The organism is Clostridium tertium, assembly GCF_017873245.1.
Classification (GTDB): domain Bacteria; phylum Bacillota; class Clostridia; order Clostridiales; family Clostridiaceae; genus Clostridium; species Clostridium tertium.
This window is the reverse complement of sequence record NZ_JAGGJY010000011.1, coordinates 1-57,671: the sequence shown is the minus strand read 5'-3', so window position 1 is coordinate 57,671 and position 57,671 is coordinate 1. Positions and strand designations below refer to the sequence as shown.

Here is a 57,671-nt window from a genome sequence, read left to right as displayed (position 1 = left end):
AAGAAATACATGCTTCATCAAGTGAATTATCTACCTCAAGTGAGAGAGTTGCTGATTCATCTGAAAATTTAAGTATATTAACTAAGTCAATATTATATAAACTTAATAAGTTTAAAATATATTAATAAAAATTTCTACTTAAGTTTATATATAAATTTAAAATTTATATATAAATGATAAGAACCGTAGATATGATTTGTACCTTAGATGTTAAATATTTATATCTAAGGTGCACTTCAATATTACGGCTCTTTTTTATATTACAATTCTAAATTATCTCTACTTATAGCAGTTGCAATAAAAATTAATAAACTAGATAAAAATGATTTCCAAGCTCTAATTACAGCTCTTTTATCATTAGTTTCTCTACTCGCTCTCCTTGCATCCTCTAAACCCTTATAATTAATATTTAAAAATACTCCTGTAGAATAAAGAAACATTGCATTTGTTATTCTAGGAAAATTCTTTGTATCAATAAAATTTTCAGATTCATTTGTGTCAAATAATTGATCTGAAACTCCTGCCCTTAAACTATATAAATAATAAAGGTTTAAAAGTGTAGCCATTATTATAATGTATAATGTATCTATAGATAAATTCAATGTACCTAATTGAGATAATAACTCATCTCTATTAGGTACATTTGCATTATTTTGAGAATCATTACTTTCTTCTTCATTATTATTCTTTACTTCTGCTTCTGTATCATTTTTAATATCTTCTGCTATTCTATCCTTATCTTTAAACCTTATTTTTTTATTACCTGATCTCTCTTTAATAGTATGCCTATCATGAATGCCTTGTTTATTTTTATTTATTCTACTTCTTTTATTTTCTACTTCATAACTCTTTTTTAATTCTGAAGAATAATCTCTCTCAAAACCACTTCCTTCTCTTGAAGCAGAACACTGATTTTTATCCTTTTTACTATTGTAGGTCTTTTTAGATTTCAATATCCTACTCCTAAAGACATAATTATTTATAATATAAATTATGCACTTATTTATTATAGGATACTAATAATTTGTAGTTATTAATTTGATGCTTCTTTATCAGCGAATTGGCTGTTATATAATTTTTCATAGAAGCCACCTTTTTTCATTAATTCTTCATGTGTTCCTTGTTCAATTATATTACCATCATTTATAACTAATATTAAATCAGCACTTCTTATTGTTGATAGTCTATGAGCTATTACAAAGCTAGTTCTTCCCTTCATTATATTTCTCATAGCTTTTTGAAGTAATAATTCTAACCTTGTATCTACAGAACTTGTTGCTTCATCTAAGATCAATATAGCTGGATCTTTAAGTATTGCTCTAGCTATTGTTAAAAGTTGTTTTTCACCTTGTGAAATATTAGATGCCTCTTCATTTAAGAACATGTTATATCCATCAGGAAGAGTTTTTATAAAATGATGAACATTAGCTATTTTAGCTGCTTCTACTATTTCTGCTTTTGTTGCTCCAAATCTTCCATACTCTATGTTATCATATATAGTTCCGTTAAATAACCAAGTATCTTGAAGCACCATTCCAAATATTGAACGTAAATCCTCTCGTTTCATATCCCTTATATCTACTCCATCTATTTTTATTGATCCACCTTTAATTTCATAAAATCTCATTAAAAGATTAATTAATGTAGTTTTTCCAGCCCCTGTTGGTCCAACTATTGCAACCATTTGGCCACTTTTAACTTCTGCACTTAAATCTTCTATTAAAATCTTATCGTCATTATATCCAAACCTTACATGTTCAAAAGTTACATTTCCTTTTGGACTATCAAGTTTTACAGCTTTTTCTATATCCTTTATTTCTTCTTCTTCATCTAAGAATTCGAATACTCTATGAGCTGCTGCAACTGCTGATTGTATTGCTGATGATAACTGTGTTACTTGTGATAAAGGTTGATTTATTTGCCATATATAACGTATAAATGCTTGAAGGTTACCTACCGTTATTCCTCCTGCTATTGCTGTTATAGCTCCTGTTACTCCAACTGCTGCAATTCCCAAATAGCTAACAAGTCCAACCAATGGTGACATTATACTTGATATAAATTGTGCCTTAAATCCTGTGGCTCTAAGTTCTTCATTTACATCCATAAACTCTTTTATTGCATCTTCTTGCTTTCCATATAATTTAATTTCATTAAAACCAGTATACATTTCTTGTACTTTACCATTAAGTTTTCCTAAAGCTTTTTGTTGTTTATTAAATAAGTTCTGTGATTTATTTACTATAATCTTTGTAATTAAAATACTTAATGGAATTATAATAGTTGCTAAAAGTGCAAGTTTTACATTTATCGAATACATCATTATAAGTGCTAAGCTTAATGATAAAAATGCATTAACTACTTGAACAAAACTTTGTTGCAAAGCATTGGAAATAGTATCTACATCATTTGTAATACGACTTAATACATCCCCATAACTGTTACCATCAAAATACTTTATAGGTAGCTTACTTATTTTCTTTTGTACTGTATTTCTTATATCCTTCATTGTATTTTGGATTGCATTGGTTAATAAGAAACTAGCTATAAATGTAGATCCTGCACTACCTATATAAACAAGGAATAACAAAATTAAAATTTTTATAATATAGTTAAAATTAACTGAAGCTCCTTGAACTCCTTTTATAATGGCTTCAAAATCCTTAGTCAATTGTGTAATAATTAAACCTTCTGTTCTTGGAGCTAATGCTGTGAATATTGCTGCTGATACTATAAATAGTATTGCTCCACAGAATGACCATTTATATTTATTTACAAAAGGAGTAATTTTCTTCACTACTGCTTTAAATCTATTCATTATGCAAGTTCCTCCTCTGTAAGTTGTGATGATGCTATTTCATGATAAATTTCACAAGTCTTAAGTAATTCTTTATGAGTTCCAATACCTACTACTTCTCCTTCATTTAATACTACTATTTTATCAGCATCCATTATTGAACCAATTCTTTGTGCTACTATTAGCACTACTGAATCCTTAGTTTCTGATTTAAGTCTCTTTCTTAAAATAGCGTCTGTTTTAAAATCTAAAGCTGAAAAACTATCATCAAATATATATATTTCTGGTTTTCTAACTATTGCTCTAGCTATTGAAAGTCTTTGCTTTTGTCCTCCTGATACGTTTGATCCACCTTCACTTATTACTTCATCAAATTTTTTAGGTTTACGTGAAATGAAATCATAAGCTTGTGCAACCTTTGCAGAATATTCAACTTCTCCAGTATCTGCATTTTTCTTACCAAACTTAATATTACTTGCTATACTACCAGTAAATAAAAGCGTCTTTTGAGGTATAAACCCAATTTTTTTACGTAATGCCTTTAACTCATAATCTCTTACATCCACTCCATCTATTTTAATACTACCTTTCGTAACATCATAAAATCTTGGAATAAGATTTATTAATGTACTTTTTCCACTCCCTGTACTTCCTATAAAAGCAATTGTTTCACCCTTTTTAGCAGTAAAAGAAATATCTTTAAGTACTGCTTCTTCTCCATTTGGATATACAAACGATACATTATCAAATTCTACTAATCCTTTAATTTCTGTATCTTTAACTCCATTTTCTGGACTCTTTATTATAGGATCTTCATCTAATATTTCCTTAATTCTATTAGCTGAAACTTGTGCTTTAGGATACATTATAAATACCATTGAAAATAACATAATTGAAAACATGGCATGAAATAAATACTCAATAAATGCTACTAATTGTCCTACTTGAAGAGTTCCTACATTTATCATTTTACTTGATACCCAAAATATTGCTATAATTGCTAAATTTAATAAGAAGAAGAACATTGGCTGAGATATAGCCATGAGCTTATGAAGCTTTTTAGAAACTTGTGCATATAATTCATTAGTTTCATCAAATCTTTTTCCTTCATAATTATCATTTCCAAAAGCCCTTATAACTCTTATTCCTGTTAAGTTTTCTCTTGATATTCTGTTTAGCTTATCTAGTCTCTTTTGTTGAGTTTCTGATAATGGCTCAGATATCTTTGCTATAACTATAACTCCAAGTATTATAAATGGAATAGTTATGGCTAGAACTACAGATAATGAAGGACTTGTTTTAAGAATCATTATTAAACTTACTATAAACATTACTGGAGTTAATAATGCTGTTCTTAAAAGAGTATTAGTGAATTGTAGAAGTACAAATGCATCATTTGTAGTTCTCGTTATCATTGATGATACTCCAAACTTATCATACTCCGTATGTGAAAATTCTTGTGACTTTTTAAAAATATCATTTCTAATATCTCTTGTTATACCTGTAGAAATTCTTGATGAACAAAATCCTAAAAGTATTGTTCCAAGAACTCCAATAACCGAAATAATTGAAATAATTATCCCCATTCTTTTTACATAATTAATGTCACTATTTACTATCCCTTTGTCTATAACTTTTGCCATTATAGTTGGTATTCCTAATTCAACTAATGCAAAGCCAAAGACAGATATAATATTTAGTATAAGAAGCGCCTTATAATTTTTTAAATACTTTAATAATAATTTCATTGCTGCGTGTTCACTCCTTTTCTTTTAATTCTTTTCAATATAAATAAAAATGAAATAATTAGAATATTACTATTATTTCATTCATTTAATACCCATATGCAATTTTTCAGTACATTATAACATAGCTTAAATAAAAATTCCACATTTTTCCCAATACTCCTTACTTTCTTCTACATTATATTAATCTTAAATCCAAAAATAATTTTAAATCCAAAAAGCATAACTAATATTTTAAATAGTTATGCTTTTTTAACTTTTAATATTATAAAATTAAAGTTCTAACTACATTCTCAACAGTTTTTTCAAGATTAATTTCTCCATTTTTAAGAGCTTCCTCCAAAGAACATACACCTCTTATAATACCAAATATTGAGTTTATTCCTATATCATAAAGATTTTCTGCTCCTTCACCAATCTTTCCTGCAAAAGCAATTGTTTTTACTCCACTTTTTTTAGCCACAGATGCTACTCCCATAGGAGTTTTTCCAAAGATAGTTTGGCTATCTATTGAACCTTCTCCAGTAAATACAAAATCAGCTTCTTTAATCTTATTTTCTAAATCAGTATGCTTTATTATTAACTCTATCCCACTTTTAAGTCTTCCATTAAAAAAAGCAAGTAATGCTGCCCCAACTCCACCTGCAGCACCAGCCCCTTCAACATTTGCTACATCAATTCCAAGTTCTCTTTTAATTACTTCTGCGTAGTTAGCTAACGCTTCATCTAATTGTATAATCATATCTTCTGTTGCTCCCTTTTGAGGACCAAATATTCTTGAAGCACCATTTTCTCCTATAAGCGGATTGTTTACATCGCAAGCAACCTCAAATATAACATCATTTAGTCGCTTATCAAAATTAGTTAAATCTATAGTATTTAATTTAATTAACTCACTACCACCAAAATTTAGTTCCTTACCCTCTTTATCTAATAAATGAGCTCCTAAAGCTTGAATCATTCCAGCACCACCATCATTAGTAGCACTTCCCCCAATTCCAATTATTATATGCTTTATTCCCCTATTTATAGCATCTAATATTAACTCACCTGTACCATATGTAGTTGTAATTAAAGGATTCCTATTCTTTCCTTCAACAAGATGAATACCACTTGCACTTGCCATTTCAATAATTGCTTTTTCACCATTTCCTAATATTCCATAAGTAGCATTTATCTTTCTATGTCCAAGAGGATCAGTAACTACTGCACTTACAAATCTTCCTTCAGTTGCCTCAACTAAAGCTTCAACAGTTCCTTCTCCTCCATCCGCCATAGGAACCTTTATGCATATGGCATCTTTAATTACTTTTTTAATTCCTCTTTCCATAGCATTACAAGCATCTTTTGACGTCATACTTTCTTTAAACGAATCCGGGGCCAATATAAACTTCATATAATTCATCTCTCCATTCAACTATCCTCATAGTATTATATCAAATATTATCGGAGAAACTGAAGTTATTATTAATCAAATTATTGATTAATACTGTATATTTCATGCGCCATTAATAATATTGCTATAAGTAAATAAACTATTATTAATTTAAATCATCTAAAATCAATTTATTAATAGCCTTTGCAACTCCACTGTTATTATTATCCTCTGTAATATAATCTGCCATAGCTTTTACCTCATCCATTCCATTTTTCATTACTACAGCTATCCCCGCTCTCCTTAACATTTCTATATCATTTCCACCATCACCAATACAAATAACCTCTTTAATATCTATACCCAATTCCTTTACCAATTCCTCCACAGCTTTTCCTTTAGAAATACCCTTACTATTTATTTCGCAATAATGATGCTCTGCACTAGATATTTCAAACTCTTCCGTCTCCTCCAGAATTGTCCTCACTCTTTTTACTTCATCTAAATTATTCTTATTTATACAAATTGCCTTAACTATTTTATATTTATTATCTAGAGCTAAATTTTCAAATGGATAGTTTTCAATTATATTTACTTTATGCTTATTATCTAAATACTTATTTATTTTTTTATAACTATATTCATTTGGAATGTTATTTTCAGAAATTATTTCATTTTCAGTATTTAAATATATATCTACATCATAGTCTTTTACTAATTCCTTCAATTTTAATATTTCCTCGTAACTTAATGTTCTAAATTCTAAATTTCCATCCTCTGTTAAAATTATGCCTCCATTTGAAGCTATTACTTTAGTACTAACCCCTAATAAATCTTTTATATGATCTACAAACTTATAAATTCTACCTGTAGCTATACATATATTTACTCCACTATCAATAGCTTTCTTTATTGCTTCTATATTTTCATTTGTAATTTTCTTGTCATCTGTTAATAGAGTTCCATCTAAATCTATACATATCAATTTATAATTTAATCTTTTCATTACTATCTCCTTCATTTTCTTATAAATAAAATGATCTGTATGATTTAAAAGTTTCATACAGATCATTTATTATTATTTTACCATTCAGCTATTGTTCCATCATAGTTTTTCCAACTAGGATTTGTCCAGTATAATCCTTCTGCAGAAACTTTTTCTACAAGTTCTTCATCTATTTCTATACCTAGACCTGGCTTTGTTGGCAATTCTAAATATCCATCTTTATATTGGAATATTTCTTTATTTTTTACAAAATCAAGTAAGTCAAATCCTTTATTGTAGTGAATTCCTAAACTTTGCTCTTGTATAAATACATTTGGTGTACAAACATCCAATTGTAATGTTGCTGCTAAAGCTATTGGCCCATAAGGTGCATGAGGTGCAACAGCAACATCAAATGCTTCTGCCATAGCTGCAATTTTTCTAGTTTCTAATATTCCGCCGCAAAGAGCTATATCTGGTTGAATTATATCAATAACTCCTTCTTTTAATATGTTTTTAAAGTCCCATCTACTATATAGTCTTTCACCTGTTGCAAGTGGTGTAGCAGTATGATTAGCAACTTCTCTAAATGCTTCTTCATTTTCTGGAAGTACAACTTCTTCTAAGAACATTAATTTATAAGGCTCTAATTCCTTTGCTAAAACCTTAGCCATTCCCTTATGAACACGTCCATGGAAGTCAACTCCTATACTTAAATCAAATCCAACAGCATCTCTTATAGATTTAACCCTATCAACTACTGCTTGGACCTTTTCAAATGAATCTATATAATGAAGTTCTTCTGTAGCATTCATTTTTATTGCTTTAAAACCTCTATCTCTTCTATCAATAGCTTCTTTTGCAACATCTTGTGGTCTATCTCCACCTATCCATGAATATACCATTATTCTATCTCTTGCTGCTCCACCTAATAATTCATATATTGGAACATTTAATGCTTTACCTTTAATATCCCATAAAGCCATTTCTATTCCTGAAATTATTGTTCCATTAATTGGACCACCTCTAAAGAATGATCTGTGAAGTTCTTGCCATATTCTTTCTATTTCAAATGGATTTCTTCCTATTATTCTTTTTCCTAATTCATAAGCACCTGCTACTACTGTATCTGTTTTAGTTCCAGATATCATTTCACCCCAACCTTCAATTCCTTCATCAGTTGAAATCTTTATGAATATCCATCTTGGCTTTACAGTATAAACTTTAATTTCTGTTATTTTCATTACAAAGTCTCCTTCTACTACTATATTTTAATTAAGCACTTTGCCCTACTTCATTATTTTCTAGATTTTTCTTTGCATCTTTCTTAGGTTTAATAACATCCATGTAGTACCAAATCACTGCAAATCCTATTATTAATAATGGAATATTTATTATTGGATTACCTACAGTAAAGGCCATGAATATTATAAAACTTTGAGTTAAGCTTGTTGCTGCAAATGATGATATTAATGCACCAGCTGCTAAGCTTAAATCAATCCCAACACTTGAAGCTAAATCTGTTAAAACTGGAGCTGTAACTGTACCAGCTAATAATATAGCTGCAGTAGTACATAGACCAATTACCACGTTTTTAAATAGATTTCCTCTAGTTAACGCAACTACAAGTGCAACTCTAAATGGAACAACTGCTAAGTCTGCAAAAGGTAACATTCTATTTCCAGGAAGTACTACCGCTAATAATATTGTTAATGGTATTACTATTAATGAAGTTGTTATAACATCTGGATTACCTGATACTACTGCTGCATCTAATCCTATAAATAGATCTCTTCCTTTAAATTTCTTCTTTGCAAATTTCTTTGCACCTTCTGATATAGGCATTAAACCTTCCATAAATAGTGATGTCATCTTAGGTATAAGAACTAGAACTGCCGCCATATTTACTGCAACATTTGCTATGTTAGTAAAGTCATATCCAGCTAATGCACCAATAACTCCACCTAAAATTAATCCCATTATCATTGGTTCTCCAAAAAAACCTAAATATTTTTTAGCATCTTTTAGTGAGAAATTTATTTTATTTACTCCTGGTACCTTATCCAATAACCAGTTAAGTGGTACTGCAACTATTAATGAAGATAATGCTGAAACTGTTGGCAATGACACTCCTGGTAAACCAAAGTAATCTTCTACCATACCTGCTGACCAGTCTGATAGCTTAAATGTTACTATTGCCATTGCTATACTTGCTCCAACTCCAAAGAATATGTTTCCAGTTACGAAATAAGTCATAACCCCAACTATAGCCATATGGTGATAGTTCCATATATCAACATCTAAAGTATTCGTTTTCTTAAGAATTAACATTATAATATTTATAGCTAAAATTGCGAATATTAAAATAGGTATAATAGGTGATGCCCAAGTTACAGCTGCTATTGTTCCCCAGCCTACATCTAGTACATCTAAGCTAAAGCCCCATCTTTCAACCATTGCTTTAGCTGCTGGTCCAAGGCTTCCAGATAAAAGGTTAATTACAAGCTTAATACCTGCAAATCCAATACCAACTGTTAACCCTGATCTAAATGCCTTAGCTGGTTTAACCCCAAAAACAAGGCCTACACCTAATATTATTAATGGTAAAAGTACAGTTGGGCCTGCATTTAATAATGTCTGGAATACATTATAAATAAGTTCCATAGTTAATCCTCCTCAATTATTTAATACTATTCTTAACTATTTATTTCTTAGCATAGTTTAATATTTCTTCTAAAGTTTCATCTTCTCCGATTCCTGTTAATAAAGACATTGCTGATACTACTGGTATTTTTGCGCTATCTCCACCATATTTTCCTGTTGTAACTAATATATCAAAATCATCTACCTTGCTATCAATCTCTAATAATTTGCATTGAGTTACTGATACTGCAACTCCATTTTCTTCACATATTTCCCTAATCTTTGTTGCCACTACTGTTGATGTTGCAATTCCATTTCCACAAGCTACTAATATTCTTTTCATTTTTTTACTCCTCCAATTTTTTTAATATTTACTATGATTTATTTCTATAAATTTTTCTAGGTATTTAATCCAAATAGCTCTTAACTACTTCTAAGATAGCTTCATCAGATTTTGCTTCTATAATTTTCTTTAAATCTTCTGAATTTTGAATTAAACTAATTATTTTTTGTAGCATTTCAATATGACCATGAGGTTCATTTAATGCTAGCATAATTACTATTTGAACATCCAATGTTATACTTGGATCATCCATAGCTTGAAAATCTACGGGATTATTAAGTATTCCCATTGCTATGGCAGATTCATTTACTAAAGTATGATCACAATGTGGTATTGCTATTTTTATTGCAGCAGGTAATCCAGTTGGATATTCTACTTCACGCTTTAATATAGCCTCTTTATACCCATCCTTAGCAAATCCTTCATCTTTTAATTTATCTGCTAAAAAACTTAAAATTTCACTACTAGTACTACACTCTAAATTTCTGTAAATTAAAGTACTGTGACTCATATTCTTTCCCCCTACTGTATCACTCTTTCTAATTCCTTTAATGCCTTTACTAATGCTTCAATATTTTTTGAGTTCACATCATCTTTATTAAAAAGACTTGAGCCTATACCTAAATAGTCAGCTCCATTTTCTAAGAATTCTTTAGCATTATCTGCAGATACTCCGCCAACAGCCATTACTTTTATATTTCCTAAAGGAGCCTTGATATCTTTTATATAGCTACTTCCACATGCTTTGGCTGGAAATACTTTTACTATATCTGCTCCATTTTCATAACACCACCAAATTTCTGTTGGGGTCATTGCTCCTATTATTGATTTAACATTATTTTTCTTACACTCATCAATAACTTCTTTCTCAACTACTATTGGTGTTAATATAAATTCTGCACCTGCTTTTATTGCATTTTTTGCATCTTCTATATTTTTTACTGTACCTGCACCTATGCTAACTCTATCTCCATATTCTTTTGATATCTTTTCAATAGTTTCAAGTGCACCATCTGTGTTTAATGTTATTTCTACTGCTCTAATATTTGATTGAACTAAAGCCTCCATAACGGTTTTTGTTTGTTCATAGCTGTAACCTCTTAAGATAACAGTCACTTTAGAAAAATCCTTCACCTTTTTCCCCCCTTTAGTTTTCTTGCAATATATTAAAGCAATAGTCATGCCAAATTATTATGGCTAGTTTTGTATTTTGAGTTTTATAATAAAATTTCTAGTATTTCTTCTTTACTAGTGCTTGATTTTATCTTATTTAGAACACTTTCTTCCATGATTATCTTATATAATTGTTCAAAATATTTTTTTGAATCATCCTTTAAAGCTATAAGAAAAATTAAGTCTACTTCATAATTTTCACTCCATACTATCTTTTTGGCTAATTTAGTAATTAATATGGTTGGTTTTGTAACAAATTCTGAAGCACCATGCGGAATTGCTATTCCACCTTTTAAATACGTATCTCCAAGCATTTCTCTTTTAAATACACTTAATAAGAATTCTTCTTTTACATATCCACCATCAATAAGCTTTCTAACCATATCATCTAATGCTTCATCTTTATATTTATAATTTTCATTAACAAACACAACATTTTTATCTATAATTTCAGATAGCTTATTTTCTTCTTTATTGGATATTATATTATTTAACTTTTTAACTCCTGATCCTTTCATTAATTCCTCTAATGATATAAAAGGTATATTTCTAAATTCTGGGTTTATCGTTCCTACTATAGCTTCTATATTTTTATTTTTAGATATCCTAGATAAAGATGAATTTATATCTTCATCCATAAATCCTATAGGTATAATTTCAATATCTTTTCCTTTTAAATCAATTTTGTTTTCTACATACTCTTTTATTTTTAAAGCTGAGCCTTTTCCTGTAATACATAATGTAACTATAACTTTTGATAAGTTACTATTTTCAATGTTATATTGACTTGATCCAAAACCTTTAGAATCACTTTCAAGATCATGCATTATTTCTTCTAATGATTGATCTGTTAATGCTGACTTTCTTACAGCTTCTAATACCATTAAAGTATCAACTCTTCCAATTACTCTAGTCTCAATTCCAGTTTTAGCAGTTATTATATCTCCAAATGTAACAAGTGAACCCATGTCAACTAAAATAATACAGCCTTTGCCTTGGTCATTTTCCTTCACTAATCTTATAGCTTTTTCAAGCATTATATCGGGAGAATCTCTAAAATCCATATCAAGTCCTACTGCATGATCAACGCCTAAAAACTTATTAGCTACTTCTGCCATTGCTGATGCTACTCTTCCATGAGTCATTACAATGACAGCTACTTTTCCTTCTTCAGTTTTTAAGTATCTTGTATAATTTTTAAGATACATTGTAATGAATCCTATTTCATCTTCAGGAACATCTATATTCAATCTTTCTCTTACAATTTCACACATTTTCTTAGCAACATTATATTCCTTTTCATACCTTGTCTTTATAATACTTAATTTTGGATTAATTATTTCCTTCCCATTACGTATTCTTTCATATGTTGAATTTAAATGAACAGCCAAAGGGTAAATGATATCTGACTGTAATCCTGTAAGTTCTTTTTTTGCAAGCTTTATCATCATTTTTACTGTTTCAAGGCTTTTAACACCAACTAGGTTCATAAGCTCATCTGTATTTACAACATTATAATTAATAGCCTTAGCCCCTCTAATCAATTCAAGCTCAACTTGTTGACTTAATATTTTTGATATTTCTTCATCGCTATACCCAACAAATTTAAGTTCTGACTGTCTTTTTTCTATAAATTTATATATATTTGTATTTTTCTTATTATATCTTGTATCTTCTTCTATTCTTTTCTCACCCTTATGGGATATATAAATATCTTCTATAATAAACTTTTCTATATCAGAATCATCAATATTAATCCTTCTACTTTGTTCCTTTATATAATCAGGTAGATACCTTTCATCTATATATAATCTTTTATCTTCTTTGAGCTTATGTTCCAAGAAACTTATGGCACATGCTACTTGAATATCACTTTTAAGTTGTCCTATATTTCCTTGACACTCATATTTCATAAGCTCACTTATGACATTTTTGGATATTAACATATCCTTTTTTATTCTATGACTTTCTTCAAAAAAGGCTTTATTTATTAATTCAAACCTTTCCTCAAAAGGTCTATCCTTAATTGCAGGTATTTCTATAACCATTGGTATTCTTCTTCTAAAAGTTAATAAAAGAGAACTCTCAACGTTTTCAGTCGTCGCTGCAATTATCATTACATTACTTTTTCTTACTGTTTCACTTTCTCCAAGCCTTCTAAATATACCTTTATCTAATATACTAAATAGTATTTCTTGTCCCTCTGACGGTAACCTATGAATCTCATCTAAAAATAAAATACCTCCATCACAAGCCTCAACAATTCCCATCTTATTTTCAGTAGCTCCTGTGTAGGCACCTTTAACACTACCAAATAATTGTGATAATAAAAGCTGTGGATTATCTGCATAATCTGCGCAGTTAAATATTATATATTTTGCATCTTCTGAAAAATTACTTGTACTCTTTGCAAATTCATACATTGCATCAGCTAAATAACTTTTACCAACCCCTGATGGTCCTAGAATTAATACATGCAATCCATGAGGTGGATAGCTAACTGCTGCTTTTGCTTGTTCCACTTGAACTCTTAAACTACCATTGTATCCAACTACTTCTTTGAAAAAGTCTTTTTGTTCATGAAAATCCTTAATATCCTCTGTCTTTTTATCTTTTATTTCATTTATATAATCATCTTCTTGCATATTAGAAATCAATTCTTTCTTTATATTAGAAGCTGCATATCTTTCAACTTTATATCCCTTTTCCTTTAAAGCTTCAGCTAGAGCTCTATCCGATATTTTTTTATCTTTCTTTAAAATTTCTAAGGCATCCGTTTTTACATATTCTAACCGTCTATTTCTTGAATTAGCTATATTATTTTTCTTTCTATATTCGGTTACTATTTCTCTTAGTATATTTAATTTCTTTGCTATTTCTTCATCAGTTAAAGGATTTTTCTTATTTTCTTCCCTTAAAACCTCTGCTATCATTTTTTCTGTATTCATACTAATCTACCCCCGGGTTTGTATTTTAAAGTTACTATTATAATACACTACTTATATATAATTTTGAATTTATTAATTATTTATTCAACTTTGTTAGATTTAATATATTTACAAAATATTATAAATCCAATAATTCTCATATGCTATACTGCTAAACTCTATATAGACAAATATAAATGAGAAGACTCTTATATGATAAATAATAGCCTTCTCATTTTAAACATATTTTTAAAATTCTTTCTCAAAAGCAATTCTTTTACTTCCATCTAATAAATAAATAACACCACAGTATTTAAAGCTATTTTTTTCTAACAACTTTTGCATAATTAAATTATCTTCATGTGTATCAATCTTTATATTTTTTATTCCTTTTGATAAGCAAATTTCCTCAGACTTCTTAATTATTTCTGTCCCAATTCCTTTTCTATTAATATTATTAGAAACGGCTATTCTATGAATAACAGCATATTTCCCATTTGATATCCATTTTCCTTCATATATATTATTATAAGTCTCCTCTACATCAAATGATAAAGAAGTAGTTCCTATAATTTCACCAGTATCTTCTAAAACATAGCTAATATTATTTCTTATATCCTTTAAAATAACTCCCTCATTAGGATAGCCATTTTGCCACTGATCAACTTTATTATCTTTTAAAAAAGCCTTTGCCTCATTAATAATTTTCATTATGTTTTTTAAATCTTTTTCTGTTGATTTTCTAAATATCATTTTTTATTCTCCTAAAACATAAATTTATTAATTAGTATTATACAACATATACTTATAATTTCTAGAATAATATCTATAATTAATTTAGAAACTAGTATTTTATTAATTGTTCTTAGCAAAATATTACAATAATTTTCTATAAATTAATTACTTTTTTAAGTAGAATAATTAGCCTTTTATGAACAGTATTACAATTTAACTAAATATCTTTTTATATATTAAGTTCTAATTATTATTAAAATAAAAATCCATAGTACGTGTTTACTATGGATTTTACTCTTCTTATCATATTAAACTTCTAATTATATTTTAATGGACTTCTCATTATCTCGCTATTTTACCTACTCCATAGCTTACTAGACTTTCCACTTCTTCATTTGTTACTAGATTTGCATCTCCATAAATTGTATGTTTTAAAACAGATGCTGCAACAGCAAATTCACAAACATACTTAGGAGACTTATTATTTATAATGCTATATAAAACTCCTGCAGTTAAGGCATCTCCCCCACCTACTCTGTCCACTATATCATCTATTGTATGAACCATTGATGAAAATAATGTACCATCAGTATAATAATTACATTGTAACGTATTTACTGTTGATGACTTTATATCCCTAAAAGATGAGAAAATATTCTTTATATTAGGATAATTCTTTGAAATTTCATCATAATAATATTTTAATTTTTCATATTTGTCCTCTAAATCACATCTCATATTCAGTATATTTTCAGCATCTAAAATACCGCCTGAAAAAATATTAACATACGGTAAAATTTCTTTCGTAACTTCACTTGCCTCTTCTAAACTCCACATCTTTGCCCTGTAGTTTGAATCATAACTGACTAAAATATTATTTTCCTTACAGTATTTTAATATTTTAAAAGTTAACTCTCTTGTTTTTTCTGAAATAGCTAAAGTTATACCTGAAACATGGAATATATCTATTCCATTTAATGCTTCTTTTATATTTATCTCTTCCTCTAAAATTGATCCAAAAGCTGAATCTAATCTATCATAAATTACTTTTGATCCCCTATTTCCACTTCCTACCTCTAAAAAATATATTGGAGTCCTCTTATTTCCTCTAACTATAAAATTAGTATCTACAGATTTTGATTTTAAATAGCTAAGAATTCCATCACCTAGACTATCACTAGAAATCTTAGTAATCATTCTAGTACTTATTCCAAAGTTTGATAATGAAATTAATACGTTAGCTTCTCCCCCTCCATAATTCACATTAAACTCATTTGAATTTGATAATAATGCTCCTTTTTTAGCTGATAATCTTAGTAATATTTCTCCTAATCCAGCAACCCTCATATTAAATACCTCTTGCATTATTAAACTTTTCTATATACTTCTTACAAGTAGATTCTATTTCATCAAATTTTCCTGCTTCTCCAAGCTTATTTAGTTCTCCCCCTATTCCAACTAAATCCACTCCTGCTTTTGCCCAAGTATCTATATTTTCTAAATTCACTCCACCTGTTACCATAATATTTGCATGTGGTAATGGTGCTTTTACTGAACTTACATATCCTTGTCCAAAAGCATTCCCTGGGAATAGCTTAACTACATCTACTCCACTTTCATAAGCAGTTACTATTTCATTTATAGTCATTACCCCTGGTATATATGGTACATTATATCTGTTACAAAGAATTGCTGTATCTTTATTAAAAGATGGTGAAACTATATATTGTGCTCCTTCTAATATTGCCATTCTTGCTGTTTCTGAGTCTAACACTGTTCCAGCTCCAATTACAACCTCATCATTTCCATGATACTTTTCTGAAAGTTCTTTTATTATTTCATTTGCAAACTTATTTGTATATGTTACTTCTATAGCTTTAACATTTCCCCTAATACAACTTTCTGATATTTTAACTCCAATTTCTTTTGTAGTTCCACGAACTACAGCAACTACTCCACATTCCTTTAAAGCATTTAAAACTTTTATCCTAAACATAGTAAAATCTCCTATAAATCTCATATAATATTTTTACAAATAATTTTTCCGTGTCTCCAAATACTTTTAAATGAAAAATTAATACTTAAGAATTACGAATTATAATAATCTTTTTATACTAATCCTATCTCCTATAAGTTTTGCAAAGCAAAACCTCCTTAATTCTTCATTATTCATTATCAATTATTCCTTACTCCATATACCCACCCTTCATAGGTGAAACTGCTTTTTCTGAGAATATCTTTAATATTCCAGACTCATATTTATTGGCTCTAGGCTTCCAAGATTCTTTACGCTTAGCAAGTATTTTATCTATCTTATCTAAAGCTACTCTTTCTCCATTAATACCTACTAATTGTAATATTCTTTTTTCTATATCTATTTCAATTAAATCATTTTCTTCAACTAACGCTATTGGTCCTCCAACTGCTGCTTCTGGTGAAACATGTCCTATAGCTGGTCCTCTTGATGCTCCTGAAAATCTTCCATCTGTAATAAGAGCAATACTTGCAGATAATTCTTTATCTGATGAAATTGCTTCTGTTGTATAGAACATCTCTGGCATTCCACTTCCCTTTGGTCCTTCATACCTAATAAATACTGCATCACCTGGTTTAATTTTTCTAGATAATACTGCTTCAATTGCTTCTTCTTCACTATCAAATGGTCTTGCCCTTAAAATTGCTTTATGCATTTCCTTTGGTACAGCTGAATGTTTAACAACAGCCCCTTCTGGTGCTATATTACCATTTAATATAGCAATAGCTCCATTTGTACCAATAGGATTATTATATGGTTTAATAATATCTTCTTTCTTTAAACCAGTTTCTTTTAAATATTCATTACACTTTTCATAAAATCCATTTTTCTTTAAATCTTCTAAATTTTCACCTAAAGTTTTTCCTGTAACTGTCATTACATCTAAATGTAATAAATCTTTAACTTCTTCCATAATTGCTGGAACTCCACCTGCATAATAGAAGTATTCTGCTGGCCATTTACCTGTTGGACGAATATTTAATAAATATGGCGCATATCTGTGTATTCTATCAAAGCTTTCTGCATCTATATCTACTCCAAACTCATGAGCTATTGCTGGAATATGAAGTAGCGAATTAGTTGATCCTGAAATAGCTGCATGAATTATAATTGCATTTTCAAATGATTTTGCTGTAACTATATCTCTTGCCTTTAAATTCTTCTTAGCTAATTCAACTATTTGCTTTCCTGCTTCTATTGCTACATTTTCTAAATCCTCACATGTCGCTGGCATAACTGCACTTCCAGGTAACATTAGCCCTAATGCTTCGGCCATAATTTGCATAGTTGCAGCAGTTCCCATAAATGAACATGAACCAGCTGATGGACATGCGTTATTTTTATAATAAGTTAACTCATCTTCAGTAATTTCTCCACGCTTTTCCATAGCACTATAAGTTCCTATTTGTTCTAATGTTAAAAGATTTGGGCCTGCTTTCATTACCCCACCAGTAACAACAATTGCTGGTATATTTATTCTTCCTATAGCCATTAAATGTGCTGGCACACCTTTATCGCAGCTTGTTATAAATACTCCTCCATCAAAAGGTGTAGCATTAGCATGAATTTCTATAAGTGATGCTATTGTGTCTCTAGATGCTAAGGAATAGTTTATGCCATCATGACCTTGTGCCATTCCATCACATATATCTGTTGCAAAGAATCTAGATGCCCTTCCCCCTTTTTCTCCTACTCCAATAGCTACATTATTTGCAAATTTAAGTAAGTGAATACTTCCTGGATGACTATCTCCAAAAGTACTTTCTACTATTATTTGTGGTTTAGATAAGTCCTCTGAAGTATATCCCATTCCTCTACGAAGTGGATCCATTTCTGGAGCAATTTTTCTAATATCTTGACTAATCATTATTATTCTCCTTAATCAATAATCTATTATTTAAACATAGCTCGGATAATGGATAATCCATTGTCCGAGCCTGTATCTGTTCTTTTATACTTTATTATTTAAGTTCTGGCCAGTAGCCCTTGTTAGCTTCAATTAAATCATCTAAGATTTCTTTTGCCACTTTTGCACTAGGTACTGTTTTAGATAAAGTAAGAGCTTGCCATACCTTTTGATAACTTCCCTCTATCCAACCTTCAACAACTAATTTTTCTACTGCTACTTGTTGTTCCATAAGACCTTTTTCAAATCTTGGAATAGTTCCTTGAACTAAAGCTTCTGGTCCATTGCTTCCTACGATACATGGAACTTCAACCATTGCTGTTGGATCAAAGTTTTCAATAGCTCCCTTATTTTCTACAATACATAACATTCTTTCATGTGTGTTGTATGCAATTGCTCTTGCTAAGTCAACTATGAATGATGCATGGGCATCTATATGGAATTCTCCACCTTTTGCTGTTCCAGCCTTAACTATTTCTCTTGCTGCACTAAATACATTCTTTTCTCTTCCATTCATTACTTCATTTGCTCTTGTAAATTCTGCATTAGAATGTTCTACAACATAATCTGGATATAGATAATATTTTAAGTAAGTGTTTGGTAAAAAGTTTGGATCTAATGCTATTAGGTCTTTTGCTTTCTTATGAGTTTCTTGCCAGCTTGGTTCTGTATGTTGAGTATCTACTTCAACTTGATTTAAATAACCATTTTCAGAAACATATTCTCTTAGCTTTGGCATTAAATCGTTTCCTTGTTTATCTCTAACACTTGTCCACCAACCAAAGTGATTTAATCCAAAGTAATTAACTTCTAAATCTGCTGGAGTTAATCCAACTATTTGAGACATACGACGTAATGTTCCTACTGGCATATCGCAAATATTTAATACCTTTGAATTTGGTTTTAACACACGGCATGCTTCTGCAACTATTGCTGCTGGGTTAGAGTAATTTAGCATCCAACAATTTGGAGAATACTTTTCCATAAGGTCGATTAATTCCATCATTCCTCCTATTGAACGCATTCCATATGCTATTCCACCTGGTCCACAAGTTTCTTGTCCAACCACTCCATATTTTAGAGGAATCTTTTCATCCTTTTCACGCATTTCATACTTTCCAACTCTTATATGGGCCATACAGAAATCTACATCAGTAAATGCTTCTTCAGGATCTGTTGTATATGAAAATTCTATTTCAGGTGCACTTTCCTTTAATAATATTTCAAGTGCTTCACCAATTACTTCTTGACGTTCTTTATCATTATCATATAATTTTAATTTACGTAAAGGAAAACGATCTACATTGTCTAAAAGCATCATTACGATACCTGGTGTAAATGTGCTTCCTCCTCCTGCTATTACTATAGAAAACTTTTTGCTTGTATCCATAAAATTAGCCACCTTTCCTATTACAACTTATTAAATCTAATCATTTTATTTTAAAATTAGTCATTTTTCTTACTTACAAGCTCATTATAGACCAGTAAAATGTAATGGTAAACAGTTTCGGTGGCCAAAGAAACATGTTACCCTAGGTTGTAACATGTTCTCAAAAAATCTCTATTTATTAACTTTTTATTGTACAATTCATAAGATTAAATTAGTTCAAAAAAATTATAATAATATATATTATTGTATTTATTATATAATTAACATCATTATATTATTTAAATATATTAGTTATAAAAAAGGAGTCATATCATTGGAAACACTTTTAATTCTATTCTTAATCGGATTAGTCATTTATAATATTGTTTACTCTATTCTCTTTTATTACTACTCTACATTAACATGCTTATTTAAAGCTTCTTTATTTGAAAAATTATCTCTCTTACTTATTAAAAGACATATCCAATCTAAAACTATATGAACAGCTTGATCAAATAAAGAACTTAATAATTGTATTGATTCTCCTTCACCGTCACCCTTAACCTTTCCAGGTACCACCAAAACAATATCTGCTATTTCACCTAAAGAAGAATTTCTCTTACTTGTAACTGCAACAACTTTTAACCCTAAATCTTTTGCTGCTCTTGCATTACTTAAAGTATTCTTTGTAGTGCCAGAACCAGATATAGCTATATAAATATCATTCTTTTTTAATGCAGGGGTAATAGTTTCCCCCATAACATATGATTTATATCCTATGTGCATTAGCCTCATAGCAAAACCTTTTGCCTGAAAGCCACTTCTTCCTTCGCCATCAACAAAAATCGAATTGCTTTTATCAATAATATTTACAACTTCATATACTTCTTTTTCATTAACATTTGATACTACATCATTTACTTCTTTTAATATTTGATCTATTAACTTCATAAAAGTTCCTCCTTAATTTTATTTAAAACTTCCATAGGATCTTTTGCTGCTGTTATTGATGAACCTATAACTACTATGTTTATATCTTCATTTTTAAGCTTTTTAATAGCCTCTAAATTTATCCCTCCAGCTATGGCAATATTTTTTATCAACGGAAACTTTAATTTAAACTCTCTTAATTCATATATAATATTATTTGAATTACTTTTATCTACAGATGTATGTAAACAATAAATAGCTTCATCAAACCTTGATATTTCTTTTATTTTTTCATATGAACATTCAAGTAAATCAATCATCATTTTCTTATTATATTCTTTTGAAACATCATAACACTTTTGTAGTGTTTCTAAAGAAGAACTTCCCATTACAGTTAAAATATCAAATCCTTGATTATATCCCATAGTAAACTCATAAGTGCCTTCATCATTAGTCTTTATATCTCCTAATATTAATGAATTAGTTGCTTTTAAATGCAAATTTTTTAAATTTAATAGACCATAGTCTTTTATTAAAGATGTTCCAATTTCAATTATATCGGCTACTCCATTAAATTTTTCAACTAACGCTATTGCTTTATCTAGTTCTACTCTATCAATAGCAACTTGTACTTTCATTTCTATCTCCTATCTATATGTTTCAATCAATTAACTTTAATAATTAATACTAATATTATATTAAACAATCCATAGGTTTATTTTAGTAAAGTAAAAAATTGAAACTAATATATTGGTTTGTTTCTAATATAAAATAAATTTAAAACTTTATCAGAAATAGGAGTGGCTAAAATTAGTCACTCCTACACTTAAATATAGTTTAATTTGCTTCTATTCCAAGATATTCATCTACACTTTTTCTTACTCCAGTAACTCTTAAACCATAAATTACTTGAACATTTTCACCTTTTATCACAACTCCATTAGCAGCTGTTTCATTTTTTAATAACGCTTCATTAACTAGTGATGAATCTTTTACTATTAATCTTAATCTTGTAAAACAGTTATCAACCTTTACTATATTATCTGCTCCACCAAGACCTTCTACTATTATAGGTGCTAATCCTGCATTGTCAGCATCCTTGCTTCCAATAGCAGTTGCTGAATTATCCTTAGTTGAATTTTTTTCTTTATAATCACTCTTTGTATAAAGCTTTGTATCTCCATCTTCTTCTCTACCTGGAGTTTTTAGCTTAAATTTAGCTATTACAAATCTGAATACTACATAATAAACTACAAATTGTCCTAAACCAACTAATATATACATTGGCCAGCCAGTTTTTTCTATTCCAAGTGGAATATTATATAATAAGAAGTCTATTAATCCATTTGGTCCTATTGCTGTAACTCCTAAAACGTTTAATACAACCATTCCTAATCCGCTTAATACTGCATGAATTACGAATAATACTGGTGCTACAAACATGAATGAAAATTCTATTGGTTCTGTAACTCCTGCTAAAATTGATGTAACAGCTGCTGGAATTAATATTGCCTTTATCTTAGTTTTGTTCTTTGGTAATGCTGTGTGGTACATAGCTAAACATGCACCTATTAGACCAAACATCTTTGAAAGTCCTCTAGCATCCCAAATTACTGATGCTGAAAGCTTAGCTATAGTTGGATCAGCCATTTCTGCAAAGTATATGTTTCTAGCTCCTTCAAATACTTGTCCACCGATTTCAGCAACTCCACCTAATGAGCTATATAAAAATGGAGTATAAACTAAGTGATGTAGCCCTGTTGGAATTAATAATCTTTCTAAAGTTCCATATGTGAATATACCAAAGTTTCCTGAACCTTGTATAAACTCACCAAGGTTATTAATAACATTTTGCACTGGTGGCCATATATAGCTGAATACTATTGCTAAACCAACTGTTACTGGTATTAATATAATAAATACTAATCTTGATCCACCATATATTTGGAATGCTCCATCAAATTCTTTTTCACAGAATTTATTATGGATATATGCAACAACTATTCCTAATATAATTCCTAGAAAAACTCCCATATCCAGTATTTGAACACCTAATACAGTTGTTTGTCCACTTCCTCTTAATGCATCTGCTGGTGCTAATTTTTCAGTTAATGTTAAAAATATATTCATTGCATTTATAAATACTAAAAACACTAATAATGATGTAAAACCCGCTTCTGCTTTTTTCTTTTTCGCAAGTCCTACTGCTAAACCTACACAAAATATAATACCTAAATTAGTTAATATTGAAACTAAAGAACCTGATAACATTTTTCCAAGCCCGTACACAACATCATTCTTTAAAAATGGTAAGTACTCTGCTAACTTTGCATTTGTTAAAATATTACCTATTGCTATTATTATACCTGCTATGGGTAATATTAAAACTGGTACGAACATTCCTTTAGAAAAGTCCTGTAGTTTATTCATTATCTTTTCTTTCATTTTTTTACCTCCATTTATTACTTTTTCAGAAATCATTTACATTTTTCATTATAATGAGTGTCTTATTATCTGTATATAGATTTTCCCCTCAAAAAAACGTGTTACCCAATTAGATAACACGTTACTTAGAATTACTATTTTTTCGTTTATAATATTCATATATTAACAATTCAACTAAAACTAATACCTTTGGAAAGAAAGTATTCGGCATTAGATTTCTGTCATCCAGCTTATTTGCGTCATCAATTTTAAAACTTACATCTGCAAGTTTACTTATACTATTTTCTCTTTCATTTGTAAATGCTATAACATTAATTCCATGTTCCTTTGCTGTTTTTACCTTATTTAAAACCATTGGAGTTTCTCCTGATTTTGAAATAACTATAATGGAACTTATATAATCTAAGTTATTTTCAAATACTCCTATCGAATCTGTACCATTGGATAATATGCATCTTTTTCCCATAACTAAAAGTTTCTTATTAATATATTCTGCCACAATTCCTGAAAATCCATTCGCATATATAAAAATAAATTTACTATCATCATTAAATAAAATATCTACAAACTTATTAATAGCATCACTAGAATTTTCTTTTAAAAGACTATCCATATCTAAGCTATCAACAAAATCTCTTTCATTTAAATTTTCTCCTATCTCATTCCCCTTTAATGATGCTAAGTTATATTGCATTTCTAAAAAACCAGAGTAACCAAGTTTCTTAGAAAGTCTCATTATTGTTGATGTTGAGGTATAATTATTTTTTGCAATTCCCCTAACGCCTAGCTTATTTACTTCGTCTATATTATCAACTATATAGTTTAAAACTTTTATTTCAATTTCAGTAAGCCCTTTATTTTCAATAAACTTAGATAAATCCATTATAAATCCCTCCATTAATTACAATTTATTATACAGTATTTCGATAGATTTTCCACCATATATAATTTTCTTATACTGTATTACACTTTAAGGGATTATATTTTTATTTTGTTTGCTAATTTCTCTAGTGCCTCTTCCATTCTTTTCACTTTTGTTTCTTCCTTTTTAGCTGAAATTATCCATTGAAAATACTTTCTTTGTTGTGAATAAGGTAAGCTTTCGTAAAATTTATATGCATCATTATTTACTATAAGCTTTTCCTTAAACTCTTCTGGTAACTCTATAGTTCTTTCTTCTTCGTCTTTTTGTAATTCTACATTTACAATATCTCCATAATTTTTACCTATCTTATTTCTTATTTCTTTTGTTATTCCTATCATATAACAAGGTAAACCCATTTTCACTATTGATCCTCTATAATCCACACCATCAAATTTCACTTTAACCTTTACTCTCTTGGCTCCAAATTCTTTTTCAACATCTAGAGGAACTTCTATATAAGTTGCATCTTTTCCTTCATGCTTTTTTATCTCTACTTCAAATTTATAATTTTTCATATTTGTCTCCTACTTTTTGTATTAAATTGCTTATTTAAAATTAAAATAAAATTATAATGCTTATTAATTTTATAATTAATATACAATAGAGCATTGCATAATTAAGAATTCAAATTTAAATAGCATTTTTATACATTCCTCTATTATGTATTATTATAACCTTAAACACTTTTTATATTATATCTGATATAATGTATAAACAACAATATATAGTAGGAGATTTTATGAATAAGTTACAAGAAAATATTTCACTCACTAAGCTTGGAGGACTAAATAATTCAAATTATTTAATAACATTACAGAACTCAAAATATGTTTTACGAATTCCAAGTAAAGATAACACGAATAATTTTTATAATGAAAATGAAATTTTAGATATAATTAAGCCTTTTAATATTTCTCCTAATATACTTTATCATAATAAAGATACTGGAGTCTTATTAAGTGAATTTAAAGAATCTACTAAAATTAATCTAGAATTTTATAACTCACCACTTTTCATTAATGGCTTAATTTCCACATTAAAAAAACTACATAGTTTAAAATGTACTAATTACTTTAATCCTTTTGAGGTTATTAATAAAAATATTAATTTTTTAATTGAGTCAAGCTTTGATTTTAATCATGATATAAATCTATTAGTAGAAAATTTAACCTCATTAGAAGATAAATTAACTAAAGAATTTCATTATGGATTATGTCATAATGATTTAAATATCTCTAACATTTTATATAATAAGGACTCTATCTATCTTATTGATTTTGAATTTACTGCAATGGGAGATATCTTTTTTGACCTAGCTACTTTATCTTGGTTTTTAAATGACGATATGAAAAATGAATTGATTAAAAGTTATTTTGGTTACTCTTCAAAAGATTTAAAAAAAAAATTAGAAGGTTATCTCTTTGTAGTTAAACTTTGGAATGCAACTTGGAGTTTTATGAAATCAATAAATAGTACTTCTAACTATGATTATAGACTTGGCGGTAACATGATATTAGACGATTTAATAACTTCTTTATAAATCGTCTAATATCTTCAATTATTATTTAATTTAACTTTCATACCTCGAATGATATTCTTCTCTTCTTTAGAAACCTTTAGAGATTCACAGATTTTTTGTAATGATTTATTATATGTAAAATAGTCTAAGTTATTTTCTTTTAGATAACTCAAAGTTGTTTCACTAAACTTTACATAGCAAATAGAAATTGCCCAAGCAACGGCCATTTTAACATAATATCCATCATGCTTTATTTTATCTAAATTACTTAAAACAAGCTCAACATAGTCTTCTTCAACATAAAAATTTAATAACATTACTACTGCAAACCTTACTTCAAATTCATAACTTGATGAAAGATACTCTTCTATAAACTTCCACATTTTTTCTTTATTTTTCTTAGTAGTTTTTAGTCCATTACAAAAGCTATCACAAACTGACCAATTATTGATCTTTGGTACATATTTTCTAATAAGATTTATAATTTCATCTATATCAGCATTATTAATATATCCAATTACCATACCTTGTAGCATTACTTCTTCAAAGTAATAATCACTTGCATTATTCAAGTAATTTCCCCAATTTTCCTTAGCAATACTTTTTGCAATTTTTCTTAATGCTGGTAATCTAACTCCAAGTATATTATTAATTCCTGGTAAAAGCTTCGAAGAAAACTCCCTGTAATCTTCTTCTGACAAATTTATAAGTTCTTCCCTTATTTTTAAGGCTATATTTTCATCAACATTAAAGGCCAAAATTCTCCCCCCTTATCTATTAACTATTAATTTATTGCTAAGCTAATGCAAAGAACTTTGGTTCTCTATTTCTAGTAGCCTTTCTTTCATTTCTAGACCTCCAGCATATCCAACTAAACTTTTATTTTTACCTACAACTCTATGACATGGTATCATCATTAATATTGGATTTTTATTATTTGCCATTCCAATAGCACGAGCAGCTTTAGAGTTTCCTATTTTTTCTGCTATTTCCTTATATGTTCTTGTTTCTCCATAAGGTATCTTAATTAACTCATTCCATACTTTATGCTGAAATTCTGTTCCTTCTGGATCTAATGAAATACTAAAATTTATTCGCTCTCCTGAAAAATATTCATTAAGTTGATTTGCTGCTTCTTTAATTAATTTAGTTTCTCTTATTTCTATATCTTTTTCAATCTTTAATTTATTCTTTATATAAATATTGGTAATACCCTTTCCATTATCAGCTATTCCAATTTCTCCAATTATTGTATCATAATAAAAAATACTTTTCATATAACTCCTTCACATCTATTTTATAAGCAGATTCTTAATTATTTTATACGATAACTCATAGGACTCATCCCTTCAACTTTCTTAAAATTATCATAAAAAGTTGATAAACTTTTATATCCACAATCATAAGAAATTTCAGTAATTGATTTGTCACTAGCTTTCAAAAGTTCCTTAGCTTTATTAATTCTAATTTTAGAAATATATGCTTTAGGTGTTAGGCTAAAAGTTTTATTGAATACTCTTATTAAATGACTTTTAGCTATATGAAGATTGCTTATTTTAATTTTGATAAGCTCTTCATCAAAATAATATTTATCATAAATCTCCTTCATACTATTAGCAATATTAGTAATGGGATTATACTCTATTAAATCAGGTCGACATCTTTTACAAGGCCTAAATCCACTTTTAAGTGCACTTTCAGTAGTAGAAAAAAATTTCACATTTTCTTTAACTGGATTTTTAGATTTACAGGATGGACGACAAAATATTTTTGTTGTTTTAACTCCATAAAAAAATTCCCCATCATATCTTGAATCATTTTCTATGATAGCTTTCCATTTTTCCTCCTTATTCATATATCTACCTCCATTAATAATTTATCATAAGACTTAAAATATTTCTTACGGATTTTTACCTTCTAATTTTAATATAAATCATAATATTTATTTTGTATAAATTATACAAAATAAAAAAGTACTGATTAACAAGAATCAATACTTTTTTAGCAGAATTAATAACTATATATTATTTTTTTAAGACTATCTAGTTTATTATAAAATTAGAGAAAGCAATCTCTTAAATAATTTTAGGCAGCAGATTTAATGAAAGATTTCATACTGATATGATATTCAATTTCTCTTTCAAGTTCTTTAGCTTGCTTAAACCCTACACCTTTAAATAGATTTTGTGATCTCTTATTAATTTTTTTAATTTTAGCTACAACATAATCAGCTCTCATTTCAAAAAAAGCTACTTTTAAAGCTTCTAGTACAGCATTATGTCCTATTCCCTTTCCCCATAAATCCTTTTCACCTACTGCAATAACTATCTCTACAAACTCACCTTTTGGAACTAAACGTAAGAATCCTATTGCACCATATACATTTTTTATAATAAAAAATCTACAATTATTATTAAAAAGATGAGTTAATATAGGCATATTTACTCTATTTATAACGTTAATTAAATTTCTTTTCACATTATTATCCTCATTTAAATAACTTGTTATTTCATCATCACTAAGCCAGTTACATATCTTCTCTGCATCTGATATATACACCTCTCGACTCAGATTAACACTATTTACTTCCACAAAGTACAACTCCTTAGTTATATTTGATATAGCTTGCAAACTTCATGAATTAATTATTACTAGTAATACTCATATTTTACTCTCTTTATTAATTTAAGTAAAAAGTGTAGTTCTTTATTGCTTAAGTTTAACTCACCTTTCTTATTCTTTTCTTATTTTTCTAGCATTTTTCCATAATGTTTATATTTTCCATTAATAGTATTTAATTTCCATTTTAAGTTATTAAAAGTATTTTTTTGGTACTTTAATATATTTAATAACACCTACTTATAAATTCTTTAAATATATTAAATTGTTCTGGATAATCTTTATATAAATGTTCAGGATGCCATTGTATCCCTAATACAAATCTCCTATCCTTCATATAAATGCTTTCTATGACTCCATCTTCACTTATTGCAGCATCACTCACCTTAGGGGAAACCTTCTTTATAGCCTGATGATGCATACTATTTACCATTATTTCTTCTTTTTTCATAATATCAAATAATAGAGAATGTTTTTTAATAATCACCTTATGAGTTGGTTTATTATAAGGCTTTTCTTGCCTATGAACACTATCTTTATTATTATTTCTATCTATTTTTATATCTTGATATAAAGAGCCACCTAAATACGAATTTAACAGTTGAAATCCCCTGCATATTGCAAGTATAGGTTTATCTACACTTAATATTTCATTTAGCAAAGCTTTTTCCATTGTATCTCTAGCAATATTTACATCTCCACAATGAGTAGATTTATTTTCATTATATATTTCAGGATTTATATCTTGCCCACCAGCTAGTAAAAATCCATCAAATTTATTCACCAAAATTTTTATATCTTCTTCATTATCTATAATCGGCAATATAACAGGTATTCCTCCTGCATCTGTAATTGCATCTAAATATGACGGTAACATCCAAATGCTATTTTTTTCATCATCAAAAAGTGCCGTAACTCCAATAATAGGCTTCTTCATATTATCCTCTCCTTCCTATGAACAATTTTATTTATTAACTATAGTAACACTTTTCTTATACTTATATGTTATAAAAATAAAAAACTATACAAATTTGTACAGTTTTTTATTTTTCAAACTTATTCCTATTTTTATACAACATTTCTCTCCTTTACATTTATTGCACTAAACAACTTTTTCTTATATAATATAAAATGTTCTTGAAAGTTAACATATTATGATAAATTACAATAATAAAAAATATATATGCTTACTAGACTTTGTAATGGATTTTATAAGAGGTAAATGGAAATATCTTATTTTATGTCATCTTTATGATGAACCCAAGAGATTTTTGGAACTTCAAAGATTTATACAGGAAATAAGTCATAAAGTATTAACTGAAAATTTGAAAGAGCTTGAGGTAGATGAATTAGTTATCAAGATAACATATGATGAAATGCCTCCTAAAGTTGAATATTATTTAACTGAAAAAGGAAAATAAATTACTAAAATTATAAAAGAGCTTGAAATTTGGTCTAAAAAATATTATCCAAATATAAATAAAACTTTTTAAATATTATACTACAAAATTACAGATACTAATCATATATATTTTACTAATTATATAGTCAAAAGGTTTAATTACAATTTTAAAGTATCATTTTTTATAATAACTTTTAAATTTTAATAATTTAAATTTTAAAATTAATATATTTATAAATTAATTAATGAATCCTATATTTTAATACAAAGGAGATTACATATGCTAAGCGAAAATCTTTTAAATAACCTTAATGAACAAGTTAACTTTGAGCTTTATTCATCTTATACGTATTTAGCTATGGCAGCTTATGCAGAATCAATAGATCTAAGTGGTTTTGCAAATTTCTTTAGAGTTCAAGCTCAAGAAGAGTTAGCTCATGCCATGAAATTATATGATTATATATTTCAAAAAAATGGTGTTGTAAAGCTACAAGAAATTCCTCAACCTTCTTCAAATTATAATAATATAATTGACTTATTCGAAAAAGGATATGAACATGAACAATTAGTTACTAATAAAATTTATAAACTAGCTGATATTGCTCTTGAGGAAAAAGAGCATGCTACCATTAGCTTATTAAAATGGTTTATAGATGAACAAGTTGAAGAAGAAAATAATTTCAACTCATTTTTAAAGAAAGTAAGAAGATCAGATGGAAACCCTGCTGCTTTATATATGCTTGATGAAGAACTTGCTAAACGAGTATATGTTCCTATAACGACTACAATTTAAAAAACAAAGAGGATTACTGAATTAGAGTAATCCTCTTTGTTTTTTATTTAATTTATCTAATTCAAAATTTCTATTTTTCATTTCATATTCAAATGTTTTTTTAACTAACCACATATTATCTAAATGCATATAGTTCTATTATATATAATAAATCTGACTCAAATCCTTATATAATATCATATAATAATTAGAACTCTTACTGGAGGTATTTATTTTATATGAGTAATGACGATTCATTTGATGATATTGAAGAATTTATAAGAAATTTGGATATAAACCTTGCCGAGCTCGAACGAACAGGTGCAACATTTATTTCAATAGGATATGCTTTTTTTGCTTATGCTGCAAATGTTGATATACATGATTTATTAAACAATAATAATACTGATGTAGCTTCTGCTGGAATTACACTACAGGGACAACAACTTGTATTATTAGGCTATATTTTCTTATGGGTAGTAGCTACCAAAAGAGTTTATTCTAGAAATTTAAGAAACACTCATATGGAAGAAACTATTAACGTATCTCCTTATGTAAAGCTAGCTAATTCATATCTATTAAGTACTTTTGTAAATGCATTAAGACTTGAGGCTTTTACAGAAATAGCTAACTCTGAAGAGAGTGGTGAAGGAAATGGCGAAGGAAATGAGGAAGTTATTGAATAACTAAATCAATTATTATATTTAATTTATTTATTATTACATACTTCCTATTTTTATAATATAGAATGGGCATATATAAATATAGTTATTACCTACTTTACTTTTAACTAACTAAAAAAATATATATGTCCATCTTAAAAAACAAAGAAAAGAAATTCTAAAGATTATTTGTTTTCTCTTTTAGCTCATTCCATTTAATATTCATTTGATTTCTTAAATTTTCTATATCATCACTTATAATATAATCTTGTACAAAAGAATAATCTAATTCCGATAACCTTCTCAAAGTATCATATTGTTCATGAATCTCCAAATCTTCTATAGTCTGATTTCTTATAGTTTCTCCATGTATATCTATTGGAATATTATATGATTCCAACACTTTTATTAAATCCTCATTCTTTGAATTTGCTTTCAAAGGAGATGATATATTTACTGCATTTGCATAATGATCTTCTTCAAATAAAAATTTTAAAAATACTTTTGATATTTCTGGATATTTTGTATTTTTAGAAACCCCAATTTTATAATCTCCGTAAACTTTTATGTATTTACTATCTGGTAATGGAAACATTCCTATATCTTCTATATTCATTCCTATATCTTCTAGTTGATATTTAAAATCTGAATTCCAAAATATCATAGCTACTTTTCCATTTTTAATATCCATTTTACTTTGTTCCCACTCATAACCCAATAAATTATCTTCAGAATAATTATTTTGATATACATTTCTTACAAAGTTTAAAGCTTTAAAAACTCCACTATCATCGCTTAAAATGTTTTTATTATTAATAATTATATTTCTTTCAAGGTTATCGTCCAATAAATAAGGGGCTATATCAAGCCATGTATTCATAGTCCAGGCTTGTTTATAATTTAGTATAATTGGAGTTACTCCTTTTTCTTTTAGTATTTTACATAAATTAAAGAATTCCTCTTGAGTCTTAGGAATTTTATTTATATTTGCTTCTTCAAATACTTTTTTATTATATATAATTCCATTCCAAGAAATCGATGTGTTTAAGTTGTACAGTCTTCCATCAAGCCCAATACCTGTACTATAATTATATATATTATCTTCTGTAAACCCTAAGTCATCTAAAGCTAAAAAATATTGTTCATATTCACTTGCCTTTATTGCACTAGGTATTAAAGTTACATCAGGAAGTTCTTGAACTATAGCCCTTCTTTGAAGAATTTCTTCTGCATCTCCTATTAATTCCAAGTTTACTATAACCTTTGGATATTTTTCTTCAAACTCTGATATTAAAGTTTTAAGTTCTTCTTTTTTGTCAGTTCTATTACTAACAAAAGTTATTTCTCCTTCTAATTCTTTATCACTATTATTTATAATGCTTTCTTTAATTTTATTTTCTTTAATAATTTTAACGCCAACAAATGTAACCATAATAGCTATAAATACTGTGATAGAAATCTTTATTTTTTTATTTCTCATTAACCCAACCTCTTTCATAAAATAATGAATTCTAATTATTTCTAAAACTATTTGGAGTATATCCTGTTACTTTTTTAAAAGCTCGTCCAAAAGTTATTGGATCATTATATCCTACTTTTGTTGCTATTTCATAAACCTTTAAATTTGTTGTAATTAATAGTTCCTTTGCTACTTTTATTCTATACTCTGTTAAAAAGTCATAAAATCCTTCTCCAACTTCTTTTTTAAATAGTTCGGACAAGTAATTTTGACTTAAGAACACCTCATCAGCTACTTCTTTAAGGGATATGTTCTTATTAAAATTATTTATTATATATTGCTTAGCAAGTTTTATAACCGTTAAATTTGTATTAATATTACTTTTTTCTTCCATAACCTTCTTTTCATCTGATACTTTTAAGAAGTATTTTTTCGCCTTAGTTTCATCATATATTGTACTTTTAATTTTTCTAAATTTTAATGATTGTTCTTTTAATTTATACAATTCATTTGTCTGCTCCATTATGTAGACATTAATATTATTTTCTATAAACATGCTTGACTTATCTTCCATATAGTTACTTATTTCCTTATCACAAGTTGTATTACTCATATCAAAATAAAATACTATATACGAATTTACTTCAAAGTTAAAATATATATATTCCACATTGCGATATCTACTAATAATATTTCTTATATATTCTTTTATTAATTCTTTTTCATTTTTTCCCTTTTCAACTAAAATAAGCTTGTACATATAATTTTCATTAAGTTGTATATCTTCTAGAAACGATTTATCGGTTTTATAATTTGATTCAGCGTTAGAAAACAATATATGTCTAAAAAAATCTTTTTTTAATATCTCAATTGACTTACTAAGGATATTATCTTGCTTTTTATCTTCCTTAATTTTAATCTCTGCTTCACAAATTACTTTTTTTAGTTCATCTTGCTTAATAGGCTTTAACAAATAATTAAATGCTCCAGATTTCATAGTATCTCTTACATAAGTAAATTCATCATATCCACTTAGCACAATAAATATAGGTGAATCTTCCATTTCTTTTACTGATTTCTCTATTAGTTCACTACCAGTCATTATAGGCATTTTTATATCTGTTATAACTAAATCTACTTTATTGTTTTTTAAATACTCAAATGCTACTAATCCATTTTGAAATTCTGCTATAACTTCATACTGAGGAAAAAGCCTATTAATAATTTTTTTTAGTCCCAATCTTATAATCTTATCATCGTCTACTATTAATATTTTCATACTTTACACCTACTGTTGAATATTTTTTAAGTTCATTATATATTTATTATATATTAAATGTTTACATTTTAGAAGAATTATACTTTAATAAAATAAAATATATACTTATTTAGGGGATTGAGTGAAAATTATGTTTTCTTATAAAAATTTATCTATAAAAAAATTAACTTTAATTATTTTTACAGGTCTTTATTTAATTTTCTTACTTTTTACTACATTTAATTTATATTCTTATTCAAAATATGAATCTAATAAAACAGAAAAATTAATAAAGAACTTTAGTATTAGCTTTAGTAATCAAATAGAAGAAAAAATTAATAATATATCTGATGTTTCTAAATATCCTTTATTGATACCAGAAATAAATACATTACATCAGATACTGAGAGATAATGAGACTTTTAAAATAACAAATTATAACTATTTAAAATATATTTGTGAAATGATGCTAATTCAAAATAACTCTATAAGTGGAGCTTATATTTACGATTTGAAAGGTAGAGGTTCCTTTGCAAGCAGGAATAGTTCGCATTATAAACTTATAAATCCACTTAATGAAAGTTGGTTTCAAGAAAGTTTAATTTCTTCTTCTGCTACATCAATTTTTGCCAATATTAATTCAAGTAATATTTTTGATATAGACTCCTCAGAGGGTGAAAATCTTATACTACTTACAAGAAAGGTAATAGATATTAATACAAACCAAATTACAGGAATGCTTTTAGTTACTTTATCAGCAGAAGAATTTAATAATATTTTAAAATATGATTTACCATTTAATAATGAAACTATATCAATTTATAACTCCACAGGAGATTTAATTTTATCTACAAATGAAGGAGAAATAAAATCTAATTATTTTGACAAAGTGAATTTTAATAGTTCTGAGCCTTCAATAGATTATATATATGAGGATGTACCTTATGTCATTTGCTCTAACCCCATTAATACTCCAAATTGGGTCGTAATTAATAAAATACCGAAGAAGGATGCCTTTAAATTAGATGATTTATATATTATTTTTTTCATTACTAATATTCTATTTTTTTTAATTTCATCAATTATATTGTATCTATTCTTTACTAAAAGAATCTTTAATCCAATACAATACCTTATTAATAATATGTCATCTAACTCTATAGAAAAAAATCTAAAGAAAAATTTTCAATATGATAAAGATGATGAGATTGGGAAACTCGTTAATTCATATAATAATATGAAAGGTCGTATTAATAGTTTAATAAATATTAATTATAAAAATCAAATAGAACAGAAAGAACTCGAACTTCGCCAGCTTCAAAATCAAATTAATCCTCATTTTATATATAATACTTTAGAATCAATTCATATGATGGCTGAAATTAATGATGATTTAGAAACATCAACAATGGCAGAATACTTCGGTTCAATTATAAGATATAGTATGAATAGAAAAATTAATACAGTAAAATTAAAACAAGAAATGAAAATAATAGATAATTATATTTACTTACAAAAAATAAGATTTGATCAACTTTTTACAATAGAAAATATTATTCCAGAGGAACTATTAAATTGTGAAATAATAAAGATGATAATTCAACCGCTAATTGAAAACGCGATTTACCATGGGCTAAACGAATGTGATAGTAATGGAAAAATAATAATTCAAGGACATCATATAGATGATAATTTACTTATAACAATATCTGATAATGGTGTAGGTATTGATGATGAAAAGTTAAAAGATTTAAATGATTATATTAATGATAAAAATAATAAATTCAACAGTATTGCATTAAGAAATATAAATCGCCGATTAAAACTTAATTATGGGGAAACCTTTGGTCTCGAAATATTTAGTGTATATGGCAAAGGAACCTCAACCGTACTAACAATACCTTATATAATTAGATAAATAAAAATTCCACAGTATAAAATATTATTTAATACTGTGGAATTTAATTTATTCTAGTTAATTTTTGTATTTTAATTTTTTATACTAAAATCTATCGACTATATATCTAAAGACCTAAGCTTATGAATTATCTCTATCTGATTGCTATACATGTCTTCTCTTTCATTTATATATATTCTTTTAAGCTCTTCATCTTTTTCATTATTTATTTTATCATCCATATCCTTTATTAGTTCGCCAAGCTTATATAAGTGTAATGCAAGCTCTAATGCATTAGTTTCACTTCTCATAATTTCACCCCTTACAGTAATTTAATTATCTAAGTTTAGGTAAATTTTCTAAGTTAATAACATATGGATTATTATAGAATTTCTTTAATTCTTCATCTGAATTCCATTGAATCTCTTTAACAAAATTATTCCAAGTCATAAACCATAACCATGGAGTATTAGATTCAATAATTTTATCTGGATCTGGTATTGGTCCGTTTTCTCCTAATGCAAGTAGCTTTTCCCCATTAGTGATTTTATTAGCTTCAATGTATTTTTCCGATAATGAATCATGATTTCCAATATCAACATAACAATCTATAGAATTTATATCTACAACATCATCACCTGGATACCAACCTTCTCTTGGCGCATTATATACCCAAATTAAATTGTTAAGCTTATGATAATTTACATATCTATGATACATTAATCTGTATAATTTCTTATATGCTTTACTTCCCTTAGCTCCCCACCAAAACCAACCTCCATCTGCTTCATGTAGAGGCCTCCAAAGCACAGGTATATTTTCATTTTTAAACTTTTTAAGTTCTTCTGCAATAAGATCTAAATCTTCCATTAAAGCTTTATTTTCTTCTGTTCCTTCTATTAACGCTAATTCACAATCAAAATCTGTATTTTCTGTATAAAAACTCTTCCCTCTCCCATGCATTGGTGAAAACCAGTGCCAGCAAAATGTAATTATTGCATTACTATTTTTAGCATAGTATAGTGCTGCTTCTACTGTTCCCTTATTATTAGCAAGCTCATCAATACATTCAAAATCGCTCTCTTTAGTTTCTATGCCTTTTGAATAACTTAATAAATCAAAGCCTAATATTGCAGGTATCTTTCCACTCACTCTTCTTATATGTTCAATATCTGGCATAGTAGATTTATTGCAATGCTGTCCACTTAATATTCCTTTTCCATGAATCTCATAGAAATAGTCCATAAGTCTTATTGCTTCCCTAGATGCATTTTTATTAGATAAATTAAAGTTAGGTGTTTTTATCTTATTTTCATCTTTAATACCATTTAAATTAATATCTATTTTCAACCACCTCTTTCTTTATTGAATTATTAGTACTTTTTCTCGTTAAATATTTAATAGGAAAACTTCCTAATATAATAACAATTAAACTTATTACTATAACCATCGTATATAAAACCTTTGCTGATGGATTATTTAAAGTAAAAATTAAACCTATTATAGATATTCCAAACATTCCATAAAATATAGATTGTATAAGCTTAATAAAAGTAATTATGGAAGTAAGTTCTATATTACTTTGCTTTCTAACCTTTTTCTTTCTACTTCTTTCACATGATGACATGCTACATACCCTCCTTTATATTCAAGTAATTGTGGTTCTTCCTTCTCACATATTTCTGTATAATAAGGACATCTTGTATGGAATCTACATCCTAATGGAGGATTTGTTATACTTGGCATATCTAATGTTCTTAAAGGCAACTGTTTAGATGAACCATCTTCCCTTTTTCCCGCTTTCTCAGGAACTGCTGCAAGCAAAGCATGGAAATAAGGATGTTTAGGATTATCTATTGCATCATATATATTGTTAAGTTCTATTATTTTACCTAAATACATTACAACTAATCTACCATTTTTCGCCACATACCTTGCTGTAGCTAAATCATGTGTAATATATACAAAAGATATATTGTATTTCTTATTCATCTTAGTCATCAGATCTATAAGTGCAATTCTTAATGATACATCAACCATTGAAACTGGTTCATCTGCAACTATAAGCTTTGGCTTAACAGATAATGCTCTAGCAAGTAATATTCTTTGTCTTTGTCCACCACTTAACTGATGAGGATATTTATATAAGAATTGCTCTTGTGGAACTAATCCAACTTCTGCAAAATATTCTTTTAAAATTTCTTCTGCTTCTTGTTTATTCTTTGCAATCTTATGCTGTAATAATGGAAGCGATAAGGATTGAAATATAGTTCTATTAGGATTTAAAGCTGCAAATGAATCTTGATGAACCATTTGAACTCCAAGTCTATAATCTTTTAAGTCTGCTCTTTTAAGCTTTCCAATATTTTTTTCCTTATAGTATATTTCACCTTTACTTGGTTTATGGATTCCTACAATAAGCTTTCCTAAAGTTGTTTTCCCACATCCACTTTCGCCAACTACTGCAACTATTTCTCCTTCATTTACTTCTAAATTTATATTAGATAATACAGTTACCTTTTGATTTTTATTCGTCTTATTATCAAATTCAATGCTAATATTATCTACCTTTAATAAACTCATCTTCCATCTCCTCCTTCTTTTCACTATTTAAGTTTTCTATAAATGTATAGCATCTTGTGCATTTTGCTTTATTAACAAAATACATTTTCTTAGTTTTTTCCCTATCGGCCTCACATTTACCTTCTAAGAAAACACTGCATCGTGGTGAAAACTTACATTCTCTAAAATCTTGAGTAAGATTTGGAGGATTTCCTGGTATAGCTTTTCTTTTAGTTACATCATCACTTAAAGTTGGAATTGCATTTAATAATCCCTTTGTATATGGATGTGATGGCTCTTCAAACACATCATCAACTTCTCCGTATTCAACTAATTCTCCAGCATACATTACTGCTATTCTATCTATAACACCTGATATTACTGATATATCATGAGTTAAGAATATTAATGTAACGCCCAAACGCTTATGAATATCTTGTAAAATATCTAAAATATACCATTGGGTTATTACATCCAAAGCAGTTGTTGGCTCATCTAATAATATAACTTTAGGTTCTAATATAAGACTTAATGCTATTAAAACTCTTTGTTTCATACCTCCACTCAATTGATGAGGATAATATTCTAATACACTTACATCCAATCTTACATGTTTTAATACTTCTTCTGCCTTATTTATAATTTCCTCTTCTTTTGCATTAGAATCATGAGCTAAAACTGTTTCAATAAAATGCTCTTTAACCTTTAAAACTGGATTTAAAGCATTTTGTGCTGCTTGAAATACTGTAGCTATTTCTTTCCATCTATATTCATTAAATTCATTAACACTTAAGTCTAATAAATTTATTTTCGTATTAGTATCATCATAATAATAAACCTCACCAGATGTTATCTTCCCTGGAGCTTGTACAAGATTTAATATTCCTGATGCAAGTGTTGATTTTCCACTTCCACTTTCTCCTATAATACCAACAACTTCATTTTTATAAATTGTAAAAGTTATATTATCACAGGCCTTTAAATTTCCATTTTTCAAAAAGAATTCTATTGTTAAATTTTTTACTTCTATTAATGGCTTCATAACTTCTCCCCCTATTGTTTACGTAATCTTGGATTCATTGCTTCGTCTAATCCATTTGCAAAGAAATAACATCCTAATTGGAATAATACAATTCCCATAATTGGAGTTAAAAAGTAAACTATAGGTCCAATACCACCATAAAGTACAGCTGATTGAGACATTGCCATTTGTATCATCATTCCCCAATGACTTCCTCGAAATGGAACTAATCCTAAAACCATTAATGAAACTGAAGTCATTATAGCTCCTTTCATTATTGAAATAAAATTAATTGCTATAAACGATATTATATTAGGAACTACATCCTTTATTATTATATTAATAGTACTTATTCCCATTACCTTACTAGCTTCTATAAAATCTTTATTTCTAATTACAAGTACTTGAGACCTTATTGCTTTTGCAAGTCCTGCCCAAGACCAAAGACTAAGTACTAATCCAAATAATATATTATTACTTACATTTATAACCATTGATAGAACCATCGTTACTGGTAAAGTTGGCATAGTTAATACTGTATCTGTAATTAACATTAATATATTATCTGTTTTTCCACCTAACAATCCTGCTGATATACCTATTCCACAAGCAAATATAATTGAAAATACAGCTGCATAAAATGCAACTAATAGAACTGATCTTGAACCAAAGATAAATAGAGATAATATATCTCTTCCTGCATAATCTGTACCAAGCCAATGCTTTGCAGATGGTGCTTTTAATCTCGCTAAATAGTCTGATTTTGGCTCTGAAACAAACATTGGTCCAAAAATAGCCATTAACAAAAATATTACTAAAATAATAAATCCTATTCTAGCCATTTTATTATCCCAAATAACCTCAAAAAACTCCTTTAGATAATTTAAAAATGAGCCTTCTTTATTTATTGTCTTATTTTTTTGTTTTACTGCCACTGTATTACTCATATCTTTACTTCTCCCTTAACCTTGGATTTAACTTAGTATTTAGGAATTCTGCAAATATTCCTGATAATAACACCATAACTATTATCATTAAGAACATCCCTTGCATAAGTGGGTAGTCTCTTCTAGAAATAGCTGTAGTTAAATAATATCCAACCCCTGGATATACAAAAAGATTTTCAATTAATGGTGATCCACCAAACATCATACCAAATGATATTGCAACACTTGTAACCATTGGCAACATTGCATTCCTACCTAAATAACTAAATACTATTCTTCTATCTGATATTCCTCTGGCCTTTGCATAATTAATATAATCTTCTCCTAATACAGACATACAATTTGCCTTCATTCCCATTACCCATCCTGCTAGTGTAGTTAAAAAATATGCTAATATAGGGAGCGTAGCATGTTTTAAAACATTTGCTATAAACCCTATGTTAAATCCTGGAGTTACTGATGAATTATAAGCCCCTTTCGATGGTAAAAGTCCAAGTGTTAATGAAAATAATAAAACAAGTAAATATGCTACTATATAATCTGGAATAGAACCTAATATTGCTTGATATCCTGTTAAAACTCCATCTAAAATCTTACTTCTCTTCCAAGCTATATATATTCCAAGTATTACGCCTACAGTAAATGATAAAAATAGGGATATTGAACATACAAGAAGTGTCCATGGTAGTGCTCCTAAAACTATTGTTGTTACCGATTCTTTAAATGACATTGATTGACCTAGATTTCCTGATAATATTCCTTTTACATATGAAACAAATCTTTCAACTACAGGGATATCTGGATCATAATTTAGTGCTAATTTTGCTTTATTATATGCTTGATCATATGGCAATTGGCTTGTTCTTATATATTCTTGAGCAAGCGTATCCACTGGATCTCCAGGCATAGCCTGTATAACAAAAAATATTAATAGTAGTGAAACTAACATTGTTATTAAGCTAGTTACTAACTTCTTCATTCTAAAATCCCCCTTCAATTTTAAATGTAGGGCCGTTTCATTTAACAACCCTACAAATTCTTTTTATCTACTTATTTAACATAGTATAAATCACCTGATCTAAGTGCTTTTCCTAATATAGCACTTGTTGTACCAGACCAATAGAAATCACTTAATTGCTCTCCTGTTTTTGCTTCTGGCATTGAAAGCTTTGGATTATGAAGTCTAAATACATAATATTTTTCTGTAACAGGGATGTACCATGCATTATCATTAAAGAATTGAGCAAATTCTTCTGTTACCTTTGTTATATCTTCTGGCGTAGATGCATTAAATAATTCTAATTGCTTTTCTGAATATTTAAAGTCTTCTCCAGTTTCATCATTCTTAAATACTAATCCACCCTTTTCTGGGAATTTAAGATTCATACCTCTCTTACCATACCACCATATTCCATCATATGCTTCATATGGATGTTGAGTATTAGTTGCACTTCCAAATCCATCTATAACCATATGACCTTGTCCAGAAGTAGCATAATCATTGTATGCAGCTGCTTCTTTTGGAGTAAATACAGCATTTAATCCAAAGTCTTTCATCATATTTGCTGCTGCTTCACCAATTACAACATATGCTGGATATTCTCCAACCCCTGCAACTATAATTTCTGGACTATTTCCATCTTTATCAACCCATTGATTTCCTTGTTTTTTCCATCCAGCTTCTTCTAGATATTCTTCTGCTTTTTCTAAATTAATATCATAATTTTCTAATGAATTTAAGAAATCTTTACTTAAATATTTATCTCTTACTGATGGTGGTAATGCTACTGCATATTCATCACCTTTTACCATTCCAGGCTCTGATACTGGTGCAATTTGAGCTTTATCAATTATATAAGCAATTGCCTTTCTTACATTAACATCACTAGTTGGATATTTTTGAGTATTCATACAGAATCCTAATGAACTAAATTCTGGAACTACCATTTGTCTTATTGTTTCTTTATTATTTTCAGCAACTTTTTGTGCCATATCTGGTGATAATCCCATTCCTTCTGCATCATAATCTCCATTTGAAATTGCAAGTGCAGTTGATTCTGTACTAGTAGGTCTTATTCCTCTAATTTTTTCTATGTTTAAAGGAACTCTATAATAAGGATTTTGTTCAAAAATTATTTCAGCTGATGTCATAGTCTTTGGAACATAAGCACCAGAAACTTTTATACTCATTAAATCTGGCAAATAATTATTTAAAGCTGTAGTTGTTTCTGCAACCTTAATATCACCTTCAGCATTAAATTTAAAATTCTTATTGTCATCTAATTCTCTATTTTTTTCAAATTGTTCTTGATATGCCTTTGCAAATTCTCCATAATTTGATACTGGATACTTTAAAGATGTTTTTAGTATATAATCTAATAATAAAGTTGCATCCCTGTTATATTTAACTTCTACTGTTAAATCATCAATTTTCTTTACTGATTCAGCATAATAAGCTATTTTATTTACTGTCATATCTATAAATAAATTGCTGATTAAGTCATCTGCTGTGATATCTGATCCATCACTCCATTTTAGATCTTTCTTTAATTTTAAAGTTAATATTTTATCCTTAAAATCATAACTTTCTAACAATGAAGGCTTAAATGTTTTTTCTGGTTGAGAACTATAATCACATAAATAATCATATATAATTGGTTCCATTGACCAATCAGGTCCTCCATTCACTGAAGGATTACCATGTCCTGCTGGAGCTGGTGTGAAGGAAACCATTGTACTTAATTCAGTTCCTTTAGAATCTGCTTTTTCTCCTTCAACTTTTGCATTTGTCATTGTTGTTTCGACACTTATTACTGAGTCCATAATAGATTCATCATTTGTGCTTTCTGAATTATTACTTTTACATCCCATAAATACAGATGCACTTAAGGTTAATGCCATAGTAAATGCTATAAGTTTTTTTAACTTATTTTTTTTCATAATCTTCCCCCTACTTTCATAGTAAAATTTGTTACTGTTCACATTTAAAGTATATTAAGCGATACACTCTCAGTAAACGTTTTAAAAGGAAAAACCTAAGTAAGGTTTATAAATAATAAAATTTGTATATATACTAATTCATAAAAAAAGGAATTCAGCAATAGCCGAATTCCTTTTAAATATTATGCAAGTTTTAAATGAATTAATTTGCCTTTAAAATCACCATGTAAATTAGTTAAATTAATTCCAGCAGTCATTAATGCTCCACCAGATATAATTTCTCCGGTTTCTTCATTTTTATAAAATTTCTCTTCTATTAATCCCTTTAACTTTATTCTTCTGCTATGGTAATTTGCTCTTTCAAATACTTGTACACAAGTTACTAAGACTTCACTCTTATCTTTAGATACTACTGACCAAGCATCAAATGAGTTATTTTCGGAAAAGTTTTGTATTCTATAGTAATCGCCACTTCTTACTAAGTCATTATACTTATGATACATTTCTATTTGTTCTGGTATCATATCTCTATCTTCCTCGGGAATTCTTGTTACATCAAGCTCATATCCAAAGGTTCCGGCAAGAGCTACATAACCTCTAGTTTCAAAAGGCGTAGTTCTTCCAACTGTATGATTTGGACAATCACTAACATGAGCACCTATAGCTGAAAGTGGATAAACCATAGATGTTCCTTCTTGTATTTTTAATCTTTCAATTGCATCTGTATCATCAGAGCACCATATTTGAGGACTATAATAAAGCATTCCAGGATCAAATCTCGCTCCTCCACCAGAACAATTTTCTAATAAAATATGTGGAAAATCTTTAGTTAATCTATCCATCATATCATATACTGCTAAAACATATCTGTGGAATAATTCTCCTTGATTTTCTGATTTCAAGCCAATACTTCCCAAATCTGTTAGTTGTCTATTCATATCCCATTTTACATAAGTTATATTTGCACTTGATAAAACTTTTTTTATACTATCATATATATAATCTAATATTTCTTTTCTTGATAAATCTAAAACATATTGTTCTCTACATAATGCAGGTTCACGACCTGGTATTTTAATACACCAATCCGGATGTTTTCTAAATAGTTCTGAGTCTCCTGATATCATTTCTGGTTCAACCCATATTCCAAATTCCATACCAAGTTTATTTACTTCATCAACTAAATTCTTAAGTCCACCATTTATCTTATCTTCATTTACAAACCAATCACCCAATGATGAATTATCAGCATTACGCTTTCCAAACCAACCATCATCCATAACAAGCATTTCAATTCCTAATTTTGATGCTTCTTTTGCTATAGATAATAGTTTTTCTGTATTAAAATCAAAATAAGTTGCTTCCCAATTATTTATTAATATTGGGCGCTTTTTGTCTTTATATTCTCCTCTTATTAAATTATTTCTATATAAATCGTGGAAGGTTCTTGTCATCTTTCCTATGCCTTCATTTGAATAAACCATAACAACTTCTGGAGCTATAAATTCTTCATCTTTATTTAATAACCAATTAAAATCTTCTGGATTTATCCCCATTACAACTCTAGTTGTATTAAATTGACATCCTTCAATTTGTGCAAAGAAATTTCCTGAGTAAACAAAATTAAACCCATATACATTACCATAGTCATCTGTTGCTTTGCTATCTAATAATGCTATAAATGGATTATCTTGATGACTTGATTCTCCCCTAATTGTTGATACTACTTGTTTTCCATAACCAATTTTCTTTCTTTGCACATGTCTTTCTCTAGCCCAAGACCCATGAAGTGATATCATATCATAATCTATATCATCAAAGTCGATACATGTAGATAAAACCTTCGTTAAATTAATTTTATCTTCACTTAAGTTTTTAACCTTTACACTTCTTGTAATAACATCTAAATTCTCAAAAGTGGTATAAACAAGTACAACTTGTAAATTTAAATACGTATCTTCACAAGTTATTTCAAGGCTTGTACATTCATTTTCATCTCCAAAGGTAGCAGGCAATCCATTAAGCTCTTTTTTACCTTTATAAATTTGATGTGACTTATATTCAAGTTTCACTTCTGAATGCCCATTTTTATCTATAACTCTTATTGACGATTCCCTAAAATCTCCAATTCCATGAGTTGAATATTCAAAAGGAAAACTATCATAAAAAGATACTCTATCTCTATTATTTTTTGATGGAACATATGGTGGTTCATTAATTCTCATTAAATAATTTATATCTTCATCAATTACTTTCTTACCAAAATAAACATGTCCTAAAAATTTTTCTTCATCTACAATAGAAATAATGTATGATGTATCTTTTGAATCAAGTTTAAATACATTATACTTTTCTATAAATCTAATACCCATCTTTTATACCTCCATTACATAATACAATATTTAACCCAAATTTAATTATAACGTTTACTTTAAAATAACATAATTATTTATATTATTCAATACTGTTATAAATTACAATAATATTTGCAACAGTATCTTATATTTTGTTTATATTTATAAAAAGGTACAGTATTAATATTTTATTATAAAAATTAATACTGTACCTTCAAATTATCTTTTTATTAAATTTTATATATCTTTTACTTCATCTTTAATATACCTTTGTATATATATCTTATTTGCAAAAGCTATTACCATCGATCTTACTATCTCAGATTCAATAGTAAATTTCTTTGCTGAACTCGGCTCTGAAAAATCTCTTGTAGTAAATACTGATTTTATTGCCTTTTCAAGTTCTATACAAAAAAAATCATATGCCTCCTCTATAGGGCAAGTATCTATTTGCTTTCTTATTAAATAGCATATTTCTTGTAAGGTAAATACTTGCTTTAATGTACAAACTACAATTAAGTAAGCTAAATGTTTTTCATTATATCTTTTATCTTTTGGAGGATAAACTACCTTTTGTTTCACATAATTATTAAGCATTGTAGGTGTTAATAATTTTTCTTCATTATTAATATTTATTTCTTTTAATACATCTTCTATATATACAATGACTTGGTCCTTATATAACGAAACTTTTGGCAGTTCATTAAATCTTGGGCAATGGAATTCTAAAATATTTCTATGAATTCCACCTTTATTCCCTCTATCCATACTGCCTCTCCTATTTTTATGATTATTTTAATGAATCATGCTTTTTTATTACTTGTATCGCAACACATCCAGGTCCACCTTGAGTAGTAAAGGCTGGACTTAACAAATTAATTTCTATATCTGCATCCTTAATATCTTCTAATATAATTTCTTTTGCCTCATTTGCTAAATCTTCTTTGCAAGCATGCGAAATATAAATTTTATAATTAGAATCTATATTTTTCTCTATAAATGTTTCACATATTTTTTTTACTGCTTTTTTATATGTACGTTTTGTAGTAAACTTTTCAAGAGATTTACTGTCCTCTGAAAGAGTCATAACTGGTACTAATTTAATTGCACTGCCAATCTTACCAACTATAGATGATACTCTTCCCCCTCTTACCAAAAAGTCAAAATCATAAGGAATTAAGAATGAAATTGATGTTTCAATAAACTTCATTATTTCATTTACTATTTGATTTCTCGTATAGCCAACTTCTACAAGCTTAACAGCTAAATCAACTAAATACCTGTGTGGCCCACATAAAGTTTTTGAGTTAATTACATCTATACGCTCCGGATTGTTATCCATACTTTTTGCCATACATGCTGAATTATATGTACCTGATAAACCATCTGCCATTGAAATATTTATTATTTCATCTTCTGGATATTTACTATATAAATCCAATACATGTCCAATAGATGGCTGTGAAGATTTTGGAACATGTCCTTCATTAATAATATCAATAAATTCTTCTGTATTGATATCCTCATATTCCCTATAGGTCTTGTTATCAATGCTAACTGTAAGAGGTGCAATATCAATATTATTAGCTTGTCCCTCTTTTATAGAATAAAGTGTAGATGAGTCTGATACTATTTTTATCATCTTTTTTTCTCCAATTTCGTATTTTAATCTAATATACATAGTTTTAAAAACTATTTGTTTCAGATTATCATACTAAGTAATCGATGTCAATAATAATTATGTAACCATTTAAACGTAATTTTTTCCAACAAAATTTTGTGTTCCATTTATAGTAACTTTTAAAATCATATAAAATAATAAGAACCACCTTTTTAGATAGCCCTTATTAAATTTAAAAGTTAAAATCTACAGTTATTTATATAGTTTATTCTAAATCATTAAGAATAATTTAATTAAGAAAATTTCAATTGCAGTTTATTTGATACTTTTCTAGATTATACATTACAAGATCATATCTTTTATATTTTAAATTTTAGCTAATATAAACCTTAGTACTTTCAGGAATATTATAATATATCCACTTTGCATTTTCTTTAGCTAATCTCACACATCCATCTGATAAAGTCATTCCAAGTCTTCCATCTCTTACACTACCATCCAAATTATAAATTATTGAGTGAAATAAATAATTTCCTTTAAACTGTGTATAATACCAGCATTTATAACCTCTCTCTACTCCAAAATACAATCCTTTAATTCCTATACTGAATGTTCCCTTTGGTGTTGGAGTAGCTTTCTTTCCAATAGTACATAGATAACTATGAATAAGATTCCATTTATTTTTTGAACCACGAAATATGTTGACTTTAAATTTTTTGGTATCTACCCATATAAAATATTCAGTTGGGCTAGAAAAATCACTAGAATTAACAAATGCTATAGCAGTATTATTATAATCCTCTCCCCTTTTAAAGGAAAAAATTTTATTAATTATTTTCAAAATACTCTCTCCAAAATAAATACTTTCTAATTATACTATTCACATCAAATCAAATGTTGAAAATAAATACTTATTTCATTATATATAATATCAATTTATTTTAAGATTCTATAATTATTTTATAAAATATTCCTCATCTTTTAGTAGAAATATTATCATGATAAGTTTCCCATTTTAATAATAAATCTAGCTTTTTATCAATTTGTCATAATATTCTATATTTTTCTTTAATGCTTCCATATTAAATTAATGTTTTATTAGCAAATCCTTACTTTCTTCATTTTGCTTTTATTTTGCTTATTGAGTACACTCATTGTAATAACTTAAAGGAGGATGATGCATATGTGGGGCTTTGAAATTAAGCTCTAGGTGTGGTTATTTAAATATCTAATATTATAAATATATTCGCCTCAACTTTATAGAGCTTAATAAATAATTATATGAGTTGTAATATTATATATAAAGTTATGAAAGAGGTATTTATTATGTCAAATTTAGCATTTAAAGTCTATGAAAGAAATGTAAAAGCAAATCAAAGTAAACTTAGAAAAACTGGACAAATCCCTGGGATAATATATGGGGAGTTCCTTGATCATACTATCCCAATAAAAATGTGTAATGCCGAGCTTAGAAGAATGCTTAGAAAAAATAATAGTGGATCTATTATAGAAGTTGAATTAGATGATAAAAAATTTAATTGCGTAGTTAAAGATGTTCAGAAAAATAATCTACATGAAATAGTACATGTAGATTTTCAATATATTAAACCAAATGAAGTAATAAAAATGAGAATTCCTATTAAAATCATTGGACAAGAAAATCTAGAATCTAGACGATTAACATTAGAAACTCATAATTTATTTATAGATTTACAAGGTAATGTTGAAAAAATTCCAGAATCCATTGAAATAAATGTTTCTGATATGAACGTTGATGATAAAGTATTAATCGAAGATATTGTTATTCCAGAGGATATAACAATTTTAACTGACCCTAAAACTCTATTGGCTGTTGTAAGTAGTCAATATATTTAATTCTAATTTTATAATTAAATATTTATAAAAAGAAAAAGCTATACACTGCACTGTATAGCTTTTCCCATGGCAAAATATACTTTAATTTTAAGAAGTTCTGAACCTTATACTTTTAGCTAGATGATTATCTAGAGTAGAACTCAACTATTAAATTTTCATTAATTTGTATTGGAATTTCTTCTCTTAATGGATATCTAGTATATACAGCCTTAAATTCATCTAAGTTAGAATCTATGTAAGGTAAAGTATTTACATGCCCATTTATGTTTGAAATATAATTTGGAGATTTTCTTGCCTTTTCTGTTAAGGAAATTTCTGTTCCTGGTTCTACCTTATATGATGGAATATCAATTTTCTTTCCATCAACTAAAATATGTCCATGATTAACCATTTGCCTTGCAGCTCTTATAGAATTAGCAAATCCCATTCTATATACAAGGTTGTCTAATCTCGATTCCAGTCTTAATAATAAAGCTTCTCCAGTTGTACCTTCTTTAGTTTTAAAGGCATCTTCAACATATTTTTTAAACTGCTTTTCTAAAACTCCATAATATGCTCTTAATCTTTGCTTTTCTAATAGTCTTACACCATATTCTGATAACTTTTTATCTGCTCTACTTGTTCCCTTTACAGCTCTATTCATAGCTTTTGGATGTCCATAAACATTCAATCCAAGTCTTCTACTCTGTTTAAATCTTGGGCCTCTTTCTCTAGCCATGGTTTTCCTCCTTTTTAAAATTAAATTATGTAATTATAATATCATATCTTCTCAATAATTGAAAATCATTATCATTTAGTTTTTGCCTATTATCTTAATTTATTTTTAAATTCCTTAATATTTCTCACTAATTGATAATATTTATCATTTGAGTTATACCATATCTATATCTTCAATTTTATCTTAACCATCACTATAAATATTATTCTACTCTCTTAACCCCCCTTTTATTTGCCTACTTTATATCTCTATAACTAATTCACGTACTTTATTTTATAGAATCTTATTTTTTCATTGCAATTTTTATAATATTTATATATAATTAATTTTAAATATTGTCATAGTTTATTTTTAGGAGATTTTAAAATGATAAAAAATATAAATTTATCTGAAACGCTAAAACTTAATATATTTTTCTTTAGCCTTTTTAGTTAGGTTTGTATTTATCGGTTTATATATTGACCATAGATACAAACACTTAATCGTTTGTATCTATGGAGGCTAAAGTTAATTTATTAAAGCCACATAGGTATCCACTATGTAGCTTTTAATCCTAGGCCTAAAGCCACATAGTAAATTCTATGTGGCTTTTTTATTTATAAAATATGGAAAGAGGTACTACTATGAAAAAAAATAAAAATAAGGACGTATTAATTATTGCTTTTGCAGTCTTCTCTATGTTTTTTGGAGCAGGTAATCTGATTTTTCCTCCATTTATAGGATTGACATCTGGTCATAAATGGATTGTAAGCTTTTTGGGCTTTATATTATCTGATGTAGGACTTATTCTTTTATCAATAGGAGCAATAGCACGTGCAGGCTCTTTTAAATCAATTTTAAAAAAATCAGGTAATAAATTTGGTCTTACTCTAGAAATTGTAATTATGCTTTGTTTAGGTCCAATATTAATTGTACCAAGAACAGCTGCTACAACTTTTGAAATGAGTGTACAACCATTGTTTGAATCAGTTAACCCAGTTTTATTTTCAATTTTATTCTTTTCTATAGTTTTAATATTAACTATAAAACCAACTAAAGTTATGGATATACTTGGTAAATTTTTAACTCCAATTTTACTATTTTCCCTATTGGTTTTAATAATAAAAGGAATCATTTCTCCTATTGGATCTTTGAATCTCGATATACAATCTAATAACTTATTTATGACAGGATTAACACAGGGTTATCAAACAATGGATCCATTGGGAAGTGGAGGTATTACTGCTCTAATAATTACATCATTTTTAAATAGGGGATATACTAAAAAAGAAACTATAGGACTTACTATAAAATCAGCTATAATATCTGCAATAGCTCTTACTTTAGTATATGGTGGATTAACTTATTTAGGAGCAACTGCCTCTAATATTTATAATCCAACTATTTCTCAAACTACACTATTAATTAGTATAACAAATGATTTGTTAGGAAATTCTGGAACAATAATATTAAGTATAGTTGTTGCTTTTGCGTGCCTTACTACAGCAATAGGCTTAACTTCTGTCACAAGCAAATATTTTGAGGATATTACTAATAATAAAATTAAATATAATTACATAGTTATTTTTATTTGTACTTTTAGCGCTATTATTTCTAACTTTGGAGTTGATAAAATAATATCAATTTCTGCTCCAATATTAACAATAATCTATCCGGTTTCAATTGCATTAATCCTAATGAATTATTTTAAAAATATATTTACTAAAATTGAAATTTTTAAAGGTGTTGCATATTCTACTCTTTTAGTGAGCTTGCTTACTGTAATTGATAGTTTAGGAGTAAATATAAACTTTATTCATAAGCTACCTTTCTCAAGCTTTGGTTTTAACTGGATTATCCCAGCTATAATAGGAGGATTTATAGGCTTCATTTTTAGTCATATCACTTCAAAAAAATTAATGTTTTTTAATTTTTGTAATAAAAGCAAATAAAAAAAGTAGCTGTGGCACTAAATAATTAGTGCACAGCTACTTTTTTGTAAAAAATAAATCTCAAACTCTATGAGTTTAAGATTTATGGTAAAATATCTTTATTCGAAAAAAACATTTTACAAAAAGATTATATTTCTTAATATCATTCTTTAGCTATTTTCATTATTTCCTTAGCATGATTAGTTAATGTATCAAAATCTCCTGAGTTTACCATATCCTTATTAGTTATATAATTACTAATTCCTGCACCTATAAATCCTAAATTTAAGAAATCTCCTAAGTTTTCTGGAGTAACTCCTGCAGCTGCAATAAACTTAACATTATTTATTGGACCTAATATATCTCTTACATACTTTAATCCTAATGTACCTGCTGGGAATAGTTTTACAAAATCTGCACCAGCTTTATGTGCTGATAAAATTTCAGTTGAAGTCATAGCACCTGGTATTGTTACTAAATCTAATTCATTTGCTAGCTTTATTATTTCAACATCTGAATTTGGAGCTAAAATATATTCTGCTCCTGAGTTTTTTGCAGCATAAACTTGCTCTGTAGTAATAACAGTACCTGCTCCAAACTTAACTTTGCCATTAAATTTAGAAGTTAGCTCTTTAAGTGCTTCTGAAGTTTTTTCAATACAGTTTTCATCACCTTGATCAAATGTTACTTCAACTAACTTAACTCCACCATTATACAAAGCTTCTACTAATTGAAGTAACTTTTCTCCATAAATTCCTCTACAAATTGCAATTATTTTATTTTCTTCAATAAAATTGATTATTTCTTTTTTCATTTTGTACACCTTCTAAATATATTTTTCTATTGTTTATTTTATTATTATATCATATTACTTTTTTCATTAATTTAATTTCAATAATTTTTAGAAATTTTGTATATATTACTATTCTTTTATTTTTTTAAACAATCCTCTGGATTTAATTTTATATATTCCCATTTTCCATTACTATTTTGAACATATTGAGCTACTTCTATATCATAATCATTAGTTAAAGTATAGAATTGTATTTTATAGTTCTTATTGTCGTTTCCTAGGAAATATATATTCTTAACATAGCCATCCACCTCTGTTTTTCCCATCTTTTTAATAAGCTTGCACCAGTTTCCATATTCTATTTCAACCTTTGAGGCCCCATCATATACCCATCCATGATATGGTGCACAAAGATAATTTTCAGGTGTAATACTAATATCTAATATTTTAAATCTATCTCCTGATTTACCTAACTCTATAAATCCATAGTAATAAGTAAAACTTGCAATGTTATTTTCTAAAGCTTGTATAACTTCTATTTCATAAAAATACTTTAAATTTTCATTATCACTTGGAACTTCTTTATACTTTATTAAACTTATATGAAACATATTAGAAAATGAATCTTTATAAGTATTGAAACTTACCTTTTTCTTATATTCATCATCAAAAAAATTATATGCTATTGGATAAGGCCTATTCCCATCCCCCAATGAACCACAACCTATGTATTTACTATCTGAAGGATTAGCTGCTTCCCTTAAAAGTGAAAAATAATTCAAGATCGTATCTTCTGGACTCTTTATAAACTTTATTGGAATAGATATATCATTTACTTCTTTATCATAATAATTATTAATAAGTTCATTAACTTCCTCTTTATTATTTAATACTGGCAGCTTTGATGGTCTAAAATACTTTTCGTTGTTTATTATAGTAACTACTTCTTTTTCATGTTGTTCTTCTAGCTCTTGATTTATGACAAATGCTCCTGCAATAAAATCCTTTTTATTATTTATTATTACGTATTTATAAAATATAAATACAAAACAAAATAACGCTAATAAACATAATAATAAATAACCTATTCTTTTTTTAATATAAATTACCATTTAATACTCTCCATTATAATATACTTAATAAATATCTATTATAATGTTTATTCCAAAAAAATTTGAAAATTACTTAATCTATTGCGAAAGTAAAAAAGCGCAATCTCAGTAATTTATTTAATGTACAATTTAATTTATTCAATTTCAAGTAAGCTTTATTGCCTAGAAAAAGTTAATTTTTTTATTTTTATAAAGGAGGTCGCGTTTAGCGACCCCCTTTTATACTTCTATATTAATTTTTTCTAAAAGGTATCACGAAACGTTATATCCTTTAAGTTATTTATTTACTTAAACTAATTTTTAAATATAATTTTTTATCTATTATTTACATATGCATAAAATTAAATATTTTTAATACTATTCGTAAAAAAGGAGCTCTAATTTAAGCTCCTTTTTTATCAACTTTATTAAAATTTATTTTTATAGATTTCTTTAATTTTCATAATGTAATTTGTAAACTTTTATTAAGTTAAAGATTTTTCCTCTTCACTAACTTTATTTAAAGCTCGTAAAAATAATTCTATAGGTTGAGCTCCTGATACTGTAAATTTTTCATTGAATATAAAGAATGGTACCGCATTTATTCCATAACGCCCTGCCAGTTCTTCATCGGCTCTTACTAAATCACTATATTTATTACTATTTAATACATTTATTGCTTCTTCTTTATTTAATCCAACATTCTCTGCTATTTCAACCAAGGTATTAAAATCACTTACGTTTTTAGAATCTGTAAAATATGCTTTAAATAAAGTTTCTGTCATTTCCTCCATCTTACCATACTCTTTTGCAAAATGAATCATTCGATGAGCATCAAAAGAATTTGTTGGGACTAAAGTATCAAAGTTATATTCTAATCCTAATTCCTTTGCTTGATTTACTATATTATCATTATTTAACTTAGCCTCTTCATAAGTAATTCCATACTTATTAGCAATAAGTTCATGTATGTTCTTATCATTATGATTTTCTGCACTAGGATTTAATTCAAAACTACGATATATAACTTCTATATCTGCCTTTTTATCAAATTTTTCTAAAGCTACTTCAAATTTACGTTTTCCTATATAACAAAATGGACAAAATATATCTGACCAAATTTCCACCTTCATTGCTATTCCTCCTTAATGTATAAGATATTTTAATTGATTATTTGTATATTTTTAATTATCTCCAAATTATTTCTGCTTCTTTCCTTGGTGTTGTTCTTGAATATTTTATATTTGGATATCCAATAATCATACAAGTTACAATTTGTTTACTTTCATCTAACTCTAAAAATTCCATTATCTTTTTATTTCCTTGTGCAGCTCTTATAAAGAAACCACTAAAGAACGTTCCAAGCCCTAATGCATTAGTCATAAGTTCCATATTTGAAGATGCAAGTGCTCCATTTACTTGTGAATTAGATAACACAAGTATTACCGCTGGCGCATTAAAGAATAATCTGTCACCTTTCTTAGGATCGACTTTATAATCTTCATACATATTAACCCACATCTCTGCATAAGTTTTAAACTTCATAGTTTCTTCTGTTAAATTATTAAGTATTCCTTGTCCCATTTGACTTAAGCTTTCTAAAGTCATTTCTCTTAATTCATCAATTCCATCTTTTATAACAATATAAGATACATCTTGACTATTGCTTCCTGTTTGAGTAAATCTACCAGCTTCTATAATTTTTAGAAGTTTTTCAGATTCTACATCTTTATTTTTAAAGTTTCTTATACTTCTTCTAAACTTAATAAAATTAAGTAAATTATCTTCATTTATTTCAAAATCTTCTTTATTGTAGTCTTTAACATCTTCCATATTATATTCATCTGTTGAAACTGCATTTTTAGGACAAACCGCTATACAATGACCACATTTAATACAAGTTATATTATTTATATTAGCTTTACCATCAACTAAATTTATATCACTCACTATACAATCATTAACACATAAACTACATCCAATACATTTTTCTTTATCTACTATCATCATAATATATCCCCCAGTTTCTTTTGACATAACTATAAATAAATTTTATAATTATTTTAATTAATAAATTTGATTCCAAAATTCATATTGTGATTATATCATTACAAAACAATATATGTCTAATTGATAATTTTCATAAACTCATAACTAATAGTTATATTTTATTATTAATATAACTTTAAAACACGTATGTTGTGTCAAACTATATTATAACAATTATTAACTAATATACTGTTAAACTACATTTAATCTTAAATCAGCTTAACTGATTATATAAATTTATTCATATATAATATTCTAAGGAGATTAAAATGAACCTACAACAATTAGAGTACTTTAAAACAATAGCTGAAACTGAAAATTTTACATCTGCATCTAATTTACTTTCAGTAACTCAGCCAGCTTTAAGTAAGGCAATTTCAAAACTTGAGGAAGAATTAGAAGTTCCTCTATTTGAAAAAAGTGGTCGCAACATTAAATTAACAAGGTTTGGAAAAATGTTTTTAATTCATACAAATTCTGCATTACTTGAGATAAACAAAGGTATAAAAGAATTAAAAGAAATAACAAACCCTAATACAGGTAGTATTTCTATATCTTCTACATCTAGTATAGGAACATATTTTATGCCTTTTATAATAAGTGATTTCCTAAATAAAAATCCAAATACTAAATTTCAATTTAGCCATGAATCAGTAAAAAATATAATATGTGATTTAAAATCTGGAAAAATAGATTTAGGATTTTATGAATGTATAGAACATATTAATATACCTTCTGAAATTGAATCAATTCCTATAAGAAAAGAAGAATATGTATTAATAGTTCCTAAAAATCATTATCTTTCAAATAAATCTGAAGTATCTTTAAAAGAATTAGAAAATGAATCCTTTATTGCTTTTTGTATAGATAATAAAGATAAGATGATTTCATACTCTGAATTCTTAGGTTATATTCCTAAAATATCAATAAGACCTAGTGAAGCAAGTATGCTAGAAGGTTTAGTTGCAGCAGGTGCTGGAATATCTATAGTTCCAAATACACCAATTATCAACACAAATTCTGTATCAATCTTAAAGATAAAAGAAAAAATTAAAGATAAAACTATTTATATGGGATGGCTTAAAGATGCATATATGTCCCCTATAGCAAAAATATTTAAAGACTTTGTTATTTCAACTATTTAAAAGTTATAAAAGAATCTATAGTGTTATTAAAACAGTTAATATAGATTCTTTTAACTTTTTAACTATATAACCTTAATTGTATTATAAAAAATTACTTTTACTAATATAATTTTCTATTCTTCTTATAAATTTATCACAATCCTCTTTATTACTAAATGCTCTTTTAGGAATTATCGCTATTAATCTACTTTCTTTTGTCACAAAAAAATAATTATTATATTCCTTTAAAACTAGGTCCTTACTCCAGTTTAATCCTACGCAAATATCCTTATTATAGGTATAAATCCCATTTTTATTTATAAATACAACCTGATAATTAGATTCTGATTCCTCATTATCTTTATTAATAAATAATTTTCTCATTCATGTCTTCTTTATTAGCAAAGGAATACCAATCAGATTAAAAGTTGCTACAGCTAAAACTATTAATAGAAATATCATTTTTCTATTGTCAAAATAAGAAAGCATCAAGTAAATAACAAATAAAGCTAAGCATTGCATTATTATAACTGGTAATATAACTTTAATTATTATATTTATAATTCTTTTTTGAGAAAATAAATACTTTATGGATATTTTTATATCTTCAATATCTAAATTAAATTTATTAGTATAAATATTTTTATCCCCTAACTTTAGATCAGAATTATTATCATCATTTTTGTTAATTTCTTCTATAAATTTATCGTATGATTTAATACGCTTAAAGGAATGTATATATTAT

54 protein-coding genes and 1 pseudogene (1 of these 55 running past the window's edge) are annotated in these 57,671 nt (G+C 27.5%); 9 read left to right on the top strand and 46 right to left on the bottom strand.

The features are described 5' to 3' along the window. A protein-coding gene (locus tag J2Z25_RS12550; protein ID WP_209740843.1) for a methyl-accepting chemotaxis protein crosses the window boundary here: on the top strand, positions 1-125 show its end. 745 nt of this gene lie to the left of the window's left edge; the window shows 125 of its 870 coding nt (coding positions 746-870); its start codon lies off the left edge, out of view; it ends in the stop codon at positions 123-125. A gap of 135 nt (positions 126-260) precedes the next feature. Here J2Z25_RS12550 and J2Z25_RS12545 read toward each other — a convergent pair whose 3' ends face one another. The 21 genes from J2Z25_RS12545 to J2Z25_RS12445 form a co-directional block, all read right to left on the bottom strand. Next, positions 261-953, bottom strand: a complete 693-nt coding sequence (locus J2Z25_RS12545; protein WP_209740842.1) for a hypothetical protein — start codon at positions 951-953, stop codon at positions 261-263. Positions 954-1,033: 80 nt separating this feature from the next. Further along, positions 1,034-2,818: an ABC transporter ATP-binding protein gene (locus J2Z25_RS12540; protein WP_008677684.1), complete on the bottom strand. Its 1,785-nt coding sequence runs from the start codon at positions 2,816-2,818 to the stop codon at positions 1,034-1,036. Then, entirely contained in the window at positions 2,818-4,545 is a 1,728-nt protein-coding gene (locus tag J2Z25_RS12535; protein WP_111928208.1) for an ABC transporter ATP-binding protein, read from the bottom strand. The genes J2Z25_RS12540 and J2Z25_RS12535 overlap by 1 nt, the downstream gene beginning before the upstream one ends. 262 nt (positions 4,546-4,807) lie before the next feature. After that, positions 4,808-5,938, bottom strand: a complete 1,131-nt coding sequence (locus J2Z25_RS12530; protein ID WP_008677681.1) for a glycerate kinase family protein — start codon at positions 5,936-5,938, stop codon at positions 4,808-4,810. A 145-nt stretch (positions 5,939-6,083) separates the two neighbouring features. Then, positions 6,084-6,923: a Cof-type HAD-IIB family hydrolase gene (locus J2Z25_RS12525; RefSeq protein WP_209740841.1), complete on the bottom strand. Its 840-nt coding sequence runs from the start codon at positions 6,921-6,923 to the stop codon at positions 6,084-6,086. A 77-nt stretch (positions 6,924-7,000) separates the two neighbouring features. Beyond that, positions 7,001-8,146, bottom strand: a complete 1,146-nt coding sequence (dgoD, locus tag J2Z25_RS12520; RefSeq protein WP_008677677.1) for a galactonate dehydratase — start codon at positions 8,144-8,146, stop codon at positions 7,001-7,003. Between the two features lie 31 nt (positions 8,147-8,177). Further along, complete coding sequence (locus J2Z25_RS12515) at positions 8,178-9,566, bottom strand: PTS galactitol transporter subunit IIC (protein WP_209740840.1); 1,389 nt, start codon at positions 9,564-9,566, stop codon at positions 8,178-8,180. A gap of 40 nt (positions 9,567-9,606) precedes the next feature. Further along, complete coding sequence (locus tag J2Z25_RS12510) at positions 9,607-9,888, bottom strand: PTS sugar transporter subunit IIB (protein WP_008677673.1); 282 nt, start codon at positions 9,886-9,888, stop codon at positions 9,607-9,609. A 64-nt stretch (positions 9,889-9,952) separates the two neighbouring features. Next, positions 9,953-10,399, bottom strand: a complete 447-nt coding sequence (locus J2Z25_RS12505) for a PTS sugar transporter subunit IIA (RefSeq protein WP_008677672.1) — start codon at positions 10,397-10,399, stop codon at positions 9,953-9,955. Positions 10,400-10,410: 11 nt separating this feature from the next. Then, positions 10,411-11,022, bottom strand: coding sequence for a bifunctional 4-hydroxy-2-oxoglutarate aldolase/2-dehydro-3-deoxy-phosphogluconate aldolase (locus J2Z25_RS12500; protein ID WP_209740839.1), 612 nt, complete (start codon positions 11,020-11,022; stop codon positions 10,411-10,413). A gap of 83 nt (positions 11,023-11,105) precedes the next feature. Beyond that, positions 11,106-14,009 carry a sigma 54-interacting transcriptional regulator gene (locus tag J2Z25_RS12495; protein WP_111930609.1) on the bottom strand — a complete coding sequence of 968 codons (2,904 nt, stop codon included), beginning with the start codon at positions 14,007-14,009 and terminating at the stop codon, positions 11,106-11,108. A 228-nt stretch (positions 14,010-14,237) separates the two neighbouring features. Next, a complete protein-coding gene (locus J2Z25_RS12490) occupies positions 14,238-14,741 on the bottom strand; it encodes a GNAT family N-acetyltransferase (protein ID WP_209740838.1) in 504 nt (167 codons plus the stop codon). Between the two features lie 324 nt (positions 14,742-15,065). Further along, a complete protein-coding gene (locus tag J2Z25_RS12485) occupies positions 15,066-16,070 on the bottom strand; it encodes a sugar kinase (RefSeq protein ID WP_209740837.1) in 1,005 nt (334 codons plus the stop codon). Between the two features lies 1 nt (position 16,071). Continuing rightward, a complete protein-coding gene (locus J2Z25_RS12480) occupies positions 16,072-16,719 on the bottom strand; it encodes a bifunctional 2-keto-4-hydroxyglutarate aldolase/2-keto-3-deoxy-6-phosphogluconate aldolase (RefSeq protein WP_209740836.1) in 648 nt (215 codons plus the stop codon). Between the two features lie 190 nt (positions 16,720-16,909). Further along, positions 16,910-18,625, bottom strand: coding sequence for a dihydroxy-acid dehydratase (gene ilvD / locus J2Z25_RS12475; protein WP_209740835.1), 1,716 nt, complete (start codon positions 18,623-18,625; stop codon positions 16,910-16,912). A 94-nt stretch (positions 18,626-18,719) separates the two neighbouring features. Continuing rightward, the gene (locus tag J2Z25_RS12470) at positions 18,720-20,054 is read right to left on the bottom strand and encodes a 6-phospho-alpha-glucosidase (RefSeq protein ID WP_097033238.1); all 1,335 of its coding nucleotides are present in this window, start codon (positions 20,052-20,054) and stop codon (positions 18,720-18,722) included. A 387-nt stretch (positions 20,055-20,441) separates the two neighbouring features. After that, a complete protein-coding gene (gene hxlB / locus J2Z25_RS12465) occupies positions 20,442-20,984 on the bottom strand; it encodes a 6-phospho-3-hexuloisomerase (protein ID WP_209740834.1) in 543 nt (180 codons plus the stop codon). Further along, positions 20,981-21,601 carry an orotidine 5'-phosphate decarboxylase / HUMPS family protein gene (locus tag J2Z25_RS12460; protein ID WP_209740833.1) on the bottom strand — a complete coding sequence of 207 codons (621 nt, stop codon included), beginning with the start codon at positions 21,599-21,601 and terminating at the stop codon, positions 20,981-20,983. The genes hxlB and J2Z25_RS12460 overlap by 4 nt, the downstream gene beginning before the upstream one ends. 199 nt (positions 21,602-21,800) lie before the next feature. Continuing rightward, the gene (locus J2Z25_RS12455; RefSeq protein ID WP_209740832.1) at positions 21,801-23,408 is read right to left on the bottom strand and encodes a PTS transporter subunit EIIC; all 1,608 of its coding nucleotides are present in this window, start codon (positions 23,406-23,408) and stop codon (positions 21,801-21,803) included. Between the two features lie 121 nt (positions 23,409-23,529). Then, positions 23,530-24,291 carry a MurR/RpiR family transcriptional regulator gene (locus J2Z25_RS12450; protein ID WP_209740831.1) on the bottom strand — a complete coding sequence of 254 codons (762 nt, stop codon included), beginning with the start codon at positions 24,289-24,291 and terminating at the stop codon, positions 23,530-23,532. Between the two features lie 95 nt (positions 24,292-24,386). Continuing rightward, positions 24,387-24,848, bottom strand: coding sequence for a YdeI/OmpD-associated family protein (locus tag J2Z25_RS12445; protein ID WP_209740830.1), 462 nt, complete (start codon positions 24,846-24,848; stop codon positions 24,387-24,389). Between the two features lie 224 nt (positions 24,849-25,072). Between J2Z25_RS12445 and J2Z25_RS12440 the strand changes: the two genes are divergently transcribed. After that, a complete protein-coding gene (locus tag J2Z25_RS12440; protein WP_209740829.1) occupies positions 25,073-25,873 on the top strand; it encodes a choline kinase family protein in 801 nt (266 codons plus the stop codon). Positions 25,874-25,887: 14 nt separating this feature from the next. Here the strand turns inward: J2Z25_RS12440 and J2Z25_RS12435 are convergent, their stop codons facing one another. The 5 genes from J2Z25_RS12435 to J2Z25_RS12415 all read right to left on the bottom strand — a co-directional run bounded on the left by J2Z25_RS12435 (position 25,888) and on the right by J2Z25_RS12415 (position 29,408). Further along, complete coding sequence (locus J2Z25_RS12435) at positions 25,888-26,610, bottom strand: DNA alkylation repair protein (RefSeq protein ID WP_245173332.1); 723 nt, start codon at positions 26,608-26,610, stop codon at positions 25,888-25,890. 42 nt (positions 26,611-26,652) lie between these two features. Then, the gene (locus J2Z25_RS12430; RefSeq protein ID WP_209740828.1) at positions 26,653-27,129 is read right to left on the bottom strand and encodes a methylated-DNA--[protein]-cysteine S-methyltransferase; all 477 of its coding nucleotides are present in this window, start codon (positions 27,127-27,129) and stop codon (positions 26,653-26,655) included. A 38-nt stretch (positions 27,130-27,167) separates the two neighbouring features. After that, a complete protein-coding gene (locus J2Z25_RS12425; protein ID WP_142418432.1) occupies positions 27,168-27,707 on the bottom strand; it encodes a bifunctional transcriptional activator/DNA repair enzyme AdaA in 540 nt (179 codons plus the stop codon). Between the two features lie 230 nt (positions 27,708-27,937). Further along, complete coding sequence (locus J2Z25_RS12420; RefSeq protein ID WP_097033244.1) at positions 27,938-28,444, bottom strand: GNAT family N-acetyltransferase; 507 nt, start codon at positions 28,442-28,444, stop codon at positions 27,938-27,940. 253 nt (positions 28,445-28,697) lie between these two features. Beyond that, entirely contained in the window at positions 28,698-29,408 is a 711-nt protein-coding gene (locus J2Z25_RS12415; RefSeq protein ID WP_209740827.1) for a gamma-glutamyl-gamma-aminobutyrate hydrolase family protein, read from the bottom strand. Between the two features lie 217 nt (positions 29,409-29,625). Between J2Z25_RS12415 and J2Z25_RS12410 the strand changes: the two are divergent. The 3 genes and pseudogenes from J2Z25_RS12410 to J2Z25_RS12400 all read left to right on the top strand — a co-directional run bounded on the left by J2Z25_RS12410 (position 29,626) and on the right by J2Z25_RS12400 (position 31,331). Next, a pseudogene (locus tag J2Z25_RS12410) lies at positions 29,626-29,964 on the top strand (winged helix-turn-helix transcriptional regulator). Positions 29,965-30,153: 189 nt separating this feature from the next. After that, a complete protein-coding gene (locus J2Z25_RS12405) occupies positions 30,154-30,666 on the top strand; it encodes a ferritin (protein ID WP_209740826.1) in 513 nt (170 codons plus the stop codon). A gap of 218 nt (positions 30,667-30,884) precedes the next feature. Further along, the gene (locus J2Z25_RS12400) at positions 30,885-31,331 is read left to right on the top strand and encodes a hypothetical protein (protein WP_209740825.1); all 447 of its coding nucleotides are present in this window, start codon (positions 30,885-30,887) and stop codon (positions 31,329-31,331) included. A gap of 154 nt (positions 31,332-31,485) precedes the next feature. Here the strand turns inward: J2Z25_RS12400 and J2Z25_RS12395 are convergent, their stop codons facing one another. Further along, entirely contained in the window at positions 31,486-32,787 is a 1,302-nt protein-coding gene (locus tag J2Z25_RS12395; protein ID WP_209740824.1) for an ABC transporter substrate-binding protein, read from the bottom strand. A gap of 31 nt (positions 32,788-32,818) precedes the next feature. Further along, complete coding sequence (locus J2Z25_RS12390; protein ID WP_209740823.1) at positions 32,819-34,045, bottom strand: response regulator transcription factor; 1,227 nt, start codon at positions 34,043-34,045, stop codon at positions 32,819-32,821. 130 nt (positions 34,046-34,175) lie between these two features. Here J2Z25_RS12390 and J2Z25_RS12385 point away from each other — a divergent pair, with 130 nt between their 5' ends. Continuing rightward, positions 34,176-35,942, top strand: a complete 1,767-nt coding sequence (locus J2Z25_RS12385) for a sensor histidine kinase (RefSeq protein ID WP_209740904.1) — start codon at positions 34,176-34,178, stop codon at positions 35,940-35,942. Between the two features lie 98 nt (positions 35,943-36,040). Here the strand turns inward: J2Z25_RS12385 and J2Z25_RS12380 are convergent, their stop codons facing one another. The 12 genes from J2Z25_RS12380 to J2Z25_RS12325 form a co-directional block, all read right to left on the bottom strand. Then, entirely contained in the window at positions 36,041-36,232 is a 192-nt protein-coding gene (locus tag J2Z25_RS12380; protein ID WP_142691075.1) for a hypothetical protein, read from the bottom strand. A gap of 25 nt (positions 36,233-36,257) precedes the next feature. After that, complete coding sequence (locus tag J2Z25_RS12375) at positions 36,258-37,271, bottom strand: glycosyl hydrolase (RefSeq protein WP_245173329.1); 1,014 nt, start codon at positions 37,269-37,271, stop codon at positions 36,258-36,260. Beyond that, entirely contained in the window at positions 37,255-37,548 is a 294-nt protein-coding gene (locus J2Z25_RS12370; RefSeq protein ID WP_209740822.1) for a hypothetical protein, read from the bottom strand. Before J2Z25_RS12370 ends, J2Z25_RS12375 begins: the two co-directional genes overlap by 17 nt. Beyond that, positions 37,494-38,504, bottom strand: coding sequence for an ABC transporter ATP-binding protein (locus J2Z25_RS12365; protein WP_209740821.1), 1,011 nt, complete (start codon positions 38,502-38,504; stop codon positions 37,494-37,496). The genes J2Z25_RS12370 and J2Z25_RS12365 overlap by 55 nt, the downstream gene beginning before the upstream one ends. Continuing rightward, positions 38,482-39,525, bottom strand: a complete 1,044-nt coding sequence (locus J2Z25_RS12360) for an ABC transporter ATP-binding protein (RefSeq protein WP_209740820.1) — start codon at positions 39,523-39,525, stop codon at positions 38,482-38,484. The genes J2Z25_RS12365 and J2Z25_RS12360 overlap by 23 nt, the downstream gene beginning before the upstream one ends. Positions 39,526-39,536: 11 nt before the next feature. After that, on the bottom strand, positions 39,537-40,451 hold the full coding sequence (locus J2Z25_RS12355; RefSeq protein ID WP_209740819.1) for an ABC transporter permease: 915 nt from the start codon (positions 40,449-40,451) through the stop codon (positions 39,537-39,539). A 4-nt stretch (positions 40,452-40,455) separates the two neighbouring features. After that, on the bottom strand, positions 40,456-41,430 hold the full coding sequence (locus tag J2Z25_RS12350; protein WP_142691081.1) for an ABC transporter permease: 975 nt from the start codon (positions 41,428-41,430) through the stop codon (positions 40,456-40,458). Positions 41,431-41,501: 71 nt separating this feature from the next. Next, a complete protein-coding gene (locus tag J2Z25_RS12345; RefSeq protein ID WP_209740818.1) occupies positions 41,502-43,391 on the bottom strand; it encodes an ABC transporter substrate-binding protein in 1,890 nt (629 codons plus the stop codon). Positions 43,392-43,573: 182 nt separating this feature from the next. Next, positions 43,574-45,763, bottom strand: a complete 2,190-nt coding sequence (locus J2Z25_RS12340) for an alpha-galactosidase (RefSeq protein WP_209740817.1) — start codon at positions 45,761-45,763, stop codon at positions 43,574-43,576. 219 nt (positions 45,764-45,982) lie between these two features. Continuing rightward, positions 45,983-46,513: a DUF1836 domain-containing protein gene (locus tag J2Z25_RS12335; RefSeq protein ID WP_209740816.1), complete on the bottom strand. Its 531-nt coding sequence runs from the start codon at positions 46,511-46,513 to the stop codon at positions 45,983-45,985. Between the two features lie 22 nt (positions 46,514-46,535). Further along, positions 46,536-47,387, bottom strand: coding sequence for a DegV family protein (locus tag J2Z25_RS12330; RefSeq protein WP_209740815.1), 852 nt, complete (start codon positions 47,385-47,387; stop codon positions 46,536-46,538). Between the two features lie 352 nt (positions 47,388-47,739). After that, a complete protein-coding gene (locus J2Z25_RS12325) occupies positions 47,740-48,147 on the bottom strand; it encodes a L,D-transpeptidase (protein WP_425340185.1) in 408 nt (135 codons plus the stop codon). 545 nt (positions 48,148-48,692) lie between these two features. Between J2Z25_RS12325 and J2Z25_RS12320 the strand changes: the two genes are divergently transcribed. After that, complete coding sequence (locus tag J2Z25_RS12320; RefSeq protein ID WP_008677628.1) at positions 48,693-49,241, top strand: 50S ribosomal protein L25; 549 nt, start codon at positions 48,693-48,695, stop codon at positions 49,239-49,241. Between the two features lie 124 nt (positions 49,242-49,365). Here J2Z25_RS12320 and rpsD read toward each other — a convergent pair whose 3' ends face one another. Next, on the bottom strand, positions 49,366-49,959 hold the full coding sequence (gene rpsD / locus J2Z25_RS12315) for a 30S ribosomal protein S4 (protein WP_142691085.1): 594 nt from the start codon (positions 49,957-49,959) through the stop codon (positions 49,366-49,368). Positions 49,960-50,582: 623 nt separating this feature from the next. On the opposite strand from rpsD, the gene brnQ reads away from it, so the two are divergent. Further along, the gene (gene brnQ / locus J2Z25_RS12310) at positions 50,583-51,890 is read left to right on the top strand and encodes a branched-chain amino acid transport system II carrier protein (protein WP_209740813.1); all 1,308 of its coding nucleotides are present in this window, start codon (positions 50,583-50,585) and stop codon (positions 51,888-51,890) included. A gap of 142 nt (positions 51,891-52,032) precedes the next feature. Here brnQ and J2Z25_RS12305 read toward each other — a convergent pair whose 3' ends face one another. The 4 genes from J2Z25_RS12305 to J2Z25_RS12290 all read right to left on the bottom strand — a co-directional run bounded on the left by J2Z25_RS12305 (position 52,033) and on the right by J2Z25_RS12290 (position 55,763). Beyond that, the gene (locus J2Z25_RS12305) at positions 52,033-52,683 is read right to left on the bottom strand and encodes a bifunctional 4-hydroxy-2-oxoglutarate aldolase/2-dehydro-3-deoxy-phosphogluconate aldolase (protein ID WP_209740812.1); all 651 of its coding nucleotides are present in this window, start codon (positions 52,681-52,683) and stop codon (positions 52,033-52,035) included. Positions 52,684-52,799: 116 nt separating this feature from the next. Next, a complete protein-coding gene (locus tag J2Z25_RS12300) occupies positions 52,800-53,774 on the bottom strand; it encodes a hypothetical protein (RefSeq protein WP_209740811.1) in 975 nt (324 codons plus the stop codon). 464 nt (positions 53,775-54,238) lie between these two features. Further along, the gene (locus tag J2Z25_RS12295; protein ID WP_209740810.1) at positions 54,239-54,886 is read right to left on the bottom strand and encodes a DsbA family oxidoreductase; all 648 of its coding nucleotides are present in this window, start codon (positions 54,884-54,886) and stop codon (positions 54,239-54,241) included. 55 nt (positions 54,887-54,941) lie between these two features. Then, complete coding sequence (locus J2Z25_RS12290; RefSeq protein WP_209740809.1) at positions 54,942-55,763, bottom strand: nitroreductase family protein; 822 nt, start codon at positions 55,761-55,763, stop codon at positions 54,942-54,944. A 308-nt stretch (positions 55,764-56,071) separates the two neighbouring features. On the opposite strand from J2Z25_RS12290, the gene J2Z25_RS12285 reads away from it, so the two are divergent. Next, positions 56,072-56,947 (top strand): LysR family transcriptional regulator, encoded by an 876-nt coding sequence (locus J2Z25_RS12285; RefSeq protein ID WP_099346173.1) that lies wholly within the window; start codon positions 56,072-56,074, stop codon positions 56,945-56,947. A gap of 81 nt (positions 56,948-57,028) precedes the next feature. Here the strand turns inward: J2Z25_RS12285 and J2Z25_RS12280 are convergent, their stop codons facing one another. Next, positions 57,029-57,310 (bottom strand): YcxB family protein, encoded by a 282-nt coding sequence (locus J2Z25_RS12280; protein WP_209740808.1) that lies wholly within the window; start codon positions 57,308-57,310, stop codon positions 57,029-57,031. Positions 57,311-57,671: the final 361 nt, after the last annotated feature.

Bases quoted from the DNA above. Each gene is read 5' to 3' on its own strand.
- J2Z25_RS12540 (WP_008677684.1), bottom strand. From the start codon at position 2,818: ATGAATAGATTTAAAGCAGTAGTGAAGAAAATTACTCCTTTTGTAAAT.
- J2Z25_RS12535 (WP_111928208.1), bottom strand. From the start codon at position 4,545: ATGAAATTATTATTAAAGTATTTAAAAAATTATAAGGCGCTTCTTATA.
- J2Z25_RS12530 (WP_008677681.1), bottom strand. From the start codon at position 5,938: ATGAAGTTTATATTGGCCCCGGATTCGTTTAAAGAAAGTATGACGTCA.
- J2Z25_RS12525 (WP_209740841.1), bottom strand. From the start codon at position 6,923: ATGAAAAGATTAAATTATAAATTGATATGTATAGATTTAGATGGAACT.
- dgoD (WP_008677677.1), bottom strand. From the start codon at position 8,146: ATGAAAATAACAGAAATTAAAGTTTATACTGTAAAGCCAAGATGGATA.
- J2Z25_RS12515 (WP_209740840.1), bottom strand. From the start codon at position 9,566: ATGGAACTTATTTATAATGTATTCCAGACATTATTAAATGCAGGCCCA.
- J2Z25_RS12510 (WP_008677673.1), bottom strand. From the start codon at position 9,888: ATGAAAAGAATATTAGTAGCTTGTGGAAATGGAATTGCAACATCAACA.
- J2Z25_RS12505 (WP_008677672.1), bottom strand. From the start codon at position 10,399: ATGAGTCACAGTACTTTAATTTACAGAAATTTAGAGTGTAGTACTAGT.
- J2Z25_RS12495 (WP_111930609.1), bottom strand. From the start codon at position 14,009: ATGAATACAGAAAAAATGATAGCAGAGGTTTTAAGGGAAGAAAATAAG.
- J2Z25_RS12490 (WP_209740838.1), bottom strand. From the start codon at position 14,741: ATGATATTTAGAAAATCAACAGAAAAAGATTTAAAAAACATAATGAAA.
- J2Z25_RS12485 (WP_209740837.1), bottom strand. From the start codon at position 16,070: ATGAGGGTTGCTGGATTAGGAGAAATATTACTAAGATTATCAGCTAAA.
- J2Z25_RS12480 (WP_209740836.1), bottom strand. From the start codon at position 16,719: ATGTTTAGGATAAAAGTTTTAAATGCTTTAAAGGAATGTGGAGTAGTT.
- ilvD (WP_209740835.1), bottom strand. From the start codon at position 18,625: ATGATTAGTCAAGATATTAGAAAAATTGCTCCAGAAATGGATCCACTT.
- J2Z25_RS12470 (WP_097033238.1), bottom strand. From the start codon at position 20,054: ATGGATACAAGCAAAAAGTTTTCTATAGTAATAGCAGGAGGAGGAAGC.
- hxlB (WP_209740834.1), bottom strand. From the start codon at position 20,984: ATGAAGTTAATAGATCAAATATTAAAAGAAGTAAATGATGTAGTATCA.
- J2Z25_RS12460 (WP_209740833.1), bottom strand. From the start codon at position 21,601: ATGAAAGTACAAGTTGCTATTGATAGAGTAGAACTAGATAAAGCAATA.
- J2Z25_RS12455 (WP_209740832.1), bottom strand. From the start codon at position 23,408: ATGAAAGAAAAGATAATGAATAAACTACAGGACTTTTCTAAAGGAATG.
- J2Z25_RS12450 (WP_209740831.1), bottom strand. From the start codon at position 24,291: ATGGATTTATCTAAGTTTATTGAAAATAAAGGGCTTACTGAAATTGAA.
- J2Z25_RS12445 (WP_209740830.1), bottom strand. From the start codon at position 24,848: ATGAAAAATTATAAATTTGAAGTAGAGATAAAAAAGCATGAAGGAAAA.
- J2Z25_RS12440 (WP_209740829.1), top strand. From the start codon at position 25,073: ATGAATAAGTTACAAGAAAATATTTCACTCACTAAGCTTGGAGGACTA.
- J2Z25_RS12430 (WP_209740828.1), bottom strand. From the start codon at position 27,129: ATGAAAAGTATTTTTTATTATGATACAATAATTGGAGAAATTGGAATA.
- J2Z25_RS12425 (WP_142418432.1), bottom strand. From the start codon at position 27,707: ATGAATAAGGAGGAAAAATGGAAAGCTATCATAGAAAATGATTCAAGA.
- J2Z25_RS12415 (WP_209740827.1), bottom strand. From the start codon at position 29,408: ATGAAGAAGCCTATTATTGGAGTTACGGCACTTTTTGATGATGAAAAA.
- J2Z25_RS12405 (WP_209740826.1), top strand. From the start codon at position 30,154: ATGCTAAGCGAAAATCTTTTAAATAACCTTAATGAACAAGTTAACTTT.
- J2Z25_RS12400 (WP_209740825.1), top strand. From the start codon at position 30,885: ATGAGTAATGACGATTCATTTGATGATATTGAAGAATTTATAAGAAAT.
- J2Z25_RS12395 (WP_209740824.1), bottom strand. From the start codon at position 32,787: ATGAGAAATAAAAAAATAAAGATTTCTATCACAGTATTTATAGCTATT.
- J2Z25_RS12390 (WP_209740823.1), bottom strand. From the start codon at position 34,045: ATGAAAATATTAATAGTAGACGATGATAAGATTATAAGATTGGGACTA.
- J2Z25_RS12385 (WP_209740904.1), top strand. From the start codon at position 34,176: ATGTTTTCTTATAAAAATTTATCTATAAAAAAATTAACTTTAATTATT.
- J2Z25_RS12380 (WP_142691075.1), bottom strand. From the start codon at position 36,232: ATGAGAAGTGAAACTAATGCATTAGAGCTTGCATTACACTTATATAAG.
- J2Z25_RS12370 (WP_209740822.1), bottom strand. From the start codon at position 37,548: ATGTCATCATGTGAAAGAAGTAGAAAGAAAAAGGTTAGAAAGCAAAGT.
- J2Z25_RS12365 (WP_209740821.1), bottom strand. From the start codon at position 38,504: ATGAGTTTATTAAAGGTAGATAATATTAGCATTGAATTTGATAATAAG.
- J2Z25_RS12360 (WP_209740820.1), bottom strand. From the start codon at position 39,525: ATGAAGCCATTAATAGAAGTAAAAAATTTAACAATAGAATTCTTTTTG.
- J2Z25_RS12355 (WP_209740819.1), bottom strand. From the start codon at position 40,451: ATGAGTAATACAGTGGCAGTAAAACAAAAAAATAAGACAATAAATAAA.
- J2Z25_RS12350 (WP_142691081.1), bottom strand. From the start codon at position 41,430: ATGAAGAAGTTAGTAACTAGCTTAATAACAATGTTAGTTTCACTACTA.
- J2Z25_RS12345 (WP_209740818.1), bottom strand. From the start codon at position 43,391: ATGAAAAAAAATAAGTTAAAAAAACTTATAGCATTTACTATGGCATTA.
- J2Z25_RS12340 (WP_209740817.1), bottom strand. From the start codon at position 45,763: ATGGGTATTAGATTTATAGAAAAGTATAATGTATTTAAACTTGATTCA.
- J2Z25_RS12335 (WP_209740816.1), bottom strand. From the start codon at position 46,513: ATGGATAGAGGGAATAAAGGTGGAATTCATAGAAATATTTTAGAATTC.
- J2Z25_RS12330 (WP_209740815.1), bottom strand. From the start codon at position 47,387: ATGATAAAAATAGTATCAGACTCATCTACACTTTATTCTATAAAAGAG.
- J2Z25_RS12320 (WP_008677628.1), top strand. From the start codon at position 48,693: ATGTCAAATTTAGCATTTAAAGTCTATGAAAGAAATGTAAAAGCAAAT.
- rpsD (WP_142691085.1), bottom strand. From the start codon at position 49,959: ATGGCTAGAGAAAGAGGCCCAAGATTTAAACAGAGTAGAAGACTTGGA.
- brnQ (WP_209740813.1), top strand. From the start codon at position 50,583: ATGAAAAAAAATAAAAATAAGGACGTATTAATTATTGCTTTTGCAGTC.
- J2Z25_RS12305 (WP_209740812.1), bottom strand. From the start codon at position 52,683: ATGAAAAAAGAAATAATCAATTTTATTGAAGAAAATAAAATAATTGCA.
- J2Z25_RS12300 (WP_209740811.1), bottom strand. From the start codon at position 53,774: ATGGTAATTTATATTAAAAAAAGAATAGGTTATTTATTATTATGTTTA.
- J2Z25_RS12295 (WP_209740810.1), bottom strand. From the start codon at position 54,886: ATGAAGGTGGAAATTTGGTCAGATATATTTTGTCCATTTTGTTATATA.
- J2Z25_RS12290 (WP_209740809.1), bottom strand. From the start codon at position 55,763: ATGATGATAGTAGATAAAGAAAAATGTATTGGATGTAGTTTATGTGTT.
- J2Z25_RS12285 (WP_099346173.1), top strand. From the start codon at position 56,072: ATGAACCTACAACAATTAGAGTACTTTAAAACAATAGCTGAAACTGAA.
- J2Z25_RS12280 (WP_209740808.1), bottom strand. From the start codon at position 57,310: ATGAGAAAATTATTTATTAATAAAGATAATGAGGAATCAGAATCTAAT.